This is a genomic window from Micromonospora sp. CPCC 206060 (assembly GCF_036906895.1).
GTDB lineage: Bacteria > Actinomycetota > Actinomycetes > Mycobacteriales > Micromonosporaceae > Micromonospora.
The window spans coordinates 57,672-104,957 of the sequence record NZ_JBAKHU010000019.1 but is presented as its reverse complement, the minus strand read 5'-3'; the positions used below and the strand labels follow the sequence as shown (position 1 = coordinate 104,957).

36 protein-coding genes (1 of these 36 cut by a window edge) are annotated in these 47,286 nt (G+C 71.9%); 18 read left to right on the top strand and 18 right to left on the bottom strand.

Annotated features, from left to right (window positions below; translation table 11 throughout):
- The 5 genes from V6U90_RS15015 to V6U90_RS14995 all read left to right on the top strand — a co-directional run.
- Positions 1–907 (top strand): hypothetical protein (locus tag V6U90_RS15015; RefSeq protein WP_334435984.1); only part of this gene is annotated, 907 nt, incomplete at its 5' end.
- Between the two features lie 31 nt (positions 908–938).
- The gene (locus V6U90_RS15010; RefSeq protein ID WP_334435982.1) at positions 939–4,676 is read left to right on the top strand and encodes a CHAT domain-containing protein; all 3,738 of its coding nucleotides are present in this window, start codon (positions 939–941) and stop codon (positions 4,674–4,676) included.
- Between the two features lie 157 nt (positions 4,677–4,833).
- Positions 4,834–5,616, top strand: a complete 783-nt coding sequence (locus V6U90_RS15005) for a hypothetical protein (protein ID WP_334435980.1) — start codon at positions 4,834–4,836, stop codon at positions 5,614–5,616.
- Positions 5,613–6,311, top strand: a complete 699-nt coding sequence (locus V6U90_RS15000; RefSeq protein WP_334435977.1) for a J domain-containing protein — start codon at positions 5,613–5,615, stop codon at positions 6,309–6,311. Before V6U90_RS15005 ends, V6U90_RS15000 begins: the two co-directional genes overlap by 4 nt.
- Positions 6,312–6,491: 180 nt before the next feature.
- Positions 6,492–7,799, top strand: a complete 1,308-nt coding sequence (locus V6U90_RS14995) for an extracellular catalytic domain type 1 short-chain-length polyhydroxyalkanoate depolymerase (protein ID WP_334435975.1) — start codon at positions 6,492–6,494, stop codon at positions 7,797–7,799.
- Positions 7,800–7,978: 179 nt separating this feature from the next.
- On the opposite strand, the gene V6U90_RS14990 is transcribed toward V6U90_RS14995, so the two are convergent.
- On the bottom strand, positions 7,979–9,145 hold the full coding sequence (locus V6U90_RS14990; protein WP_334435973.1) for a helix-turn-helix domain-containing protein: 1,167 nt from the start codon (positions 9,143–9,145) through the stop codon (positions 7,979–7,981).
- Positions 9,146–9,316: 171 nt separating this feature from the next.
- Here V6U90_RS14990 and V6U90_RS14985 point away from each other — a divergent pair, with 171 nt between their 5' ends.
- Positions 9,317–10,624, top strand: coding sequence for a YncE family protein (locus V6U90_RS14985; protein ID WP_334435971.1), 1,308 nt, complete (start codon positions 9,317–9,319; stop codon positions 10,622–10,624).
- Positions 10,625–10,687: 63 nt separating this feature from the next.
- Here V6U90_RS14985 and V6U90_RS14980 read toward each other — a convergent pair whose 3' ends face one another.
- The 5 genes from V6U90_RS14980 to V6U90_RS14960 all read right to left on the bottom strand — a co-directional run bounded on the left by V6U90_RS14980 (position 10,688) and on the right by V6U90_RS14960 (position 15,303).
- On the bottom strand, positions 10,688–11,371 hold the full coding sequence (locus V6U90_RS14980; protein WP_334435969.1) for a TcmI family type II polyketide cyclase: 684 nt from the start codon (positions 11,369–11,371) through the stop codon (positions 10,688–10,690).
- Positions 11,372–11,444: 73 nt separating this feature from the next.
- Positions 11,445–12,779, bottom strand: a complete 1,335-nt coding sequence (locus V6U90_RS14975; protein ID WP_334435966.1) for a cytochrome P450 family protein — start codon at positions 12,777–12,779, stop codon at positions 11,445–11,447.
- Positions 12,776–13,096, bottom strand: a complete 321-nt coding sequence (locus V6U90_RS14970) for a putative quinol monooxygenase (protein WP_334435963.1) — start codon at positions 13,094–13,096, stop codon at positions 12,776–12,778. Before V6U90_RS14970 ends, V6U90_RS14975 begins: the two co-directional genes overlap by 4 nt.
- Positions 13,093–13,722, bottom strand: coding sequence for an antibiotic biosynthesis monooxygenase family protein (locus V6U90_RS14965; protein WP_334435960.1), 630 nt, complete (start codon positions 13,720–13,722; stop codon positions 13,093–13,095). The genes V6U90_RS14970 and V6U90_RS14965 overlap by 4 nt, the downstream gene beginning before the upstream one ends.
- A 216-nt stretch (positions 13,723–13,938) precedes the next feature.
- The gene (locus V6U90_RS14960) at positions 13,939–15,303 is read right to left on the bottom strand and encodes a hypothetical protein (RefSeq protein ID WP_334435957.1); all 1,365 of its coding nucleotides are present in this window, start codon (positions 15,301–15,303) and stop codon (positions 13,939–13,941) included.
- 155 nt (positions 15,304–15,458) lie between these two features.
- On the opposite strand from V6U90_RS14960, the gene V6U90_RS14955 reads away from it, so the two are divergent.
- The gene (locus tag V6U90_RS14955) at positions 15,459–15,950 is read left to right on the top strand and encodes a MaoC family dehydratase (protein WP_334435953.1); all 492 of its coding nucleotides are present in this window, start codon (positions 15,459–15,461) and stop codon (positions 15,948–15,950) included.
- Between the two features lie 31 nt (positions 15,951–15,981).
- Here V6U90_RS14955 and V6U90_RS14950 read toward each other — a convergent pair whose 3' ends face one another.
- The 4 genes from V6U90_RS14950 to V6U90_RS14935 are packed head-to-tail and all read right to left on the bottom strand — an operon-like array spanning position 15,982 to position 19,866.
- Positions 15,982–16,911 (bottom strand): ornithine cyclodeaminase family protein, encoded by a 930-nt coding sequence (locus tag V6U90_RS14950; RefSeq protein WP_442933587.1) that lies wholly within the window; start codon positions 16,909–16,911, stop codon positions 15,982–15,984.
- A gap of 29 nt (positions 16,912–16,940) precedes the next feature.
- Positions 16,941–17,810 (bottom strand): HpcH/HpaI aldolase/citrate lyase family protein, encoded by an 870-nt coding sequence (locus tag V6U90_RS14945; RefSeq protein ID WP_334435947.1) that lies wholly within the window; start codon positions 17,808–17,810, stop codon positions 16,941–16,943.
- A complete protein-coding gene (locus tag V6U90_RS14940) occupies positions 17,807–19,063 on the bottom strand; it encodes an 8-amino-7-oxononanoate synthase family protein (RefSeq protein WP_334435944.1) in 1,257 nt (418 codons plus the stop codon). The genes V6U90_RS14945 and V6U90_RS14940 overlap by 4 nt, the downstream gene beginning before the upstream one ends.
- On the bottom strand, positions 19,060–19,866 hold the full coding sequence (locus tag V6U90_RS14935; RefSeq protein WP_334435942.1) for a cupin-like domain-containing protein: 807 nt from the start codon (positions 19,864–19,866) through the stop codon (positions 19,060–19,062). Before V6U90_RS14935 ends, V6U90_RS14940 begins: the two co-directional genes overlap by 4 nt.
- A 754-nt stretch (positions 19,867–20,620) precedes the next feature.
- On the opposite strand from V6U90_RS14935, the gene V6U90_RS14930 reads away from it, so the two are divergent.
- A complete protein-coding gene (locus V6U90_RS14930; RefSeq protein WP_334435940.1) occupies positions 20,621–21,895 on the top strand; it encodes an MFS transporter in 1,275 nt (424 codons plus the stop codon).
- Positions 21,892–23,277 (top strand): hypothetical protein, encoded by a 1,386-nt coding sequence (locus V6U90_RS14925; protein WP_334435938.1) that lies wholly within the window; start codon positions 21,892–21,894, stop codon positions 23,275–23,277. The genes V6U90_RS14930 and V6U90_RS14925 overlap by 4 nt, the downstream gene beginning before the upstream one ends.
- A gap of 70 nt (positions 23,278–23,347) precedes the next feature.
- Here V6U90_RS14925 and V6U90_RS14920 read toward each other — a convergent pair whose 3' ends face one another.
- From V6U90_RS14920 to V6U90_RS14890, 7 genes are all read right to left on the bottom strand, one after another.
- Positions 23,348–24,856: an aminopeptidase P family protein gene (locus tag V6U90_RS14920; RefSeq protein ID WP_334435936.1), complete on the bottom strand. Its 1,509-nt coding sequence runs from the start codon at positions 24,854–24,856 to the stop codon at positions 23,348–23,350.
- A 102-nt stretch (positions 24,857–24,958) separates the two neighbouring features.
- A complete protein-coding gene (locus tag V6U90_RS14915; protein WP_334435934.1) occupies positions 24,959–25,702 on the bottom strand; it encodes a YqjF family protein in 744 nt (247 codons plus the stop codon).
- Between the two features lie 130 nt (positions 25,703–25,832).
- On the bottom strand, positions 25,833–26,819 hold the full coding sequence (locus V6U90_RS14910) for a LacI family DNA-binding transcriptional regulator (RefSeq protein ID WP_334435932.1): 987 nt from the start codon (positions 26,817–26,819) through the stop codon (positions 25,833–25,835).
- 97 nt (positions 26,820–26,916) lie between these two features.
- Complete coding sequence (locus tag V6U90_RS14905; RefSeq protein WP_334435989.1) at positions 26,917–27,291, bottom strand: carbohydrate ABC transporter permease; 375 nt, start codon at positions 27,289–27,291, stop codon at positions 26,917–26,919.
- An 18-nt stretch (positions 27,292–27,309) separates the two neighbouring features.
- Entirely contained in the window at positions 27,310–27,756 is a 447-nt protein-coding gene (locus V6U90_RS14900; protein ID WP_334435930.1) for a carbohydrate ABC transporter permease, read from the bottom strand.
- Positions 27,753–28,751: a carbohydrate ABC transporter permease gene (locus V6U90_RS14895; RefSeq protein WP_334435928.1), complete on the bottom strand. Its 999-nt coding sequence runs from the start codon at positions 28,749–28,751 to the stop codon at positions 27,753–27,755. The genes V6U90_RS14900 and V6U90_RS14895 overlap by 4 nt, the downstream gene beginning before the upstream one ends.
- Before the next feature lie 53 nt (positions 28,752–28,804).
- The gene (locus V6U90_RS14890) at positions 28,805–30,097 is read right to left on the bottom strand and encodes an ABC transporter substrate-binding protein (protein WP_334435926.1); all 1,293 of its coding nucleotides are present in this window, start codon (positions 30,095–30,097) and stop codon (positions 28,805–28,807) included.
- Between the two features lie 251 nt (positions 30,098–30,348).
- Between V6U90_RS14890 and V6U90_RS14885 the strand changes: the two genes are divergently transcribed.
- The 3 genes from V6U90_RS14885 to V6U90_RS14875 all read left to right on the top strand — a co-directional run bounded on the left by V6U90_RS14885 (position 30,349) and on the right by V6U90_RS14875 (position 32,438).
- Positions 30,349–31,290 carry a family 43 glycosylhydrolase gene (locus tag V6U90_RS14885; protein ID WP_334435924.1) on the top strand — a complete coding sequence of 314 codons (942 nt, stop codon included), beginning with the start codon at positions 30,349–30,351 and terminating at the stop codon, positions 31,288–31,290.
- The gene (locus V6U90_RS14880; RefSeq protein WP_334435922.1) at positions 31,272–31,964 is read left to right on the top strand and encodes a hypothetical protein; all 693 of its coding nucleotides are present in this window, start codon (positions 31,272–31,274) and stop codon (positions 31,962–31,964) included. Before V6U90_RS14885 ends, V6U90_RS14880 begins: the two co-directional genes overlap by 19 nt.
- 126 nt (positions 31,965–32,090) lie before the next feature.
- Positions 32,091–32,438 carry a hypothetical protein gene (locus tag V6U90_RS14875; protein ID WP_334435920.1) on the top strand — a complete coding sequence of 116 codons (348 nt, stop codon included), beginning with the start codon at positions 32,091–32,093 and terminating at the stop codon, positions 32,436–32,438.
- Positions 32,439–32,466: 28 nt separating this feature from the next.
- On the opposite strand, the gene V6U90_RS14870 is transcribed toward V6U90_RS14875, so the two are convergent.
- Positions 32,467–33,582, bottom strand: coding sequence for a flavin-containing monooxygenase (locus tag V6U90_RS14870; RefSeq protein WP_334435917.1), 1,116 nt, complete (start codon positions 33,580–33,582; stop codon positions 32,467–32,469).
- Between the two features lie 62 nt (positions 33,583–33,644).
- Here V6U90_RS14870 and V6U90_RS14865 point away from each other — a divergent pair, with 62 nt between their 5' ends.
- From V6U90_RS14865 to V6U90_RS14840, 6 genes are all read left to right on the top strand, one after another.
- On the top strand, positions 33,645–33,986 hold the full coding sequence (locus V6U90_RS14865; RefSeq protein ID WP_334435915.1) for an ArsR/SmtB family transcription factor: 342 nt from the start codon (positions 33,645–33,647) through the stop codon (positions 33,984–33,986).
- A gap of 103 nt (positions 33,987–34,089) precedes the next feature.
- Positions 34,090–34,776 (top strand): arsenate reductase/protein-tyrosine-phosphatase family protein, encoded by a 687-nt coding sequence (locus tag V6U90_RS14860; RefSeq protein WP_334435913.1) that lies wholly within the window; start codon positions 34,090–34,092, stop codon positions 34,774–34,776.
- On the top strand, positions 34,773–35,321 hold the full coding sequence (locus V6U90_RS14855) for a hypothetical protein (protein ID WP_334435910.1): 549 nt from the start codon (positions 34,773–34,775) through the stop codon (positions 35,319–35,321). Before V6U90_RS14860 ends, V6U90_RS14855 begins: the two co-directional genes overlap by 4 nt.
- Positions 35,318–35,725 carry an arsenate reductase ArsC gene (locus V6U90_RS14850; RefSeq protein WP_334435907.1) on the top strand — a complete coding sequence of 136 codons (408 nt, stop codon included), beginning with the start codon at positions 35,318–35,320 and terminating at the stop codon, positions 35,723–35,725. Before V6U90_RS14855 ends, V6U90_RS14850 begins: the two co-directional genes overlap by 4 nt.
- A gap of 849 nt (positions 35,726–36,574) precedes the next feature.
- Positions 36,575–42,040, top strand: coding sequence for an ATP-binding protein (locus V6U90_RS14845; RefSeq protein ID WP_334435904.1), 5,466 nt, complete (start codon positions 36,575–36,577; stop codon positions 42,038–42,040).
- Positions 42,041–42,186: 146 nt separating this feature from the next.
- On the top strand, positions 42,187–47,286 hold the 5' end (the start) of the coding sequence (locus V6U90_RS14840; protein ID WP_334435901.1) for an amino acid adenylation domain-containing protein. 6,822 nt of this gene lie beyond the right edge of the window; only the first 5,100 of its 11,922 coding nucleotides appear in the window; the start codon lies at positions 42,187–42,189; its stop codon lies beyond the right edge, outside the window.

Below are 47,286 nucleotides of genomic sequence, written 5' to 3'. Positions count from 1 at the left end.
TCAACTTTTACCGATCACCACCACGCCGGACATCCATCACAACCGGGCACCTTCAGCCCATACGAAACACGGCCTAACCCGCCCCGAGGCAGCCACCTGTCGGACCCCGTCGCCCGGCGACGGCGCAGTCTGGTGCCGGCTGGTCGCCCTCGGGCCGGCCGGTACGGTCCTGACCGCCGTGGTGGGCCTGGCCGTGCTGCTCGGCTCGGCCCAGTTCGTCGCCGCCCTGGCGCCCACGCTGACCCGCCTGCTGGCCGGTGCGAACTGGCCGGCCAGCGGCGGGTGGGCCGGGCTCACCCGGGTGCGGGTCCGCCGGCAGACCCGAATCCGGCAACGGCTCGCCACCGTCGCACCGGGATCCACCGCAGCGGCACCGTGGGCCGAGGCCCGGATCCGGACCCGTCTGCGCCGCTACCCGGGCGGTACGCCGCCCGCCCCGACCCGGCTCGGCAACGTCTTCGCCGCGATGGGACAACGCGTCGCCGACCGGCACGGTCTGCGGGTCACCGCCTGTTGGGCATCGTTCGTCACCGTGCTGCCGGAACCGGACCGGTTGCGGCTCACCGAGCAGTCGACCGCCGTACTCGGCCGGGCGCAGGGGTGCTGCTGGGCGCTGCTGGCCACCGGCTGGGCGGCGCTGCTGCCCGGCCGGATCCCGATGGCACTCTGGCTGGTCGCGGTACTGGTCGTGGTGGCCCTGAGCTACCTCGCGCTCTGCCACTCCGCCGAGGCGTACGCCGACCTGATCGAAGGACTCCTGGCGGTACACCGGCTGGCGCTGTACCAGGCGGTGGGGCTGCCCGCGCCCACGTCAACCGGGGACGAGCCGGCATGTGGCGCGCTGCTGTCGGACTACCTCGCCGACGGGGGTACGGCCACCGTGGGCCTGACCTGGCCGCAGAGTTGACCGGGAGCAGAAGTTTGACCGGGAGCGGGAGTTGACCGGGCCGGACGGGCCGCCGGAGGAGCGGGCCTGGCTGCTGATCGAACGGTACGAGTCCGGGGAGGGGCAGCTCGCCGACCTCGACGAAGCGGTGGAGATTCTGACCGGACTGTGCCGCGACCTCGCCGACGACGTCCCGCCCCTGCTGCACCTCCTGCTCGGGATAGTGGAGCTGTACCGGTTCGACGAGACCGGCGCGTCGGTACACCTGCTCCCGGCTGCCGCCCACCTGGACCGGGCGGTGGCCACCGGTACCGGCGAGGAGTGGCACGCCGACGCGCAGGGCTGGCTGGGTCTGGCGTACGCGCGGCGGTGGGCGGCCGACGACGACCGGACCGCCCTGGACCGCGCGGTGGACCTGTTGGCCGGACAGCCCGCGGTCGTCCCGGACGCGATGCTGGGGCTGCTGCTCTTCGACCGGTACGAGGCGGGCCACGACCCGGCGGACCTGGACCGGTCGATCGGGGAACTCCAGCGGGTCCAGGCCGGTGGACCGGAGGCGGACGCCCGCTACGTCCGGCAGGCGCTCGGCATGGCCCGGGCCTACCGGTGGGAATCGCAGCGGCAGCGCGACGATCTGGACGCGGCGGCGGAACTGCTGGTCGACGCCGAGGAGGGCCGCCCCGAACTGGCGCTGCTGCACGGCCGGATCCTGCACGAGCGGGCGGTACTGGACCGGGACGTGGCAGCCCTGGAGGTCGCCGTACGCCGGCTCGGCGGGGCGGCGGACCTGCTGCCCGAGGCGGACCGACCGGTGGCGGTGCTGGAGGCGGCCGTCGCCCGGTGGAACGGGTTCCGGCTCACCGGCGACACCGGGTACCTGTCAACGCTGACCGACGACCTCGATGTGGTACTCGCCCGGCCCGGCCTGGACCCGGAGGTCGCCCAGATGCTGCGACTGCTCCAGGGACTGGCCTGGAGTCTCTCCGGCGCCCCGGAACGGGGCGCCCGCACGGAGCGGGAGGGCACCCGGCACCGCGAGATGTGGCAGACCGCGATGGAGGTAATGCGCAGTATGCAGGACGGGACCGCGTTCGCCGACGGCCCGTCCCTGCCCGACCCGCCGGCTCGGTACCGGTCGCTGTGGGATCCGGAACTGATGGCCGAGCAACGCCGGTCGGCCGGGGAACGCCTACAGGAGATGGCCCCGGACGACCAGAACCGACCGAGGGCGGTCACCATCACCGCCCTGCTCGACATCCTGCAGCGGATGCTTCGCACGGGGGTACCCACCGACTCGACCGGCACGGCCATCGACGCGCTCCGGGAGGCCCAGGCGTCGACCGCCGACCCGGAGACCGCCCGGCTCATCGGGGCGGTACTCGCGGCGGTCTCCCTCGAACGCGGGGCCCGCGAGGGTGACGTGACCGCCACCGAGCAGGCGACCGAGGGTCTCACCGCGCTGCTCGACACGCTGGCCCCGACCGATCCGATGTACCGGGCGGTCCGCAAGAGCCTCTCCGGGGCCCTGTTCAACCGGTTCAAGACCCGGGGCGACCTGCACGACCTGGCCCGGGCCCGGGATCTGCTCCGGGAGATGGTGGCCGACCCCGGGGACGATCCCGAGATCGAGGCCCTGCTGATGCGGGCGAGCCTGATCGAGGTGGAGGAGGCCTGGGGCGTACGCACCGGCGACCCGGAGGCGACCCGGACCGCCGTCCGGGAGCTGGAGCGGCTGCTGCCCCTGGTACCGGCCGAGCATCCGGGCCGGCTGGAGAGCGAGGCCAACCTGGCGCTGTTCCGGTCGAAGCTGGAGATGACCGGGCAGCCCGTCCGGACCGGTCCGCCGACTCCCCCGACCGGCCCGTCCGATCCGCCGGCTCCCCCGCCCGGCGGGCCGGCTACGCCGGCCGGTGCGGGGGTGGAGCGGCTGCTCGCCGAAGCGGCGCTGCCCGGACTGACCGACGACGAGCGGGCCCAGCGGCTCGCCAACGCGGCGCTGGCGCTCGCGGTCGGGCCGTCCGACGATCCGGGCGTGCTGCGGGCCGCCGCCGCGATCGCCCGGCAGGCGGTACAGCTCGGCGACGAGCGCAGTCTGACCTTCCCGCGCCTCGCCGTCGCGCTCGGCACCGCCCTGCACGGGCTGTACGAGGTCGACCCCGATCCGGCCCACCTCGTCGAGGCGACCAGCGCCCTGGACCGGGGCCGGCGGGCGGCGCGGGACGTCAGCCACCCGGACTGGAGTGTCGTGCACCTCACCCGGGGGTTGGTGGCACGGCTCGGCCGCAGCCCCGCCCAGCGGGGTGCGGCCCGGGAGATGGGCCTGCTGGCCCTGCGCGGCAACCGGTGGCGGGTCCTGCTCCAGTCCGGTACGGAGTACGCGACCCTGGTGGCGAACGAGGCCGTCGAGGAGGCGGTCACGGTGGCCGGCTGGTGCCTCAACGACGGTGATCCGGTCGGGGCGGTCGCCGCGCTCGACTCGGCGCGCGGTGCCGTCCTGCATTCCGCGACGGTGACCGCCGACATCCCGGCCCAGCTCACCGCCGAGGGCGCGGACGAACTGGCGGCCCGGTGGCGCAGGGCCGACACCGCGTCACCGGAGCTGCGGCACGAGGTGATGAAGGCGCTGACCGGTGCGGACCGGATGCTCGACCCGCCCGGCGTCGGCGAGATCCAGGCCGCCCTGCGGACGGTGGGTGCGGACGCGCTGGTCTACCTGACCGCGAGCCGGGCGACCCGGGCCGGTGGCGCGGCGGTGGTCGTACCGGCCCAGGGCACGCCGGACATCATCCGGCTGCACCGGTTGGGTGACCCGTCGGGTGGGGTGCTGGACCGGTACGTCACCGCCCACGACAGCCTTCGGACCGGGCCCGGTACGGCCGGGTACGACCGGTGGCGGCAGGCGTTGGATGACCTGTTGGACTGGGCCGGGGAGGCGGTGCTCCGGCCGCTGCTCGACCGGGGCCGCTTCGGCTCGGACCCGTGGCTGATGCTGGTGCCGATGGGACGGCTCGGACTGGTCCCGTGGCACGCCGCCCGGATCGCCGGGCAGGCGGCGGTGACCCGGGCGACCTGGTCGTACGCCGTCTCGGCGCGGCTGCTGGTGGAGTTGGCCGGCCGACCGCCGGTACCCGCCGACGCGGGGGCCCTCATCGTCGGTGATCCCGAAGGGGTGCTGCCGTTCGCCGGCCGGGAGGCGTGTGCGATTCGGGAGGTCTGCTACCCGCAGGCCCGGTACCTGGGCCAGCCGGCGAGTCGGGCGGACGGCCCGGGCGTACCGGCCGAGGTGCTGGACTGGCTGGTCGGCGGGGAGCGGGGCACCCTGCACCTGGCCTGTCACGGGGTGGCCCGGGAGGGCGGCTCGGACACGTCGTACCTGGTACTGGCCGGTGGGCAGCGACTGACCGCCGAGGAGCTGATCGAGCAGACCGGTCGGGGTGCCCGCCTGGGGTTGGTCTCGCTCGCCGCGTGTACGACGCAGTCCTCCACCCGGGGCTACGATGAGGCGTTCTCGCTGGCCACCGCGTTCCTGGTGGCCGGGGCACGGAGCGCGTTCGGGTCGCTGTGGCGGGTACCCGACCAGGCCACCTCGCTGCTGATGTTCATGACCCACCGGTACCTGCGCCGGTACGGTCTCCGGCCGGTGGAGGCGCTGCGCCGGGCCCAGTTGTGGATGCTCGACCCGGCCCGACGGGCGGTGGCGGAGATGCCACCGGACCTCGTCGGTCTGGCCGACCAGCCGGAGCTGGCGGACCCGGTGGCCTGGTCGGGATTCACGCATGTCGGTGTCTGAGTACGGACGAATCCGGTACCGGATCGTGCGGCACGGCGGGAACGGGTACGGTGATGCACCGACCCGGCATGCCGGTGGGTCCACCGTCCACCGTGGACACGCCCCGGGTACCCCGACCCGACCAGCCGATCCGCATCCCGAACCACCCAGAGGACTGATGAGCGACAATCGTTCGTTGCAGCCCTTGCCCTCCGGCGACCCGGTACAGAGGTCAGCCCGGCTGCCCGCCCGCCCCGGGTCGGACGCACCCGTGCACCAGCCCGGCAACGTGCACTGGTCCGGCTCCGGCACCACCCGGGAGGAGTGCTGGCAGCAGCTCAGCCCAGGCCTACAGGACCGGGTCAACCAGCGCATCGGGCGGATGCTCGACTGGTGGGCCACCGACATCGACGGCCGGGTCAGCGCCGTGGTGCTCGGCACCCAGGCCCTGGTCGCGGTCAACCCGACCGTCAACGGCGCCGGCGAGCCGGCGTACGAGCTGGTCACCGTGCATCTGGACGAGGCATCGTTCCGCTCGGCACCGGTGCGCGGGCCCAGCCCCGCACCGGCGGGGCGGGAGCCCGCCGGCAGCACGAGGCCCGGTGCCCGTCCCGGTTCCGCCCCAGGTTCCCCGGCCGGGCCGGGCGGGCCCCTCCGCCTCGACGAGGGGTTCACCGACGTCCTGGGGATGCTGCCGGCCCGGGCACAGCAGCTCATGCAGGATCCGTTCCTCGCTGCGGCACACCCGCTGCGCAGTGACTTCTTCGCCTACCGGACCGGTAGTGCCAGCAGCCTCAACGGCGCCACCATCCGGCTCTGGTGCTACCTGACCGACACCCGCTCCCTCACCTTCTGCGCCGCCGTGGGGCACGGCTACCGGGAGGGGACCGGAGCGCGGGCGTGGGAGGCGACCTGCTGGCGGGCGACCACCCGTCCGGGTACGAAGGCGACCGGCCGGTGAGCCCGTCCCTGCGGGACCTGGGTGGCCGGGACCCGTACGAGATCCTCGGCATCGGCCCGGAGGCGACGACGGAGGAGATCGTCGCCGCCTACCGGCGCAAGGTGCGCCTGCTGCACCCGGACACGGCCACCGGGGACGCCCGCGCCGCCACCCTGCTGAACCTGGCCCGGGACGTGCTCTGCGACCCGGACACCCGGCGCGCGTACGACCGGCAGGTCGCCGACGGGGTCGACCCGGTCGATGTCGAGCCGCCGACCACGTCGCTCTGGGACGACGACGAGGTCGTGCCGGGCGCCGCCGACTCGCCGCACAGTGACTGGCGGGCCCAGGATCCGCCGGACCCCGAGCCGGTGGTGACCGAGGTCTACCCGGACAGCCCGCCGTATCCGCCGCCGCCCTACCCGCCGTCCCCCTACCCGCCACCACCCTCTCCGCCGCCGCACTGGCCGCCGCCGCTGGCCTCGCGCCCGCAGTCCTCCGGGATGCCGCTCGGGGTACTCGCGTTGATCCTCAGCTTCGTCTGTGGACCGGTCGGGCTGATCATGGGGATCATCGCGTTGACCCGGAACCCTCCTCCGGGCAGCGCCGACCGGATCTGCGCGTTCATCGCGGTCGGCGTGACCGGGCTGCTGCTCTGCTGTTCGATGTCGGCCTACGGCTCCGCGCTGCTGAGCAGCATCGGCAGCCAGGCATGACCGCGAACCGGGGTGACCGCGACCGGCGGCACGGGCCGCCACGGACCGCTGCCGCCGCTTGCCAGCCGACCGACGCGTATCCATACTGACCAATGTTCCTGAGCCGGACATGATCGGGTAGCCGGGCAGCCCCCGATCGGAACCTCCGCCCTGCTTGCCATCTTCCGGAGGAACTGTCCCATGAGAACGAGAATCAGCCTGCTCGGTGCTGCCCTGGCAACCGCCGTGGTGACGGCACTGGCGGGGGTCACGCTCACCGCGCCGGCGTCCGCGGCAACCCTGACCGAGGTGACGAACTTCGGTACCAACCCGAGCAACCTGCGGATGTACCTGTACGTGCCGGACAACGTCGCGCCCCGGCCGGCACTGCTGGTCGCGGTGCACTACTGCACCGGCACCGGCCCGGCCATGTACTCCGGCACCCAGTACGCCGCCCTGGCCGACCGGTACGGCTACATCGTGATCTACCCGTCGGTGACCCGCAGCAGCCAGTGCTTCGACGTCTCCTCCCCGCAGGCGCTGCGCCGCGACGGCGGCAGCGATCCGGTGGGCATCAAGTCGATGGTCGATCACGTCCGGGCGCGGTACGCCGTCGACCCGGCCCGTATCTTCGCCACCGGTATCTCGTCCGGGGCGATGATGACCAACGTGCTGCTCGGCCTCTATCCCGACGTGTTCGCCGCCGGGGCCGCCTTCTCCGGTGTCCCGTTCGGCTGCTTCGCCACCACGAACGGCTCGGAGTGGAACAGCGAGTGCGCCAACGGGCAGGTCATCAGGACCGACCAGCAGTGGGGTGACCTGGTGCGCAACGCCTACCCCGGGTACACCGGCCCTCGACCCCGGATGCAGCTCTGGCACGGTACGAACGACGAGGTGCTGCGCTACCCGAACTTCGGGGAGGAGGTGAAGCAGTGGACCAACCTGCACGGGTTGGGCCAGACCCCGACGTTCACCGACACCCCGCAGTCCGGCTACACCCGCACCCGGTACGGCGGCAGCGGCGGCACCGCGCCGGTCGAGGCGATCAGCATGCAGGGCGTGTCGCACAACCTGCCGGTGGACGCCGCCCAGGCGATCCGCTTCTTCGGCCTGGACACCACCACCCCGCCGACCACCCCGCCGCCGACCAGCACCCCACCGCCGACCAGCCCGCCGCCCACCACGCCGGCCGGCGGCTGCCGGGTCGGGTACGCGGTCAACGCCTGGAACACCAGCCTGACCACCGCCATCACCATCACCAACACCGGCAGCACGGCGATCAATGGCTGGAGCCTGGCGTTCACCCTGCCCGCCGGACAGACCATCACCAGCGGCTGGAACGCGACGTACACCCCGTCCAGCGGCGCGGTGACCGCCCGGAACGTGTCCTACAACGCGGCCATCGCACCGGGCACGTCGGTCGACATCGGTTTCCAGGCCAATCACACCGGCAACACCGGCAAGCCGACCGCGTTCGCCCTCAACGGCGCGGCCTGCTCCGTCTCCTGATCCGGTGACGGGCTGCCGGCCCGGTGACAGGCTGCTGGCCCGGTGACAGGCTGCTGGCCCGGTGACAGGCTGCTGGCCGGGTGACAGGCAGCGGTGGGCGGCGCTCCCAGGCCCACCGCTGCCCCACCATTGGAGTCGGTTGCGGTGGTCGGGCCGGACCCGCCCACCGCAGCCGGCTGTCACCGCCGGTCCAGCCAGGTCCGCAGCGCCCACCGCCAGCGCACGGTCTGCAACACCGTCCACCGGTCGCCGGTCTCGGCCGGTCCCGGCGGCATCCCGGTCAGCTCGTGGAACCGGCGCAGCCGGTACCGCACCGTGTTCGGGTGCACGTGCAGGACCAGGGCGGTCTGGTCCAGGCGCTGCCCGTGGTCGAGCCAGGTCAGGGCGGTCGAGGCCAACTCCCGGTGGAACTCCTCGGCCGGGTCCAGGGCGGCGAGCATGGTGCTGCTGAGCAGGTCCGCCAGTACCGGCTGGGCGGCCAGCACGGTCTCCCCGGCCAGGTCGGTGACCTGGTGCAACCCCCGCAGACGCTGGCCGGCCGCCGCCCGCAGGGCCGCCACACAGAGCCCGTGCATGACCCGCGCCTCGGCCAGCGGCCGGGCCGGGGCGGCCACCACCAGGACCTCCACGTCGAGCAGACCGGCCGGCGGCAGGCAGGGGATGAGCCCGGCCAGCCGGTCCTGCACCATCCCGAAGACACCCCCGTACCCGGAGAGCCGCCGCGCCAGGGCGCGGACCCGCAGCGGGTCACCGGTGTCACAGACCAGGCAGTGGTACCGGCCGTCGGCACGCAACCCGAACCGGACCAGGGGATCCGGTTCCTCACCGGTCGGTTCGCCGAGCAGCAGCCGGCGGAGCAGCCGGGTACCGGCGTCCCGGTGGCTGCGTTCGCCGTCCAGTTCCCGCTCGGCGGCGCGGTACCCGTCGACCACCGCCCGCTCCAGGGCACTGGCGTACCCGTCAATGGTCAGCAGCGCCTCCAGCAGGACGGCGTCCGGGATACCGGCCGCCCGGCCGTGCTGGACGACCAGTTCCACGGCCCGGGCCCGGCCGGCCTGTACGCCGCGCAGCAACCCGGCGACCGAGACGCCCTGCACGGCCCGGTCGGCACCGAGCCGCCGTGCCTCGGTGTGGTCGCGTGCGCCGGGGTCCTCGCGCCGCTCGTAGGCGGCGAAACCAGCGGCGAGCAGGGCCTCGACGTAGCGCCGGGTCTCCGCCGCCGGTAGCCGGGCCACCTCCGGCGAGTGGGTACGGGCGGCGCGGACCAGTTCGTCGACCGCCCCCCGGTCGGCGGCCAGGACGCGCAACAGGGCGGCCAGGGCGGCGGCGCTTCCGGTGACGGCCATCGGTCCTGCTGCCCTTCGTTGTGGGTACGGCACAACGGATCGCCCGGGTTTTGGCGCTCGGCCTCTACCGGGCGGGCGCGGCGGATTGGTCTGCTGTTGGTTACCGAAAGGTAACACCGACCCACGTGAAGAGAAATGTCGATGTGGCATCCGGTCCGTCAGGAGGAGTCCATGGCAGACGCACCGCCCACCAGCCCCGTCCGTCGTCCCCTGTCCCGTCGCCGTGGTCGCCGCGCCGCCCTGGCCGCCCTCACCGCGCTGGCTGTCGGCGCCACCGCTGCTCCGGCCGGGGCGGCGGCCCCGACGGGTACGGAGCAGACCCGCGCCGCCGCCCTCCAGGAGGTGTTGTTCGTCGGCAACAACTGGGCGGGTACGGCGGACATCATCCGCTCCCGGGGCGACTACGCCCGGCTGGGCCGGATCAACGTGGTCCCCGACAAGGAGCAGCGGCTCTGGGAGATCTACCTCAACCCGATCCGGCTGGCGTTCTACCTCGGTATCCAGCAGGGGCCCGGCGAGGGGCACGACCAACTGGTCGACGACATGTACAGCACCCCCGACGGGACCGCCCTGGTGGTGTCCCGGCCCAGCTTCGCCGACGTGGTCTCCATCGACCTGGCCACCGGCGGAATCCGCTGGCGCTTCCCGGTGTCCGGGTTCCGCTCCGACCACATGGCGGTCTCCCCGGACGGTACCCGGGTCGCGGTCTCCGCCTCGACGTCCAACACGGTGCACGTCCTGGACATCAACACCGGCGCGCAGGTCGGCTCGTTCCGGACCGGAGACACCCCGCACGAGAACGTCTTCACCAACGGTGGCCGGTACATCTGGAACATGTCCATCGGGGATGTCGAAACCTCACTCGACGAACCGTGGCTCGACTGGACCAAGGGCGACCGGAAGATCACCATCGCCGACGCGCAGACCTTCCAGCAGGTCCGGGTCGTCGACATGCGGTCCCGGCTGGACAATGCCGGCCGCAGCGACCTCTCCGACGCGGTACGGCCCGCGGTCTTCACCCCCGACGAGTCGAAACTCTACTTCCAGGTCTCGTTCTTCAACGGCTTCGTCGAGTACGACGTCGCCACCGACCGGGTCACCCGGGTCGCCATCCTGCCGAAGGACCCGGACACCAACGAGGACCGCACCACCTGGGTCAACGACTCCCGGCACCACGGCATGTCGATCAGTCCCGACGGCTCGCGGCTCTGCGTGGCCGGCACCATGGACGACTACGCCACCATCGTCGACCGGTCCACCCTGCGCCAGGGTCCGCTCGTCCCGGCGGACAAGCCCTACTGGGCGACGGTCAGTGGCGACGGCCAGGACTGCGTGATCTCCGAGTCCGGCTCGGACCGGGTCACCGCGATCAACTTCGCCACCGGGCAGAAGGTGGCCAGCGTGCCGGTCGGCGACCATCCGCAGCGGGTCCGGATCGGGCACCTGCCCGCCGACTGGGTGCCCCCGACGGCCCGCTGACCACCCGGCAGCCGGCATCGCGTTTCGCAGCGAGCCGGCTGCCCTTTTCCCGTACGGTGGTCGTCAGTCCTCGGCCCGCCAGCGGTAGAACTCCTTGGCCACCGCGTCCTCCGGGCCACGCCAGGTCTCCGGGTTGTACGGGGTGACGAACGGGCGCAGATCCTCCATGATCTTGGCAAAGGCCGGCTTGGCGTGGCTCTCCCGCATGGCGGCGGCGAACGCCTCGTCGGTGCGCTCCAGCAGGTGCAGGTAGACGTCGTCGTTCGAGTACAGCCAGCGCCCGGTGACGCCCAGTTCGCCCGGCAGCGGTCCGGCGTCGGACTCGGCGAACACGCGCGCGACGTCGGGTTCGGCGCCGGGCTTGATACGGGCGACGATGACGGTCAGGTTCTCGCTCGGTGTGTCCGGATCCGGTGCCGGGCTCCCCGGCGGGGTCCAGCGGTAGAACTCGTGGGCGACCGAGTCGGACGGGTTCTTCCAGTTCCTCGGGTACGGCGTCACGTACGGGGCGATGGCCTCGGCGATCTGCTGGAACGCGGGCAGGCCACGGGCCTTGCCCAGGGACACCTTCGGGTCCACGTTGCGCTCGATCACGTGGATGTACAGGTCGTCCAGCGACAGCAGACGCCGCGCGATGACGCCCAGATCCTGCGGGCGGGTCGTCCTGTCGTAGTAACCGAAGACCTCGCCGACCCTCTCCTCGCTACCCGGGACGATGCGGGCGATGATCACGGACCGGTACGTCATGACTGCTCCTTGGGTGACTCTGGTTCCTTGGTGGAATGTCCGTCGGATGAGAACGACGGCCGGAGGCCGACCATCAGGCGTTGCCGCCGGCGGCGTCACCGACGCCGACCACGGCGGGGTCACCGGCAGCCGCGGGGACAGGATCACCGACCGCCCCTGCCGTGGGGTCACCGGCCGCACCTGAGGCGGTGAACTGGACCGGGAGCTCCAGCAGGCCACGGAACGGCGACGCGGCCGGCAGCCGGCGCAGTTCGTCGACCGGTACCCCGAGTCGCAGCTCCGGCAGCCGGCGCAGCAGTGCCCCGAGGCCGATCCGGGCCTCCATCCTGGCCAGCGAGACCCCCAGGCAGTAGTGGACGCCGTACCCGAACCCGAGGTGCGGGCCGCGTTCGCGGCAGAGGTCCAGCCGGTCCGGGTCGGCGAAGTGGGCCGGGTCGTGGTTCGCCGCGTTGATCACCACGCCGACGATCGCGCCACGCGGGATGCGTACCCCCCGGTATTCGACGTCCTCGGTGGCGATCCTCGGGCTGGCCACCGGCAACGGGCCGTCGAACCGGAGGAGTTCCTCGATCGCCGACGGCAGCAGCTCCGGCCTGGCGCGCAGCAGGTCGAGCTGGTCGGGGTGGGTCAGCAGCGCCACCGTCGCGTTGCCGAGGAAGTCCGCAGTGGTCTGATGCCCGGCGAACAGCAGCAGGAACGTGGTGGTGACGAGTTCCCGTTCGGACAGCTTCCCGTCCTGGTCGCAGTCCTCGATCAGCGCACTGACCATGTCGTCGGCCGGGTGTGCGCGCTTGGCCTGCACCAGGTCGGCGAGATAGTGGTGCAGCCGTAGCTGGGCCTCCTGCACGGCCGCCCGGTCCTCCTCGGGACGGCGGTTGGCCGACCCGGATGTTCTGATCACCTGGGTCCAGTCCAGGACCCGCTCGTGGTCGGCCTCCGGTATCCCGAGCAGTTCGGAGATCACCATCATCGGTAGCGGGATCGCGAAGTCGTGCATCAGCTCGGCCCGGCCGTGCGGCGTGATCCGGTCGAGCAGGTCGTCGACGATCTGCGCCACCCGGGGCCGTAGCGCCTCGATCCGGCGTGGCGAGAACGCCTGCGACACGATCCGGCGCAGCCTGGTGTGCTCCGGCGGGTCCGCGTTGAGCATGTTCCGGTTCAACGCCTCGGAGTTGGGTCCGAAGATCCGCAGGTAGTGCTGGCCGGGGCCGTAGAGATCCTTGGACAGCCTCGGGTCGGTCAGCGCCGCCCTGGCGTCGTCGAACCCGGTGATCAGGTAGGAGTCGAACCGTGGCGAGCTGACCGGGCACACCGGTGTCTCCGCCCGCAGTCGGGCGAAGGTGGGATAGGGGTCGGCGGCGAACTCGTCGGTGTAGACCTCCGACGCGCGTACGGCGTGCTCGGTCACTTCGGCCCCCCGGACTCGCTGCGTACGCTGTGCAGTACGTGGTAGGTGTGCCGTTGCGCGGATTCGCGGAGTTCGCGGACCATGCGCAGCAACCGGTCACGGTGTTCGCTGCGCCCGAAGGCGTCCAGCCGTTCACGGTCCGCCCAGTCGCTGATGATCAGATAGCTGTGCGGGTCGTCGGCGTCGCGGACCAGGTCCTGGTGCAGGCATCCGTCCAGCGCGCGGATCTCCTCCGCCACCGAGAGCCACTCCGCTTCGAACTGCTCCGCGCAGCCCTCCCTGGTCCGCATCGCGAGCACGGTGCGTACCCTCGTCATCGCACACCTCCGAACACCAGATGCATGGACATTTCCTGGTCAGCCACCGCGTGGAAGAGACGGCGCCGGATGTCGAGCAGGAACGGCGCGATCGGGCCGGCCTCCTGCCGCGCGTGTGCGGGATCGCCGATCCAGCGGTGGAACTCCGCCTCGCCGCGCCATTCGGCGAAGATGTGGTAGATGTCCGACCCAGGCTCCCGCAGCAGGTCCTCACGCAGGTACCCGGGCACCCTGGCCATCCGCGCCTTGACCTCGGGGTACCCGCGTTCGAACTCGGCCAGCCGGGCGGCCGGCACGGTGAGTTCGACATCCACGAAGACCGTCGCCCCCTCGCCCCCGGGGTCGCGCATCACCCGGTAGCTCCCGGCCCCGGCCGGCTCACACAGTGGGCGGACGGTCTCGGCGAAGCGGGCGGCGAGCGGTCCGTTCTGGTAGTCGCGCAGTGCGGCCCTGTCGGCCCACTCGGTGACGACGATGCGCGAGCGCGGATCGTCGACGTCGAGCAGCAGGTCCTGCCCGAGGCTGCCGGACAGGGCGCTGATCCGCCCGGCGACCGTCCGCCACGCGGATTCCACGGCATCCTCGCATCCCGGGCGCGCGCGGACACGGAGCATCGTCCTGATCATGGGGTCTCCTTCGACGGCCTGCGCGGGACGTGGGAGCTGGTGAGCCGTCGTGGACGACCGTGCCGGACGCGACGTCAGCGCGCCGTCACCGACGTCCGCTGCCGGGTCCGCGACCGGTGACGCCCGGGCGACGGCTCCCGGTCCTGATCCGCGCCGGGCCGGGGCGCGCGACGTCTCCTACACCGGCCACCTGGCGGCCGGGGCGGCGCCCTCCGGTCAGACCGCCACCATGACGTTGTCGGAGCTGCTGCTGCCCGCCCTGACGCTGACGATCCCGGCCGACCCGTCACCGTAGAAGCGACAGAACAGGCCCGCCGGGCGACCGCCGAAGAGCAGCGGTCCCAGTACCGGGGCGACCTCGGCCTCATGGGCCTCGTCAGCACCGTCGACGATCAGCGCGACCCGGCACGTCTGCGGTGCCACGAAGTCCTGCACCACGCTGGTGCCGTCGGCGACGGCTGCGGCGACGGCCGCCTCCCACGCCGACTGGTCGACCTCCCGGCCGATGACCACCTGCCTGCCGCTCTCCCCCAGGCCCGCCTTGAGCACCAGCAGGTCCCGGTTCGCCACGACGAACGGGAGCAGCTCGACCTGACGGCCCTCGCGATCGGTCCTCCGGTCCGAGAGGACCCGCGTCCACGGCAGGTACCTGTCGACCAGCCCCCGGTCGGCCGCGGTCATCCACGGCCGCCCCTCCGACAGCAGACCCAGGGTCAGCTTGCTGTGCAGGAAGGTCGAGGTCTGGGTGCCCACGAGCAGGCAGCCGTTGTCCAGCGCGTGCTGCACCGGTGTGGTGTCCAGGCCGGCGTCGAGCCAGTCCGGGATGGTGAAGTTCCGCAGCCCGACCGGATAGCGCAGGTGCGGGGCACAGTCCCAGGCTCCGGGCAGTTCCTCCGGTTCGAAGAACCGCGCGGTCAGCCCGTGACTGTTGTGGTAGTCGGCCTCGATCTCGAAGTACCGGCTGGTCACGCCGTCGACCCGGGCGCTGCCGACGATGGCCACCCGGGGTGCGGTCGCCAGCTCGGCACAGAGTGACCGGAACATCTCGGCGCGTACGGCGAACGGATCCGGGGAGCTGAACGGGGTCCGGCCCGCCCCGTCGGCGTGGAGCCTGCGCCACACCTCGAGGCGGCTGCGGGTCTCCAGCACGCCGCCGAGCGCACCGCTGACGTTGAACTCCAGGAACCGGGGCCCGTCCGGCCCGATGACGAGATCCGGCCGGACGACACAGTCCGCGTACCGTTCCTCGATGAACGGGTCGCGGACGAACAACTGGTCCTCGCTGGCCGGCAGGCGGTACGCCGCGAGCCTGCCCTCGGTGGTGGGCGCGGTTTCCAGGGCGGTGCGGCGCAGCAGGTCGAGCAGCGCGGCGGACGCCCGGAAGACCTCGGCGTAGGACGCGCGCGGAATCGCCATCGGTGCGGCGGGAAGGACCCGCTGGTACGGCCAGCCGGTGTCGCGCAACTCGTGGCGGAGTAGCTGACGGATCGTCTCCACCGGTGCGGCCGGGGCCAGGCGGTGACCGCCGAACCACGGGTGCCCGGCCCGTCCTGTGCTGCCGGCACCCTCAACCGTGGCCATCTGACGCACTCCCCCGGAACGTTGCAGGTCGGGCCGACCATCCGGGCTCGTTGCCCCGGGTCGGTGCACTCAGGACACTGAGATCCATAGACTAACATCCACATCTCCGGGTACCGTGCCGGCGGGTCCACGCGCGAGCACGGGAGCATCGGTCGATGACACTGCGGCACATCCAGGGCAACGAGTACCAGGAGGAGCACGGCGGGGACTACGAGGACTTCGAGCCCGGCATGGTGATCCGGCACTGGCCGGGCCGCACCATCTCCGAGACCGACAACACCTGGCTGACCCTGCTCACCATGAACCAGAACCCGCTGCACTTCGACGAGCACTACGGCCGGGGCAGCGAGTACGGACGGATGCTGGTCAACAGCGGGATCACCCTCTGCCTGGTCGGCGGCATGACGGTGCAGGCGTTGTCGGCGCGGGCGGTGGCCAACCTCGGCTGGGACCGGGTCCGCCTGCGCGAGCCGGTGTTCGTCGGGGACACGCTGTACGCGACCAGCCGGATCCTGGGCAAGCGGCTGAGCCGGTCGCGGCCCGGGCAGGGGATCATCACGGTGGAGACGACGGGTACGAAGTCCACCGGTGAGACCGTCATCGTCTTCGAGCGCTCCTTCATGGTCCGCTGTCGCGAGCAGGGCTGAGCACCGGGCCGCTGCCGCGAGCAGTCCCGAGCTACGCCGTGGCGCTGGCCTCCGCATGGAGCGCCACGGCGGCGGCGGTGTCCTCGATGGCCATCCCGACGGTCCGCAGGACCGTGGTCCGGCCTTCGGCGCGGACCCCACCGGTCACCAGCGTGCCCAGCTCGTGGAGGTCGTCCACGCCGATCAGGTCGGCGGCCAGGGCGGCCCGCACCTCACCCGCGCCGTCCCGCGCCGCCGTCCGGTCCTCGACGAGGACCATGGCGCCGGCCAGGAGGGCCGGATCGAGCTCGATGGCGTCCGGGTGGGTACCGCCGATGACGTTGACGTGCGCCCCGGGCGCCACCCATCCCGCCTCCACCACGGGCGTGTCGTCGCTGGTCGAGGTCGACGTGCAGATGATCGCCGCGTCGGTGACGGCGGCCTTCGCGGTGTCGCAGACGATCGCGTGAACCGGGTGGGGCGCGGTGTCCCGGACCCAGTCGGCGAGCTTCTCGGCGCTGGTCCGGGTACGCGAGTACACCCGGACGGTGCGGATCGGCCGCACCGCCGCGATCGCCCGGACCAGGGACCGTGCCTGCACCCCGGCACCGATGACGGCCAGGTCGTCGGCGTCGTCGGCGGTACACCACCGGGTCGCCAGGGCGGCGACCGCGCCGGTACGGACGGCGGTCAGTTCGGCGCCGTCCAGCAGGGCGGTGATCTGCCCGGTGGCCAGGTCGGTCAGCGCGACGATCCCGTGGATCAGCGGCAGGCCGCGCCCCGGGTTGTCCGGGGTGAGCGTGGTGATCTTGACGCTGCCCACCCCGCGCTGTTCCCAGACCGCCGGGCTGACCAGCAGGACCCGCTGGTCACCGTGCTCGATGACGGTACGCGCCGGGGACCGGGTGCGGCCGGCGGCCAGGTCCGCGAACATCTCGCCCAGCACGTCGATCACCCGCACCATCCGCCGGGTACCGGCCATGTCCGCAGCGCCGACCAGCACCGGTCCGGTCACCGGTCACCCCCGTCGGTGCCGAACCGGGCGGCCCAGGCATCCTCGCGGGCCACCGTGTCCCGGGCCATCCGGGCGAACGGCGGGCCGACCATGTTCCCGTCCAGCACGGCGATCCCGCCGTTGGCCGCGCGTACGGTCTCCGCCACCCGGCGCGCCAGCCGCAGCTCGTCCGGGTGGGGTCGCAGGGCCCGGTTGATCACGTCGAGTTCGCCCGGGTGCACCGTCGCCTTGCCGTGGAAACCGAGTGCCCGCACCCGGGCGGTCTCCTCGGCCAGCACGGTCGGCTCGGCGAGCCGGAAGTTGGCGGTGTCGATGCAGGCGGTGCCGTACCGCGCGCAGGCCAACGCCATCGCCTGCCGGGCGGCGAGCATGGCCTCCCAGGTGATCTCCACCCCGAGCGTGGCGGCGAGGTCGGCCGAGCCGAGGACCAGCCCGTCCGCCGACCGCGCGATCGCGTCGATGTCGGTGACCGCCTCCACGGTCTCCACCGTCACGTAGATCTCCGGATGCGCGCCCGCCGAGGCCAGGATCCGGCGCAGCAGGGCCACCTCGTCCGCCGAGGTCACCATCGTCATCATGACGATCCCGGGCCGCACCGGACACTCGGTGAGCATCACCAGGTCGTGCACCGCCGCGACGCTGCCCAGCTCGTTCATCCGGACGGCGACGTTCGCCGGCCGTGGCGCCTTCTCCAGCGCGGCCCGGCACACGGTGCGTGCGGCCGCTTTCTCGGCCGGCGGTACGGAGTCCTCCAGGTCGATCAGGTGGACGTCCGCGTCGTAGGACCACGCCTTGACGACCCGGTCCAGCGACAGCGCCGGGGTGTACAGGATGCTGCGCGGAATCGCCCGGGCGGCGCCGGTCATCGGGGCACCGGCGCGGACGCGTACCCGGCCGGCTGCGCCCCCGCCTCGATGAGCACCGAGGACAGCCGGCGGATCTGCTCCTCGGTCTGGCCCGCGCGCAGCATCACGCGCAGACCTGCGGTGCCACGGGCGACGATCGGGAAGAACACCGGCGAGACGTAGAACCCGGCCCCGAACACCCGTTGGGCCGCTTCGACAACCGTCTCGTCGGTCATCGGCACCACCCGGATGGGGTACGTGCTGCCCGACTGCCCGGTCGCGAGCAGCGAGTCGAAGAGCGCGATGTTGGACCACAGCCGCCCCTGCAACTCGGTGAGTTCCTCGGTGCGGTGGATCTCGGCCGAGGCCATCGCGGCACCCACCGCGGCGGCGTTCATCTTCTGCGAGTAGCCGAGCGGGCCCGCGAAGCGTTCGATGATCCGGCGGGTTTCCTGCGGGTAGCCGTCGAGCAGGATCGCCGTGCCGCCGGCCCCGAAACCCTTGCTGAGGGTCGCGACGGTGATGGTCCGCTCGTCCAGCACCGGGGAGTGCGAGCGGACGTAGCCGATGCCCCGCTCGCCGTACGCGGACAGCGAGTGCGAGTCGTCGTAGAAGACGAGGAGGTTGTACCTGTCCTGCAACTCGGCGAGTTCCTGGACGGGCGCGTAGCCGCCCAGGCTGTCCGAGCCGTCCACCACGTAGCAGACCCGTTCGTAGCTGCGGCACATGTCCGCGAGGAAGTCGAGGTCGTGGTGGCGGCAGGTGACGACCTCGGTCTCGTCGGCGCAGTTCGGCTTGGCGTTGGCCATCGACACGTGGGCGTTCTTGTCGAAGACCATCAGCGGCCGGGTGCCGTTGCCGAGGTGTCCCGACGCGATCAGCGGCAGCAGGCCCGTGCTGGCCGCCGCCGTGGAGATCGCGCTGACCACCATCGCACCGAACAGCTCACCCAGCGACTCCTCCAGTTCCAGCAGCACCGTCGTCTGGACGCGGGTACGCGGGATGCAGTGGTCCAGCACGCCGAAGCGGCGCAGCGCGGCGACCGCGCCGTCGATGACCCTGGGGTGGGTGTCCAGATCCAGGTAGGAGCAGACGGTGAAGTTGACGAACTCGTGCCCGTCGGCCATGCGGAACACGCCGTCGGTGAGATCGCCGACGATGCCGGCGACCCCGTGCTCCTCGGACATGTTCCAGAAGGCGTTCCCGATGCCGATGAGCTTGTCGTTGTTGCGGTACCGGTGGGTGGGCGTGATGGTCTTGCGCTCGCTCGTCATCGGTTCACCTCGGTGGGCTGGTAGCTGTAGACACGGGTGAGCTTGCGGTGCGCGTAGGTGTACAGCGCCACGCCGAGTACGTGCGGCCTGCGGAGGATCTTCTTCGACTTCAGCCAGAAGTTGACGTTGATGTTCATCTCGTCCAGCGACTCGGCCTGGTGCCACCAGCCGAGTGGCAGGTAGAGCATCTGGCCCGGTTCGAGGATCAGGTCGCGTCGCTGCGCGAGCTTGGGCATCAGCCGTGGGTAACGCTGCCGGTCGACGTTGTCGAGGTCGAACACCTGGGACTTGTCGCCGAACCCACGCAGCACCGACCTCGGGTAGTACTCCCCGAACCCCGGCGGGGCGATGATGAACCGCTTACGGCCCTCAAGGGCGATGTTGAAGTTCTCGAACTCGTCGAAGTGGTTCTTCGTGAACACGCCCCGGTGGCTGATCCACAGGTTGGCCGCATACAGGGTGCGGCCGTATCCGAAGAACTTCTCCGCGTCGAATCCGACGACGGCGTTCACATCCGCCGGACTGTTGCGGATGTTCGACACGATGCGATGCCAGGTGTCCGGGTTGGTCAGGTACTGGTCGTCATCGAGAAACTCGTGGAGCCGGATGTCACGGGTATGCCAGCGCCCGGGATGGTTCTTGTCGCCCGGCTCGGTGAACAGGGTCACCGTCATGTTTCGCAGCCGGGCCGCTATGCCCTCCCGGCCGAGACCCTGAACGCTGTCCGGAAGGGTAATCACCACGGGGACGTCGGCCCGGAAGAGTCCGCCGGGCCCAACGGCCATGAATTCGTCGAACGACATGCGGGAAACCGGCACACCCGCAGCACCGTCTACCTCGGTTATCTGGTCCGAAATTCCCATATCGCCTTTCCTCACTATTGAAGGCCACGCCTCGCGCCCGGTTACCTGGTCGCCGGCTGCGGTGGCGGGACGCCCGGAGCGTTACCGCCAGGACCGCCCGGCTGTCCATGCCGGACCCGTGGCACCGGTCCGGTCGGCGCGTACGGGGCCCGCCCGGGGTGCAGACGCGGTGCTCCACCCGCGGTCGTCGCGGACCGGGGGCCTGCCGCTGTCGGGTGGGTCGTCGAGGGAGACGGAACGCGTGGCAGCCGACGGGTCGCATCGCGACCGGGGCCCACTCGGAGGTTCCGTTCCGTTGCATACCGCGCACCGTCGAGCAACATTCGGACATACAGCTTGAAGTCAGAAGTCTCGCACGGTAATCGAAAGCGCCCCCGTCGACAAGATGTCCGCCAATGCGATGTTGCCACTCCGACCAACCCCCGGCGGCCACGCTTCATTGAAGGTACCAGATCTCTGGGGTGTCCGGGCCAGCGTGTTACGTCACTCTCACGACAGTCCCGCCCGCCGCACAGGCGACACTCCAGCGGGTACGCCGTGGTGACTATTTCGACTATCCTCAGCACTCTCGTGCGCGGCCGTGCGGGCCTTTCCAGGCGACGGCGGACCGGTCGACCGTCGGCGGTTACCCGGGGCAGTACTCGAAAGGGGACGCAATGGATCGTCGACTGTGCCGCCAACACCGCATCCTGCCATGAGTACGCTGGCGACGCCCGCCACGGCGGGCGGACGACACCGCATGCTGAGCCGCGACTTCTCCCGGCTGTGGTCGGCCGCCGCGGTGTCCTCGATCGGCGACGGTGTCACGATCGCCGCCGCGCCGCTGCTGGCCGCACAACTGACCGACGACCCCCGCCTGATCGGCGGGGTCTCGGTCGCCTTCACCGCACCGTTCGTGTTGTTCGGCATCCCGGCCGGCCTGCTGGTCGACCGCCTCGACATCCGGACGGCGATGGTGCGGGTGGACATCGCCCGGGCCGTCCTGCTCGCGGTGCTGGCCCTCGGGATCCTCGGCGGTTGGGGCGGACTGCCCCTGCTCTACGTGTGCATGTTCCTGCTCGGCGTCGGCGAGGTCTTCTGCCGCAACGCCGCGCAGGTGCTCGTCCCGTTCATCACCCCGGAGTCCGGGCTCGCCACCGCCAACGCCCGCGTCATGGCCGCGCAGGAGGCGGGCAGCGGCTTCCTCGGCCCGCTCATCGGCGCGCTGCTGTTCAGCGTGGCGATCGCGCTGCCGTTCGGCGTGGACGCGGCCACCTTCCTGTGCTCCGCCCTGCTCGTCAGCCGGATCCGGCGCAGCCGGCCGCCCGCCGCGCGACCGGACACCGCCGGCGGCGTACTGCCGGAGATGCTGGCCGGTGCACGGTGGCTGTGGCGGCACCACCTGCTACGCAGCCTCGCCCTGCTGTCCTGCATGATCAACATCGCCGGGAGCGCGATGCTCGCCGTGCTGGTGGTACACAGCGAGCAGGTGCTCCGCCTGAGTGCGTTCGGGTACGGCGTCATGCTCTCCTGCCAGGCCGTGGGAGCCGTCCTCGCGTCCCGGTTCGCCCCGGTCCTGACGGCCCGACTCGGCCGGGAGGGGGCCCTGGTCGCCACCGCTGCCCTGATCGCCACCAGCGAGGCCGTGCTGGCGACACTGCCATCGGCGTACGCCGCCGGCAGCGCCCTCGCGATCTTCGCCTGCGGGACGGTGACCTGGAACGTCGTGGTGGTGGTGCTCCGGCAGACCCTGGTGCCCCGGCACCTGCTCGGTCGGGCCAACAGCGTCTACCGGCTCATCGCCTGGGGCGGGCTACCCGTCGGGGCGGCGGCCGGCGGCATCGTCGCCGCCGAGGCGGGCACGCCCGCCGTGTTCGGCATCGGCGCAGCCGTCATGGCGGTCATGGCGGTGGGGCTCCTTTACGGCGCCCGCCGGCAGTGGATCACCCGGGCAGCACCGGAGCAGCGCGACGGGGAGGACATCCGTTGACCACCAGCCACCCGCTCCAGCCACCCCGGTCACCGTTGGGGCACGCCTACGCCGGGCAGTTGGCCCGGCAGGCGCCCACGGACCATCCGGCGGCTGCCGCCCTGGACTCCGCGACGCTCGCGCTGGCGTACCGGGGTCGGTTCCTGAACGGCCCCGCCTTTCTGAGCGGTACCGAGCGCCGGACCGTCGCGCGGGACCTCCGCACGATCTACGACCTGCTGCGTTCGCTGCCGGAGCGGGTGTTCGACGGCAGCCTCACCGCGCTCGCCGGGGCCGTCGGCATGAGTCCCCTACAGACCGCGCTGATCACGCGCAGCGCCCGCGCCGGATCGCTCGTCCCGCTGGGCCGGGCCGACCTCTACCACGACGGTACCGGGTTCAGACTGCTCGAATTCAACGTCACGAGCGCGCTCGGCGGCTTCGAGAACGCCGACCTCAACCGGGCGATGCTGGCGTACCCGCCGCTGCGGGAGTTCGTGGACCGGCACCGGCTCCGGTACCGGGACACGCTGGAGTGCATGGTGCGGACGATGTACGCCGAATGCGCCGCAGCGATCCCCACCGACCGGCCGCCGGTCGTCGCCGTCCTGGACACCGTGGAGAACTTCGCGATCGTGGGGCCCCGGCTGGGGGTGCTCGCCGCGAAGCTGGCCGATTACGGGGTCGACGGGATCGCCTGCCACCCCGGCCAGTTCACGTACCCGAACGGTCGGCCGACCGTCGCGGGTCGGGCCGTCGACGTCATCTTCCGGTACTTCCTGGCCGAGGACCTGGCCGACCCGGCATCGGCGGCCGAGTTGGAGCCGCTACTGGTCGCGGTGGAGCAGGAGCAGGTCGGCATGTTCAGCCGGCTGGACGCCGAACTGTACGGCAACAAGGGTGCCCTGGCCATGGTCTCCGACGACCGGCTCCGTGACCTGTTCGACGCCGACGAACGCGCCTGCATCGACCGGCTCCTGCCGTGGACGCGGTACGTGCGCCCCCGGGTCACCGATCCCGCCGGCACCCGGGTCGATGTGCTCCGTTACGCCCTGGCCCGGCAGGACGAGCTGGTCCTCAAACCGACGCTGCTGCACGGGGGTAGTGGAATCGTCGTCGGGTGGCAGGTGGGTACGGCCGAATGGGAGGCCCGGGTCAGCTCTGCGGTGGACGGCCCGTTCGTGCTGCAGCACCGCATCCGCCCGGCCGCGGAACCCTTTCCGGACGGCACCGGCGGTATCCGGGACCACTACCTCAACTGGGGGATCTACCTGGGCGACCACGCCGTGGTCGACGAGGACGGCTATGCCGGCTGCTTCGTACGCGGCAGCACCGAGCCGACGGTCGGGGTGGTCAGCCTGGGCGACGGCGCGCTGGTCGGTTGCGCCTTCCACGACGGCTGACGCCGGGCACGGCGGGCAGTTGCCGGCGCCGCGCGCCGGCAACTGCCCGCAGGTCGGTGGCCGGTACGCCTCAGGCAGCCGGGCCGGACTGCACCCGGGCGATCCACGCCTCGACATCGTCGGGGGTACGCGGCATCGCCGACGACAGGTTCTCGTAACCGTCCTCGGTGACCAGCACATTGTCCTCGATACGGACACCGATGCCGCGGAACTCCTCCGGCGCCAGCAGGTCGTCCGCCTTGAAGTACAGCGCGGGCTCGACGGTGAGGATCATGCCGGGCTTCAACTCGCCGTCCATGTAGTCCTGGCGCAGCAGCATCTGGCAGTCGTGCACGTCCATGCCCAGGTGGTGGGACGTGCCGTGGACCATCCACCGCCGGTGCCAGCCACCATTCTCGCGGTCCAGGGTCTGTTCGAGGGTCACCCCGTCCGGCAGCAGCCCCCATTCGTGCAGTCGGGTGGCGATGACCTGGTTGGCGGCGGCGTGGATGTCGCTGAACTTGTTGCCCGGCTTCACCGCGGCCATGCCGGCCTGCTGCGCCTCCAGCACCGCTTCGTAGATCTTCCGTTGCGGCTCGGTGAAGCGGCCGGTCACCGGAAGGGTGCGGGTGATGTCCGCGGTGTACAGGGAGTCCACCTCGACACCGGCGTCGACCAGGATGAGGTCGCCCTCGCGGACCGGCCCGGTGTTCTTCGTCCAGTGGATGGTGTTGGCGTGGTCCCCGGACGCGCAGATGGACTCGTACCCGACCCCGTTGCCCTCGTGCCGGGCGTACAGGCCGAAAAGACCCTCGACCCACCGCTCCCCACGCCCCTTACGGACCGCCTCGGGCAGCCCGGCGATGATCGCCTCGAAGCCCTGGTGGGTGGCGGCGATCGCGCGGCGCATCTCGCCGACCTCCCACTCGTCCTTGACGATGCGCATCCCCGACAGGTGGCGGGCCAGTTCCTCGTCCGCCTCGTGCTGGTCGGGCACCGACGCGGACGGTTCCGCCTGGGACCGGATCCGGTCGACGAGATCGGCGAGCAGGCCGTCCGCCGCGCGCACGACGCGCACCGGGGTCGGGCCGGCGTTCTTGGCCAGCACGTCCGGCAGCGAGTCGATGTGGCGGGCGCTGATGCCCAGCCGAGACTCAAGATCATCGATCGTGGGGCGGGGCCCGACCCAGAACTCGCCGAACCGGGAGTCGGCGAAGAACTCCTCACTGTCGCGGGGTGCCAGCGGCCGGAAGAACAGCACCGCCTCGTGGCCGCCGTCGGACTTCGGGTCCAGCACCAGGACGCTGTCGGGCTCGCTGTCGGCGCCGAGACCGGTCAGGTACGCGAAGGCCGTGTGCGGCCGGAAGGGGTAGTCCGTGTCGTTGCTGCGTACCTTCAGGCCGCCGGCGGGGATGATGATGCGCTCGCCCGGGTACTGCCGTGACAAGGCCGCCCGGCGCCGCGCCGCGTAGTCCGCGACCTCGGCACGCGGCACAGGCGTCGTACCCCGGTCAGCCCAGCCGGAGGCGATGAAGGCGCGAAATTCTTCGCTCGTCGGGGTGTTACGGTGGCTGGCTTTCACCTGCTCGTCGCTTGTCATGGCGGATATCCTGCCACGCAGTCCAAAGCGTGAGAATCCTCGACCGGTCGGGAGGCCCCTGGCCTGCCCTGTGCCGGGGACGGCAGGGGCGGGTGGGCGCCGTCAGCCGGCTCTGCGCACGCCCACCGGTGGGCCGAACCGGACCGGGACACCGGGCGAGTACAGCACGCTCACCGGCGGTCCGGTCACCGCCGGCAGCCCGGCGGCGGTGACCAGTTCGTCGTCCAGGTGCCGCAGTTCCGCCCGGTGCAGTGGCCAGCGGGGATGCCAGTTCGGCAGGTGCAGCGTGCGCCCGTACGCCCGGGTGTGCAGCCCCCAGCGGGCGGTGACGAAGTGCTCCAGCGGGGTCGGCTCGGCGATCGGCGCACCGACCCGGACCACCAGCCGGCTCGTCGTACCGATCGGGCCGGGCCAGCGCCGTCGGCAGCGGTAGGTGAGGCAGTCCCCGTCGCGGTCCAGCCGCATCGCCGACCACATGTACGGCAGCCCGAGGCTCAGCCGGGCGACCAGCACCGGGACCAGCCGCGACGCATCGAGCGAGCGGAACACCACGGCCCGGCGGCCGGTGTCGTCGACCGAGTAGAGCCGGACGTTGGTCTCCCAGAAGGTGCCGAGGTACGGCACTCCCGGTCCCCAGCCGAGGCCCAGCCCGACCATCCGGAAGCCGATCAGGCCGACGTAGGTGATCCCGTCGAGGGTGTCCGGGCGGGTCCCGGCGGGTAGCAGAGGCGCGACGGTCTCCGGCGCGACCGCCCAGTGCAGGAAGGTGAGATCCTGCCAGCGCTGCCGCAGGACCGCCCGGGGGAACGCCTGTCCGGGCGCGGGGTCGACGGGCTCGATGTGCACCTACCCATCGTGCCCCGCCCGGGACACGTTTCCCCCTGGGACCCGGGCTCAGCGGTGCCGCCCAGGCCGTCGCGAAGAGTACCGACGGTCCCGGGACGACGGGGTCGTGCCCTGCTCGGAGGGCGCCCCGTCACCGGTGCCGGGGCGGCGCGGCGCTGTCGCGGATGACGAGTTCGGTGGCGAGCTCGACCCGCGGGCTCTCGATCTTCTCGCCGTGGGCCAGTCGCAGCACGGTACGCGCGGCCAGCATGCCCATCTCGGCCAGGGGTTGACGGACCGTGGTCAGCGGCGGGGAACACCATCTGACCTCGGGCAGGTCGTCGAAGCCGACCACGCTGATCTCGTCGGGTACCCGCAGACCCCGCTTGCGGACCGCCTCGTAGACGCCGAGTGCCATCTGGTCGCTGGAGGCGAAGATGGCGGTGGGCGGGTCGGGCAGGGCCAGCAGTTGGGTACCGGCGACGTAGCCGGACTCGTGGTAGAAGTTGCCGGGGCGGATGAGTGCGTCGTCGACGGCGATACCGGCACCCTCCAGTGCGGCCCGGTAACCGTCCATCCGGGCTCGGCTGCACATCAACTGCGGTGGGCCGGCGATGAAACCGATCCGGCGGTGGCCGAGCCCGATCAGGTACTGGTTGGCTCCCAGGCTGCCCGCCCAGTTGGTGGCACCGATGGTGGGGGCCTGCTGGGGCGCCACCCCGGCGGGGTCGACGATGACCACGGGGAGGTTGAGCCGGCGCAGTTCGGCTTGCAACGGCGGGGCCACCATCGAGGTCACGAAGATGACCCCTTCGGTGGAGCGGGCGCGCATGTTGTCGAGCCACTGCTTGGCCGAGGAGGTGCGCCGGTGGATGGCCGATACGACGGTGCCGACGCCGCTGCCGTGCGCGACGTCCTCCACCCCACGGATGATCTCCACGGCCCAGGGGCTGTCGAGGTCGTTGAAGACCAGGTCGATCAGGGCGGAGTTGGGGTTCCTGCTCGACGGGCGGCGGCGGTAGCCGTGCCGGGTGAGCAGCTCCTCGACGCGCTCCCGGGTCTGCGGGGCGACGTCGGAGCGGCCGTTGATGACCCGGGAGACCGTGGGCACGGAAACGCCGGCCAGGCGCGCGATCATCGCGATGGTGACGTTTCGACTGGTGTCGGAGCCCACGGTCCGCCCTTTCGTCTTCCCTGGACCTACGGTCGCAGAAGGCTACCGCAGCGGGTGTGTGTCACCCCTTGACGCTGCCGGCCAGGCCGCCGACGAGCTGGCGCTCGGCCAGGGCGTAGAAGCCCAGCGCCGGGAGCATGGACAGCACCACGTAGGCGAGTACCCGGGCGGTGTCGTCGGCGTACTGACCCTGGAACGCCTGGACCCCGACGGGGAGGGTCCACCAGCTCTGGTCGGTGAACACGACCAGCGGGAGCATGAAGTTGTTCCAGCTGGTCACGATGGCCAGGACCGAGACGGTGGCCAGGGCGGGGCGGGCCATCGGCAGCAGGACCCGCCAGAAGAACCCGAAGGGGGTACATCCGTCCAGGATGGCGGCCTCCTCGACCTCGCCGGGGATGGTGCGGAAGAACTGGCGCAGGATGATGATGGTGATCGGTAGTCCGAAGGCCGCCTAGGGCAGGATCACCCCGAGCGGGTTGTCCAGCAGGCCCATGCCACGCAGCAGGACGAACAGCGGCAGGATGGCCACCGCGAACGGGAACATCAGCCCGACCGCGAACAGGGTGAACAGCAGTTCCCGGCCCCGGAACGCGAAGCGGGCGAAGACGAACGAGGCCATCGCCGCCGCGCCGACCATGACGAGCGTGCCGGACACGGCGATGAGGACGCTGTTGCCCAGTTGCCGCCAGAACACCCCGGAGGTGAGGATGCCGGTGTAGTTCCCGGTCACCCAGGGGTCGGGCCAGCCGAGCGGGTTGGTGGAGAGCTGCCCGTTGTCCTTGAACCCGCCGAGCACCCCGAACCAGACCGGTACGACGATGAGTGCGCCGACGGCGATGCAGACGAGGTGCAGCACGAGGCGGCGGGCCCGCAGGGCCGGGTTCGGCGTGCTGGTCATCGCTGGACCCCCTGGCTGGTGATCGCGCCCTCGGTGTCGCGGCGCAGGACGACGCGCTGGTAGAACAGGGCGAAGACGAGGCTGAGGATGAACATGACGATGCTGATCGCGCTGGCGTAGCCGACCTCGAAGCGCCGGAAGCCGTACTGGTACATGGTCACGGCCATGGTTTCCGAGGCGTGGATCGGGCCGCCGCCGGTGAGTACCCAGACCATGTCGAACAGTTGGATGGTGCCGATGACCGACAGGAAGACGCTGATCCGGATCGTCGGCCCGAGCAGGGGCAGGGTGACGTACCGGAAGGCCTGCCAGGAACTGGCCCCGTCGGTGGTGGCGGCCTCGGACAGTTCCTTGGGGATGCCCTGTCGGGCGGCCAGGAAGAGGATCATGTAGAGACCGAAGTACTTCCAGGAGACCACCAGGAAGACGGCGAACAGCACGGTGTCCGGGTCGGCGAAGATCGCACCGGCATCGGCACCCAGCCACCGCGACATCGTGCCGCCCAGTCCCCGGTTGGGTGAGAACACCAGGGTGAACAGGACCGCGGTGGTGACCTCGGAGAGCACGTACGGGGCGAAGAAGATCAGCCGGTAGCCGCTACGGCCGGTCAGCGGCTGGTTGAGGAGCATGGCCAGGCCCAGCGCGGCGGGTAGCTGGATCACCAGGGACAGCACGATCAGTACGAGTGCGCGCCACAGGTCACCGCGGAAGGTCGGGTCGGCGAAGGCGCGGGTGTAGTTGTCCAGCCCGACGAAGTTCTCCGGCAGACCGAAGCCGTTCCACTTGTACAGGCTGGCGTAGCTGGCCACCGCGATGGGGGCGATGACCAGCAGCAGGAACAGCGCCAGGGACGGGGTCAGGAAGGCGGCCAGGGTGCCCCGGCGGCTGGGCCGGGGCTGGCGGCCACGGCGTCGCGTGGTGCCCGGCCCCGGTGCCGGTGGGTCGGTCGCCGGGTCACCGCGCCCCACCGTCGACATGGTCGAGGACCTGGTCATGCCTGCTCCACTCGGTTCTCGCCGCCGGCTACGGGTCGGGGGATGGTCATGGCCTACTGGCTCTTCGCCACCGCAGTGATGTCCTTGACGATCTGCGCGGGCGTCCTGGTGCCGGCGATCAGCTCGGCCACGCTGTCGTTGACCTGCTGGCCGACGGCGGGCGGGTACGCCTGGTCGAGGTAGAGCTGGAAGCCGGTGGCGCTGGCCAGGCTCTCCGCGACGATCTTGTTGTTCGGGTCGGAGATGGCCGCTGCGGCGTCCTTGACGGTCGGCAGCACCGCACCGGTCTGGGCGGCCTTGCGCTGGTTGTCGGCGGTGAGCAGGGTCCTGAGGAAGTCGACGGTCGTGGCGGGGGCGTCCTTGCCGACGGCGAAGCCGTTGCCGCCGCCGAACGCCTCCGAGGCGGCGCCCTTGCCGCCGTCGACGGCGGGGAACGGGAAGAAGCCGAGTTTGTCGCCGATCCCCTTCTTGCCGGTGGAGCTCGACGCCTGCACCGACGGCGCCCACTGGCCCATCAGTTCCATGGCCGCGCCGCCGTTGCCCATGGTGGCAGCCTGCCCGTCCGGGGAGCTGTAGTCCGCGCCCAGGAAGCCCTTCTGGAACGGTTGCAGGTCGATCAGTTCCTTGAGCCGTTCACCGGCGGCGATGAAGTCGGGGGTGTCGAAGTTGTTGTCCTTGGCGGCCTGTTGCAGGGCACCGAGCCCGCCGATACGCATCGCCAGGTAGGCCCAGTAGTAGTGGGCCGGCCACTTCTCCTTGCCGGCCAACGCGATCGGTACCGTCCCGGCCGCCTTGAGCTTGCGGACCGCGTCGAGGACGCCGCTCCAACTGGTGGGTGCGGCAGTGATGCCGGCCCGGGCGAAGAGGTCCTTGTTGTACCAGAAGCCGACCATGCCGACGTCGAACGGGACGCCGTAGATCCTGCCGTCGATGGTGAACGGCTGCACGGCGGCGGGCAGCAGACCACCGATCCAGGGCTGCACGTCGTCGGTGAGGTCCTTGACCAGACCTGCGTCCACCTGCTGCCTGAGCACGCCGCCGCCCCATGACTGGAACAGGTCGGGTGGGGATCCGGCCTGGGTGGCGGTGGTCAGCTTGGCCTTGAACGCCTCGTTCTCCAGCGGCTGGATCTCGACGGTGACGTCGGGGTGTGCGCCCTGGTACTCCTGGGCCATCGCCGCCCACACCGGCAGCATCGGCTCGGTGTTCTGGATGTGCCACCAGTTGATGGTCTGCGGGCCGTCCGGTTTGCCGGACTCCCCGTCGCCACAGGCGCTGAGCAGATAGGCGCCAGCACCGGCGCCGACGAGGCCGAGCAGCGTTCTGCGGGAGAGATGCGCTGTCATGATCCATCCCTTCGGGGGACGCACGAGGTGCTCGGATGCCGATCGAGCCGGCAGGACTCACCCGGTAATCTTCGGAACTTCCGGTGGTTCGCCGGTATTACCAATTGATGGTCGGCACGCTACGGCGTGGTTTCCGACCCGGTCAAGGGGCCTGTCCTATCACGACGTGGGCGGCTAACGTGATGGGTACTTCCCGAGCTTCCGGGTCGACCATCCGGAAGTTTCTCGAAAGCCACACCAGAGGAGCCGACGTGTCGACCGAGACCGCTGACGTGGCGACCGCTGCCCGATCGATCCGCAATCCCGTCCTCGCCGGGTTCCACCCGGACCCGTCGATCCTGCGGGTCGGCGACGACTACTACCTGGCCACCTCGACCTTCGAGTGGTACCCGGGGGTCCGCGTGCACCATTCCCGCGACCTCGTGCACTGGCGTGCGCTGGGCGGGATCATCACCGAGCGCCGCCTGCTCGACCTGCGCGGCTGCGGCGACTCCAACGGGGTGTGGGCTCCCGACCTGACCTACGTCGACGGCGAGTTCCTCCTCGTGTACAGCGACGTGGCCAGCTTCGCCAGCGGCTACTGGGACCCGCAGAACTACCTGGTCACCGCGCCCGACATCACCGGTCCCTGGTCGGATCCGGTGAAACTGCACGGGCGCGGTTTCGACGCCTCGCTGTTCCACGACGACGACGGCACCACCTGGATGTTGAGCATGAGCGCGGACTGGCGCCCCGGTCGTGACCGCTTCGCCGGCATCGAGATCCAGCGCTACGACCGCGCCACGCGCCGTCTCGTCGGCCGGCCCCGACTCCTGTTCACCGGCACCCCGGTCGGGCTCACCGAGGGCCCGCACCTGTACCGCCACGACGGCTGGTACTGGCTGATCACCGCCGAGGGGGGTACCAGCTGGGAGCACCAGGTCACCGTGGCGCGCTCACGCGAGCTGTTCGGGCCGTACGAGGTGGACCCGGCCGGGCCGCTACTGACCTCCGTGGGCCGGCCGGACCTGCGGTTGCAGAAGGCCGGCCACGGCAGCATGCGGACGGCGACTGGTACCTCGCCCACCTGGTGGGCCGCCCCTACACGCCGCTGGGCAACTGTGTACTCGGTCGGGAGACCGCGATCCAGCGGGTCGAGTGGCCGCCGGGTGGCTGGCCCCACATTCCCGGGGGCGTGCCGGCGGACGAGGTGACGGTGACCGGGCTGCCCGCGCACCCGTGGCCGGCCGAGCCCGCCACCGACCACTTCGACGCCGCAGAGTTGGGTCCGTGCTGGTCCACGTTGCGCCGGCCGGCCACCCCGGACTGGGTTGACCTGCGGGTCCGCCCGTCGCACCTGAGAATCCACGGCGGACAGTCACCGGTGGGCAGGCAGACGCCCAGCCTGGTCGCGCGGCGCGTCGGCGCGACGCACTGCTCGTTGGAGACCGTGGTCGAGTTCGACCCGGTCGACCACCGCCAACTGGCCGGGATCACCGCCTACTACAACACGCTCAACTGGCACCACCTCTACCTGACCCGCGCCGACGACGGCCGGACCGTACTGGAGCTGCTCAGCTCCGACAGCGGCCGGCGTACCCCGTATCCGGAGCTGACCGTCGACGCCACCGGCGTCGCCCGGGTCGGCCTGCGGGCGGTGTTCGACGGGCCCGCCGTACGCTTCTGCTACGACCTCGGTGACGGGTGGCGGCAGGTTCCGATGGACCTGGACGCGACCATCCTGTCCGACGAGCACGCCGCCCTGATCATCGACGGGGAGCCGGCGGCCTGGGGTTTCACCGGGGCGTTCCTCGGCCTGTGGGTGCAGGATCTCGGTGGCGACGGTGTCTACGCCGACTTCGACCTGGCCACCTACCGGGAACACTGACCGGCACCTCTCGGCCGCGCCCATCGGACCCGGTCCGCCGTCCAGGCGGGCCGGGTTCTGCGTGCTCCTCCCCAGGTTGCCCGGCCGGACAGTGTCCGGGAGTTTTCCGGTCTCCCTGAGCACAGCGTGTACGCCGAAGCCGGTGCGGAACGATGCGCTACCGCCGAACACGCCGTACCGCAGGCCGGGCTCCGGTACTTCCGCGCTCCCTACGGCGCCTGGGGGCAGACCCCCGCCGTGGCCGCCTCCCTGGGCATGCAGCCGCTCGGTTGGCGGCTGGCCGTCGGCGACTGGGAACCCCCGGGCACCGACGAACTCGTCCGCCGCCTGCTCGACGGCGTCACACCCGGCGCCGTGGTACTGATGCACGACGGCGGCGGGGACCGCAGCCAGACCGTCGAGGCGGTCGACCGCGTCGTGCCCATCCTGAGGGCGGAACGCTGGCGGTTCACCCTGCCACGGAAACGTGCCTGACCACGTTCCGACCACCCACCGTACGAGGTCACGCCGCCAGCGCCGGCCGGTGGTGGTCCGCCGTCCTTCTTCCCTGCCGGAGGCGACGGCGTCCGTCCGCGTGCGCCGCGAGGGCAGACATGACATACGCGGCGTCGCGTCCGACGCCACGCAGGGTGTTCGAGGCGAAGGTTCGCTGAAACTCCAGCCCCAGGTAGACCAGGCCGGGGTGGGTGGTGGAGATCCCGCCCGCCTGCCGCGGGACGCCCCGGTCGAGGGCGTCGAGGGGGGTGAGGTAGTCGAGGTCCGGGCGGTAACCGGTGGCGAAGATGACCGCGTCGACCGGTTCGGTGGTGCCGTCGCTCCAGACGACGCCGTCGGGCGTGAAGGCGGTGAACATGTCCCACCGGGGAAGCTCGCCCGAGGTGATGGCATCGCGGTAGCGGCCTGTGTCGAGCACGGTGGCGTGTCGGACGAGACGGGTGATGACCGCGCGCGGCAGGCGGTCGGCACCGGTGACGCGCAGCCAGTGGTGCAGGTCCCGGCCTCGGATGCGTTGGGGGAGGAGCTGGACCGGTTCGCGGGTCGCCAGGGCCACCCGGGCGTGGGAGGCGAGCTCGTAGGCAACCTGGACGGCGGAGTTGCCTGCGCCCACGACGACGACCCGCTTGCCGCCGTACGTTTCGGGGCCGCGGTAGCCGGCGACGTGCCGCAGGTCCCCGGCGTACTCGCCCTGTCCGGGCAGGGTCGGCAGGTGCGGGTTGCCGAAGGACCCCGTGGCGGCGACGATCCCGACAGCGGGCAGGTCGTCGCCGGCATCGGTGCGGACGAGGTATCCCCCGCCCGTGCGGGCGTGCACGGCGACCGCCCGGGTACGGGTACGGATGTCGACGTCGATGGCCTGGGCGTAGCGGCGGAGGTAGGCCGTGACCTCGTCTCGGCGCGGGTAGCGGTCCGGGTCGCCACCGAAGGGCATTCCGGGCAGCGCGCTGTGGCGGGCGGGCGAGAAGAGGGTGAGGCTGTCGTAGTAGTCCGACCAGGAGCCCACCGGCTGGGCACCGGCGTGCAGGACGACGGGTCGCAGACCGACGGTCAGGGCGGCTCGGGCGGCGGCGAGGCCGGACTCGCCGCCGATGATGATCACTGGCTCCATTCGGTCGCTCATACCACGATCATATCGTCGTTTTGTTGAATGACAATATGATGATGACGGGGAAAGGTGGAACCATGAGCCACACCGCGGCCGGACAACCGGCCGGAACGCAGAGTGCCGCCACCACCCCGGCGGGCCTCGCGCCCCGGACGCAGGAGTTCATCAGGGCCCTCGGCAGCCCCACCCGGCAACAGATCATGATGCTGTTCGCCCACGGCGCCGAACTGTCGGTGGGCGAGGTGGCCGAGCGGGTCGGCATCAGCCAGGCCACCGCGTCGCAACAGTTGACCCTGCTACGACGTGGCGGGGCAGCCACCTCGCGACGCGACGGCAAGACAGTGCTCTACCGGGCCGACCGCGACGGCGCCCGGGCAGCCCTGGCCGACCTTCAGTCCTACCTCGCGACCTGCTGCTGATCACGCTTCACACCGAGACCCCACCACCCGATCGACCGACGCCGGAACCCCGACCCCCGGCAACAGCTTGACTCCACATGAACGCTCAGTAATAGTTGAGTCAATGGAAGTTGAGCTTTCTGCCCTCGCGGGGCGCGCCCGGATCCACGCCGCTCTCGGCGACCCGGCGCGCCTGGCGATCGTGGACGCACTCACCCTGGGCGACGCCTCCCCCGGGGAGATCGCCCACACCCTCGACCTGCCGACCAACCTGGTCGCCCACCACGTCAAGGTCCTCACGGACGCGGGCCTCGTGACCAAAGGCCGCTCCGAGGGGGACCGTCGCCGCACCTACCTGCGGCTGCGCCCGGAAACCCTCGCCGCCCTCGCCACCCCACGCCTGACCGGGGTCGAGCGGGTGGTGTTCGTGTGCACCCACAACTCGGCCCGCTCGCAGTTGGCCGCCGCACTGTGGAAGCGCCGCACCAACAGCGCCGCCGCCTCCGCCGGCACGAAGCCAGCGCTCCGCGTCCACCCCCGGGCGATCGCGGTCGCCCACCGCCACCACCTCGACCTCGACCCGACCGGCACCGCCCACGTCAGCGAGGTCGTGCGCGGCAACGACCTGGTCATCGCCGTGTGCGACAACGCCCACGAGGACCTGACCGGGCCCGTGCGCCCCCGCCTGCACTGGTCGGTCCCGGACCCGGTCCGCGTGGACACCGACGAGGCGTTCGAATCCGCCTACGCCGACCTCGCCGACCGGGTCGACCGGCTCGCCCCCGCCGTCATCCCCGGAGATCCCCAATGACCGACACCAGCCCCCACCTGCGCGCCGACATCGTCATCGACCAGCAACTCGCCCTACGCACCGCCACGACCCGCCTCGCTACGGAGTTCGACGGCACCTACGGCGCCGAAACGATCGGCGCGGAGTTCCCCAAGCCGTGGACCGACGAGGTGGTCCGCGCCGCAGAGGTCGTGATCACCATGGGCTGCGGCGACGCCTGCCCCGTCTTCCCCGGCACCCGCTACGAGAACTGGGACCTCAACGACCCCACCGGCCTCGACCTGGCGAACGTGCGGCCGATCCGTGACGAGATCGAACGCCGCGTACGCCGCCTCCTCGACGACCTGACGTCCCCACCACCCGATAACAACCACCACCGTCCCGACCACCTCGGGCGACACCGCCACTCTGCTCCGCCTTCTCATCACCCGGTCAACCGGCGCTACGAGCCCGGCCGCTATGGGCTGCTCGACCGCGACAGCATTCCTGGCCACCAGCCCGACCCACTCGGAACCGAGCCGAGAACCGAGCCCTGCGACCCGCACTGCACGAAAGGCCCGTCATGACCGACAAGCCCAGCGTCCTGTTCGTCTGCGTCCACAACGCCGGCCGTTCCCAGATGGCCGCCGGCTGGCTGCGCCACCTCGCCGGGGACACCGTCGAGGTCCGCTCCGCCGGATCCGCACCCGCCACCACCGTCAACCTGGCCGCCGTCGAGGCCATGGCCGAGGTCGGCATCGACATCACCGACCAAACCCCGAAACTACTGGAGTACACCACCGCCGAATCCTCCGACGTCATCATCACCATGGGCTGCGGCGACGTCTGCCCCGTCTTCCCCGGCAAGCGGTACGAGGACTGGAAACTGGAAGACCCCGCCGGCAAGGACGTCGACGCCGTCCGCCCGATCCGCGACGAGATCCGCACGCGGGTCGAGCAGCTCCTCACCGAGCTGCGCCCCACCGTCTGACCCCGGCCCTCCCGCGTCGCCCGCCATAGGCGGTCAGGTCAGGTCCGCAGGCGTTCGCCGTGGTGCGCCACGCTCCACCGGATCCAGGCCGAGGCGTACGCACGGGAGGGGCGTCGACCGCCGGCCACTGGACCGGTGTGACCGGGGCGCACCGGAGCGAAAACTTGCTCATGATCGCTTGCGCCGCGCAAAGCCCGCGCCGCCCCAACCGACCGCATCCGCGACTTAACGGATATAGCAGCATCAACGCCGTCGCCGAGACCGTGGACACCAGTTACCGATCCCGGATATTCCCATCAGTTTGGCCGATTTTCGCGGAACTCCAGCCCGGCCGGCGGACCCGGCTCACCCAATCGGTGCCAGAACCGCCCTCCGCACTCACTAACAGCAATGAAGCGCTGTTTCCTAGACCCCGCGCGAGATCATGTTACGTCAATGTCTCAACCGGATTTCGGAATCGCGCAGCCTCGCCGACCACCGACCACGCAAGGTGACTCCGGGACTGACGGCGCAGGTGCACCCAAGGGGGTCCGGTCGCAGGAGATCAGCCAACCGAAGCGAAAGATCGCGGCGCCGTACCGAACGAATGGGATCCTGAAAGCGAGACCACGAACGGATGTCCGGAGCTTCGGATATCGCACCCAGCCAAAGCGTGGACACTACACGAACGACATATCAGCCACTCAAATTAGATTCTGCACGGTCAATACCCCCAGACCAGTCACCATCCACTATTCTCAGACCAGCCACCATCCACTACCCTCAGACCGGTCACCATCCGCCGTAAAGAGGAACCGCCCAGCTCGCCGGTCCACCGACTAGCGCCCTGGGCAGGAGGGGCTCGTTCGGGTGTTCAGTCGTATCGCCATCGTCAACCGTGGTGAGGCCGCGATGCGGCTCATCCACGCCGTCCGGGACCTGGCCGCGGAGACCGGGAATCCGATCGAGACCGTCGCGCTGCACACCGACGTCGACCGCACGGCCACCTTCGTGCGGGAGGCCGACATCGCCTACGAGCTCGGTCCCGCATCCGCGCGCCCGTACCTGGACCTGAAGGTGCTGGAGCGGGCGCTGGTGGAGACCGGGGCCGACGCGGCATGGGTCGGCTGGGGCTTCGTCGCCGAGGACCCGGCGTTCGCGGAGCTGTGCGCGCGGATCGGCGTCACCTTCGTCGGACCGAGCCCGGACGCGATGCGCAAGCTCGGCGACAAGATCGGCGCGAAGCTGATCGCCGAGGAGGTCGGCGTGCCGGTCGCGCCGTGGAGCCGCGGCGCGGTGGAGACCCTGGAGGCCGCGGTGGCAGCGGCAGCCGGGATCGGCTACCCGCTGATGCTGAAGGCGACCGCCGGCGGCGGTGGGCGCGGCATCCGGGTGATCACGAACGAGGCCGAGCTGGTGGACGCCTACGAGCGCACCAGCCAGGAGGCCGCGCGGGCGTTCGGCAGCGGCGTCGTGTTCCTGGAGCGTCTGGTCACCGGCGCCCGGCACGTCGAGGTCCAGGTGATCGCCGACGGTCAGGGCACGGCATGGGCGCTCGGTGTCCGTGACTGCTCGGTGCAGCGGCGTAACCAGAAGGTCATCGAGGAGTCGGCCTCGCCGGTGCTCAGCCCCGACCAGGCGGCCGAGCTGAAGGCGTCGGCCGAACGGCTGGCCGTCGCGGTCGGTTACCGGGGCGCGGCGACCGTCGAGTTCCTGTACCACCCCGGTGACCGGCTGTTCGCGTTCCTGGAGGTCAACACCCGCCTCCAGGTCGAGCACCCGATCACCGAGTCCACCACCGGCTTCGACCTGGTCAAGGCGCAGCTGCACGTGGCCTCGGGCGGGCGCCTCGACGGCACCCCGCCGGTGGAGCGCGGCCACGCCATCGAGGCCCGGCTGAACGCCGAGGACCCCGACCGCGACTTCGCGCCGTCCCCGGGCCGCATCACCCGGCTGGACCTGCCCGCCGGACCGGGCATCCGGGTGGACACCGGCGTCAGCCAGGGTGACACGATCCCCGCCAACTTCGACTCGATGATCGCGAAGATCATCGCCTACGGCCGCGACCGCAGCGAGGCGCTCGGCAGGCTGCGCCGGGCGATGGCGCAGACCACGGTGGTCATCGAGGGCGGCGCGACCAACAAGAGCTTCGTGCTCGACCTGCTCGACCAGCCCGAGGTGATCGACGCCAGCGCGGACACCGGCTGGATCGACCGCGTCCGCGGCGAGGGCAGGCTCGTCTCGCACCGGCACTCCGCCGTCGCGCTGGCGGCCGCCGCCATCGAGGCGTACGAGGAGGAGGAACGCGTCGAGCGGCAGCGGCTGCTGTCCACGGCGTTCGGCGGACGCCCGCAGGTGCAGCACGACAGTGGCCGCCCGCTGGACCTCAAGTTGCGGGGCGTCGGCTACCGCGTGCGGGTGGCGCGGGTCGGCGCACACCGGTTCCGCGTCGGCATCGAGGTGGGCGACGACATACGCACCGCCGACGTCGAGCTCGACCGCTTCGACCGGCACACCGGGCAGGTCGTCGTCAACGGCACCCGGTACCGCCTGCTCACCGACACGCACGGGCCGATCCACCTGGTGGAGGTCGACGGTGTGACGCACCGGGTCAGCCGCGACGAGGGTGGCGTCGTCCGCTCGCCCGCGCCCGCGCTGGTCGTCGCCACGCCGCTGAAGGTCGGCGCCGAGGTCGAGGCAGGCGCCCCGGTGCTGGTGCTGGAGAGCATGAAGATGGAGACGGTGCTGCGGGCGCCGTTCCGGGCCCGGCTGAAGGAATGCGCCGTGTCCGTGGGCAGCCAGGTGGAGACCGGTGCACCGCTGCTGCGGCTGGAGCCGCTCGCCGACGACACCGCCGAAGCCGAGGACACCTCGTCCGCCGGGTCCGTCGAGCTGGACCTGCCCGCCGCGCCCGCCACGATCCCGGCCCGGAATCGCGCCACGCGTGGCCAGGAGGACCTGCGCAGCCTGCTGCTGGGCTTCGACGTCGACCCGCACGACGAGCGCCGGGTGCTCGACGACTACCTCGCCGCGCGTCGGGCGGCCACCGAGGACGGCCACCGGCCGCTGGCCGAGGAACTCGCCCTCATCGAGGTCTTCGCCGACCTCGCCGAGCTGAGCCGCAACCGGCCGGCGGGTGAGGACGGCGGCGGTGCCGGGCACGTACCCAGCGCCCGCGAGTACTTCCACACCTACCTGCAGAGCCTCGACGTCGAGCGGGCCGGGCTGCCGGAGGCGTTCCAGGCCAAGCTCGCCAAGGCGCTCGGGCACTACGGTGTCACCGAGCTGGAGCGCTCCCCCGACCTCGAAGCCGCAGTGTTCCGGATCTTCCTCGCCCAGCAGCGTGCCTCCGCCGACGCCCGGGTGATTGCGACGTTGCTGCGCGCGTGGCTGCGGGAGCCGCCGCCGGACGAGACGCTGCGCGAGCCGGCCGGTCTGGCGCTGGAGCGGCTGGTGTCCGCGACGCAGGTCCGCTTCCCGGTGGTCTCCGACCTCGCGCACGGGGTGGTGTTCGCCTGGTTCGCCCAGCCGCTGCTGCGCCGGACCCGCGCCCGCGTCTACGCCGACGTCCGCCGGCACCTGCGCCACCTGGACGCGCACCCGGACGCGTCGGACCGCGCCGAGCGCATCGCCGAGATGGTCCGCAGCACCGAGCCGCTGGTGCGGCTGCTCGGCCAGCGGCTGGTCCGCGACCACCTGGACAACTCGATCATGCTGGAGGTGCTGACCCGGCGGTACTACGGCAACAAGGGACTCACCGGCGTCCGCACCCGCGAGGTCGCGGGCTGCACGTTCGTGGTCGCCGAGCGGGCGGACTCGTGCGTGGTCTCCTCGGCGGTGAGCTTCGACGCGCTGGGCGGCGCGCTGCGCGGCCTCGCCGAGCTGGCGAGCGGCGAGGACGCCATCGACGCCGACATCTACCTCGCCTGGGAGCGGCAGCCGGCGGACTTCGACGCGATGGCCGCCGCGCTGCACGAGGTCATCAGCGCGCACCCGTTGCCGACCCAGGTCCGCCGGCTCACCGCCACCGTCGCGGGCCGCAGCGGTGCGGTGATGCACCACCACTTCACGTTCCGCCCGTCGACCACCGGGATGACCGAGGAGCGGCTGATCCGTGGCCTGCACCCGTACATCGCGCAGCGGATGCAGTTGGAGCGGCTGCGCAAGTTCGACCTCACCCGGCTGCCGTCGTCGGACGAGGAGGTCTACCTCTTCCAGTGCGTGGCGCGGGAGAACCCGTCGGACGACCGCCTCGTGGCGTTCGCGCAGGTACGCGACCTGACCGAGTTGCGCGAGCACGACGGCAGGCTGGTCGCGCTGCCCACGGCCGAGGACACCATCGCCACCTGCCTCGACTCGATCCGCCGGGCGCAGTCGCAGCGGCCGTCGAAGAAGCGCTTCAACACCAACCGGATCGTGATCTACGTCTGGCCGCCGAGCGACATCACCCGCGCGGAGCTGGAGATGATCGCCGGGCGGGTGCTGCCGACGACCGCGGGCGCCGGGCTGGAGGAGATCCTGTTCATCGCGCGGCAGCGCGACCGGAACACCGGCGAACTGACCAAGGTCGCCGTGCGCATCTCCTTCGACGCCACCGGCGGCACCGAGCTGACCGTCGGCGAGCCGTCGGACGAGCCGCTCGAGCCGCTCGACGACTACCGGCAGAAGGTACTGCGCGCGAGCAGCCGCAACACGGTGTACCCGTACGAGCTGACCGGCCTGCTCGGCGACTTCGTGGAGCACGACCTCGACGGCAACCACGCGCTGGTGCCGGTCGACCGACCGAAGGGCCGCAACACCGCGGCGATCGTCGCGGGCGTGGTCACCACGCCGACCCGGCGGCACCCGCAGGGCATCACCAGGGTCGTACTGCTCGGTGACCCGACGAAGTCGCTCGGCGCGCTGTCGGAGCCGGAGTGCCGCCGCGTGATCGCCGCGCTGGACCTGGCCGAGCGGCTGCGGGTGCCGCTGGAGTGGTACGCGCTGTCCTCCGGTGCCCGGATCTCGATGGAGTCGGGCACGGAGAACATGGACTGGGTGGCTGCGGCGCTCAAGCGGATCGTCGAGTTCACCCAGGACGGCGGCGAGATCAACATCGTGGTCGCGGGCATCAACGTCGGTGCGCAGCCGTACTGGAACGCCGAGGCGACGATGCTCATGCACACCAAGGGCATCCTGGTGATGACGCCGGACTCGGCGATGGTGCTCACCGGCAAGCAGTCGCTCGACTTCTCCGGTGGCGTGTCGGCCGAGGACAACTTCGGCATCGGCGGCTACGACCGGGTGATGGGCCCGAACGGGCAGGCGCAGTACTGGGCGCCGAACCTGGGCGCCGCGCGGGACGTGCTGATGTCGTACTACGACCACACGTACGTCGCACCCGGCGAGGACGCCCCACGGCGGGCGACCACGACCGACCCCGTCGACCGCGACGTCTCCGACTTCCCGCACGTCGTGGCGGGCAGCGACTTCACCACCGTCGGCGAGATCTTCTCCGCCGAGGCCAACCCTGACCGCAAGAAGCCGTTCGACATCCGGACGGTGATGCGGGCGCTCTCCGACCAGGACCACCCGGTGCTGGAACGCTGGGCGGGCATGGCCGACGCGGAGACCGCCGTGGTGCAGGACGTACACCTCGGTGGCATGCCGGTGTGCCTGCTCGGCATCGAGTCACGGTCGGTGCCGCGGCGCGGCTTCCCGCCCACCGACGGCCCGGACACCTACACCGCGGGCACGCTGTTCCCACGGTCGTCGAAGAAGGCCGCGCGGGCGATCAACGCGGCCAGCGGCAACCGGCCGCTGGTGGTGCTGGCGAACCTGTCGGGCTTCGACGGCTCGCCGGAGTCGATGCGGAAGCTGCAGCTGGAGTACGGCGCCGAGATCGGCCGCGCGATCGTGAACTTCCGCGGGCCCATCGTGTTCTGCGTGATCTCGCGGTACCACGGCGGCGCGTTCGTGGTGTTCTCGAAGGCGCTGAACCCGAACATGACCGTACTCGCGCTGGAGGGCTCGTTCGCCTCGGTGCTCGGCGGCGCCCCCGCCGCCGCGGTGGTGTTCTCCGGCGACGTCAACGCCCGCACCGCGGCCGATTCGCGCGTACGGGACCTGGAGGCCCGCGTCGCGGCGGCCTCCGGTGCCGACCGCGCCGCGCTGACCGCAGAGCTCGACGAACTCCGTTCGTCGGTCCGCGCGGAGAAGCTCGGCGAGGTGGCCGCAGAGTTCGACCGCGTGCACAACATCCAGCGCGCGGTCAAGGTCGGCTCCGTCGACGCCGTCATCCGCGCCGCCGAACTCCGCCCACGGATCATCGAGGCCATCGAGTCCCACCTGCGTTAGCCCCGAAGCCGGCCCGACGCGATGGTCCGTCGGACAGGGACACACCCTGTCCGACGGACCATCCACCAGGTCGCACACGAACATCCACCCGGTTCGCCCCGCCCGGACGGCTCCGGCGGGCCGCGTTGATCACTAGCATCGTCGGCGTGCGGAACCTGCCCGGCTCCGGCGGCGGCCGGACACTGCTCGACGTCCTCCTCGACGCCGCCGACACCACGCCGGACCAGGTCATCGTGCACGTGCGGGAGGACGGCAGCGAGCACGCGGTCACCCACCGCGAGTTGCGGGACGAGTCGCTGCGGGTGGCCGGCGGGTTCCAGGCCGCCGCAGTGGCTCCCGGTACGCCTGTGCTCCTGCTCGCCGACGCCGGGGACGACTTCCAGCCGATGTTCTGGGGCGCGCTCGCCGCCGGGCTGGTACCGGTCCCGCTGCCGCCCGAGCCGTCCCGGGTACGGGCGGTCCGCGAACTGCTGACCGGGGCGGCGGTGGTGACCGACGACGCCACCGCAGGGGTGGCTGACGGGTTGCCCGGGCCGGTCCTGCGGCTGGCCGGGCTGCGTAGCGGTCGGCCGCCGGCCAGCCTGCCCGCGCCGACGCCGGACGACGTGGCGTTCCTGCAGTTCTCCTCGGGCAGCACCGGGTCGCCCCGGGGCGTGGAGTTGACCCACGCCAACGTTCTGGCCAACCTGGAGCAGGCCCGGGTCGCCACCGGCGCGCATCCGGACGACGTGCTGGTCACCTGGATGCCCTACTTCCACGACATGGGGCTGATCGGTACCCATCTGACGCCCCTCGCGGTGGGCCTCAAGCAGGTACGGATCCCGCCGCTGGCGTTCGCCAAGCGGCCCGCGCTGTGGTTCACCACCGCCCACCGGCACCGGGCGACCCTGCTGTCGGCGGCGAACTTCGCGCTGGCGCTGGCGGTCCGTCGGGTGCCGGCGGACACCCTCGCCGCGTTGGACCTGAGCTGCGTCCGGTTCGTCGCGGTAGGGGCGGAACCGATCTCGGCGGCGGTGTGGCGGGCCTTCCTGGCCCACACCCGCCCGGCCGGTCTCGCTCCGGCCGCACCGCAACCGGTGTACGGCCTGGCGGAGGCGACCCTCGCGGTGACCTTCCCCCCGTCCGGGGAGGTGGCGGCACCGCTGGTGCTGGACCGGGGCGAGCTGAGCCGGGGGCGGGCGGTACCGGCCCGCCCGGGACCGCAGGCGGTGGAGCTGATGGACCTGGGTCACCCGGTGGCCGACTGTGCGCTGCGGATCGTCGACGACCGGGGCCGGCCGGTGGGCGAGGACCGGGTGGGCATGATCGAGGTACGCGGACCGAACGTGGCCCGCCGCTACCACCGGGCACCGCAGGCCAGCCGGGAGACCTTCGTGGACGGCTGGCTGCGTACCGGTGATCTGGGTTTCCTGCGGGGCGGGCGGCTCTGCGTCACGGGCCGGGCCAAGGACGTGGTCTTCGTCAACGGCCGTACCTTCCACGCCCCTGACCTGGAGGAGGTGGCCGCCGCCACCCCTGGCCTCCCGGCGGGCACGGCTGCGGTGGTCGGCTGCACCGATCCGGACGGTGGTGGTGAGCGGATCGTGGTGTTCGTGCCGTGGGCCCGGCCCCCGTCCGCCGCAGCCGGTGTGCTCGACGCGGCCCGGGCCCGGGTGTCGGAGGCGTCGGGGCACGACGAGGTCCGGGTGCTGCCGTTGCCACCTGGCGCGTTCGCCCGCACCACCAGCGGAAAGCTGCGCCGGCGGCGGATGCGGGAACGGTACCTGGCCGGTGACTTCGCCGACCGGGAACGGCGCTGGTACCCGTCGCACACCCCGTCCGACCGGTCCTCGGGTGCGGTGTCGCGGATGCCCCGGCACGAGGTCGAACGGCTGGTCGGTCAGGTGTGGGCCCGGGTGCTGGACCGGCCGGCCACCACCATCGACCCGCACGACCGGTTCCTGGCCATCGGCGGCTCCTCGCTCAAGGCGATGGAGGTGCTCGCCGGGCTGGAGGATGCCTTCGGCACCACGCTCGATCCGGCGGACCTGCGGGACTGTCCGACCGTGGCGGCGTTGACCGACCGGATCGTCGCCCGGGCGGCCGAGCCGCCGGCGGCGACCGGGCCGGTCGTGGTCACCGACCCGGGCCCCGCGACGACGACGGGGACCATGGCGGTGATCGGGATGGCCTGCCGGTTCCCCGGCGCGGACAGTCCGGAGGAGTTCTGGCAGTGGCTGGTCGAGGGCGGGGACGCGGTCCGCCCGGCCCCCGCCCACCGGTGGGTCACGCCGGAGGACATGCCCCGTTGGGGCTCCTTCCTCGACGACCCGATGCTCTTCGACGCCGGGTTCTTCGGGCTCACCGACGAGGAGGCCCGTTACGCGGATCCGCACGCCCGGCTGTTCCTGGAGATCGGGTACGAGGCGCTGGAACGCGCCGGGTACGCCGGCCCGCGCCGGCACGGCCGCCGCATCGGCGTCTTCGCCGCCGTCGGGGAGAGCGGCTATCCGGAGCTGCTGGCCCACCACGGGCCGGTGACGTCGGCGGCAGCGCTGGCCGGGAACCTGCGCAACCTGGTGGCGGCCCGGCTGGCGCAGCTGCTCGACCTGACCGGGCCGGCCGTGGCGGTGGACACCGCCTGCTCCTCGGCGCTCGTCGCGCTGCATCTCGCCGGGCGCAGCCTGGCCAGCGGCGAATGCGACATCGCGGTGGTGGGTGGGGTCAACCTCAACCTCACCCCGACGGGGTACCGGCTGCTCGGCGCCGCCGAGGCACTCTCCCCCACCGGACGGTGCCGCGCCTTCGACGCGGACGCCGACGGCTTCGTCCCCGGCGAGGGCGGCGCCGCGCTCGTGCTGTGCCGGCCCGCCGACGCCGACGCCGCCGGTGACCAGGTACTCGCACTGGTCACCGGAACGGCGGTCGGCAACGACGGCCGGTCGCTGAGCCTGCTCGCGCCGAACCCGCGGCGGCAGCGGAAGGTGATCGAGCGGGCGTACCGGGAGGCGGGGGTCGATCCGGCCCGGGTCAGCTACGTCGAGGCCCACGGTACGGGCACCGCGCTGGGTGACCCGGTGGAGGTACGGTCCCTGGCGCACGCGTTCCCCCCGCAGCCCGACGGGACACCGCGCTGGCTCGGGTCGGTCAAGACCAACCTGGGTCACCTGCTCAACGCCGCCGGAATGCCGTCGCTGGTGAAGGTGGTGCTCGCGCTGCGCCACCGAAGGCTGCCGGCGTCCCTGCACCACGTGCGGCCGTCCACCCGGTTCGATCTCGCCACGGCGGGTTTCGCGGTGGTCACCGGGACACGCGAGTGGACCGCCCCCGCGTCACTGGTGGCCGGGGTGAACGCGTTCGGCTTCGGCGGTACGAACGCCCACGCCATCCTGCAGGAGGCGCCGCCCGCCCCACCCGCACCCACGACAGCCAGCGGGGAACCCGACTGGCACCTGGTGACCCTCTCCGCGCACACGGGTACCGCGCTGCGCCGGGCGGCCCGCGACCTCGCCGGGCACCTGCGCGAACACCCGGAACTCGATCCGGGCGACGTGTGCGCCAGCGCCGGCACGGCCCGCGACGACGGGCCGTACCGGCTGGCGGTGGTCGGCACCGCCGACCTGGCCGACCGGCTGGCCGCTACGGCGACCGCCCCGGCGTACGGGCCGGTCACCCGCCGGCCCCGCACGGTGTTCCTCTTCCCGGGTGTGGACGCGCCGGTGCCGCCCGTGCGTGCCGTGCGGGACCTGCACGACCGGCTGCCGGTGTTCCGGGCGGTCCTCGCCGACGCCTCCGCGGCCGCCGGCCCGGTGGCCGGGCGTCCGTTGCTGTCCTGGTGCCTGGCCGGGACGGTGGACCCGGAACGGACGCGGGACGCCCGGACGGTCGCGGCGGCGGTGAACGTCGCGGTGGGGCTCGCGGTGGCCCGGCAGCTCACCGCGTGGGGAATGCCACCCGACGCGGTACTCGGGGACGGGACGGGGGAACTCGCCGCGTCCGCCGCTTCCGGGGTGCGCGACGTCGCCGAGGCGGTCCGGCTCGCGGTCGCCCTCACCAGCGTCGGGGTCCCGGAGCCGGCCGGTCCAGACGGGTCGACCGGCCCGGCGGACGCACCGGCGCTGCGGGCGGCGCTGCGGCGGTTGCGCGACGACGGGTACGACACCTTCGTCGAACTCGGGCCGGCCGGCCCGCTCGGCGAGACGGCCCGGGCGGAGGCCGGTGAGGGACCGGTCCACGTGCTGGCCGTGCTCGACCCGTCCCCGCACCCGGAGGGGGTGACCGGGGCCGGGTCGCTGCTGGCGGCGGTGGGGCTGCTCTGGGCGCGGGGTGGTCCCCTGGACAGGTCCGCGCTGTATGCCGGCCATCGGCGGGTCGCCGTGCCGACCTACCCGTTCGAGCGGCGGGCGTACCGGCCACCGGGGGCTGCGGACCCGGGCGGGTCCGGTGCCGTTCCGCTGCACCGGGTCGCCTGGCGGGAGACACCCCTGCCGGCCGACCCGTTGCCGGCGAGGGTCTGGCTGTGGGGCCCGGGTGCCGGGGCGGCCGGGAGTCCGCTCGCCGACCGGCTCTCCGCCGCCCTCACCGCGCGGGGCGTCGAGGTACGCCCCACCGGACCGGCCACGGCACCGCAGACCGGGGCGCCCGCACCGGGTCGCCACGACGTGGCCGTGTTCCTCGCCGGTGCCGCAGTCGACCCGCCGGACGTGGGCACACTCGACACCGTCGTGTCGGGCCTGGTGCACGCCTTCCACGCCCTGCTGGGCGGGCTGGACGACGGACCGGGACGGCTGCTGGTGATCACCGAGGACGTCCACGTCACCGGCGCGGCGGTGGAACGGCCCCGCCCGGTGCAGGGGGTGCTGACCGGGCTGGCCGCCGCCCTGGCCGACGAGCGGCCCGACCTGCTGGTCCGGGCGACGGATCTGTCCAGCCTCGACGGTGTGGCGGCGCGGGTGGAATCCGTCTGCCGGGAGCTGTCCGGGCTCACCGGTGTGTCCGGGCCGGTGGGAGCCGAGGGGGTCACCGGTGTGTCCGGGCCGGCGGGAGCTGAGGGGGTCACGGCGACCGGCGTGGCCTGGCGCGGCGGATCCCGCCTCACCCGGTTCCTCACCGAGGTACCGACGCCACCGGACCGGCCGGCACCGGACGCCACCGACCCGGGCGCGGTCCACGTGATCCTCGGCGGGGCCGGCGGGTTCGGTGCCGACCTGGCCCGCGCCCTGGCCCGCCAGGGCCGCCCGACCCTGCTGCTGGCCGGCCGCTCCGCG

Bases quoted from the DNA above. Each gene is read 5' to 3' on its own strand.
- V6U90_RS15005 (WP_334435980.1), top strand. From the start codon at position 4,834: ATGAGCGACAATCGTTCGTTGCAGCCCTTGCCCTCCGGCGACCCGGTA.
- V6U90_RS14995 (WP_334435975.1), top strand. From the start codon at position 6,492: ATGAGAACGAGAATCAGCCTGCTCGGTGCTGCCCTGGCAACCGCCGTG.
- V6U90_RS14990 (WP_334435973.1), bottom strand. From the start codon at position 9,145: ATGGCCGTCACCGGAAGCGCCGCCGCCCTGGCCGCCCTGTTGCGCGTC.
- V6U90_RS14985 (WP_334435971.1), top strand. From the start codon at position 9,317: ATGGCAGACGCACCGCCCACCAGCCCCGTCCGTCGTCCCCTGTCCCGT.
- V6U90_RS14980 (WP_334435969.1), bottom strand. From the start codon at position 11,371: ATGACGTACCGGTCCGTGATCATCGCCCGCATCGTCCCGGGTAGCGAG.
- V6U90_RS14970 (WP_334435963.1), bottom strand. From the start codon at position 13,096: ATGACGAGGGTACGCACCGTGCTCGCGATGCGGACCAGGGAGGGCTGC.
- V6U90_RS14965 (WP_334435960.1), bottom strand. From the start codon at position 13,722: ATGATCAGGACGATGCTCCGTGTCCGCGCGCGCCCGGGATGCGAGGAT.
- V6U90_RS14960 (WP_334435957.1), bottom strand. From the start codon at position 15,303: ATGGCCACGGTTGAGGGTGCCGGCAGCACAGGACGGGCCGGGCACCCG.
- V6U90_RS14955 (WP_334435953.1), top strand. From the start codon at position 15,459: ATGACACTGCGGCACATCCAGGGCAACGAGTACCAGGAGGAGCACGGC.
- V6U90_RS14950 (WP_442933587.1), bottom strand. From the start codon at position 16,911: ATGGCCGGTACCCGGCGGATGGTGCGGGTGATCGACGTGCTGGGCGAG.
- V6U90_RS14945 (WP_334435947.1), bottom strand. From the start codon at position 17,810: ATGACCGGCGCCGCCCGGGCGATTCCGCGCAGCATCCTGTACACCCCG.
- V6U90_RS14940 (WP_334435944.1), bottom strand. From the start codon at position 19,063: ATGACGAGCGAGCGCAAGACCATCACGCCCACCCACCGGTACCGCAAC.
- V6U90_RS14935 (WP_334435942.1), bottom strand. From the start codon at position 19,866: ATGTCGTTCGACGAATTCATGGCCGTTGGGCCCGGCGGACTCTTCCGG.
- V6U90_RS14930 (WP_334435940.1), top strand. From the start codon at position 20,621: ATGAGTACGCTGGCGACGCCCGCCACGGCGGGCGGACGACACCGCATG.
- V6U90_RS14920 (WP_334435936.1), bottom strand. From the start codon at position 24,856: ATGACAAGCGACGAGCAGGTGAAAGCCAGCCACCGTAACACCCCGACG.
- V6U90_RS14910 (WP_334435932.1), bottom strand. From the start codon at position 26,819: ATGATCGCGCGCCTGGCCGGCGTTTCCGTGCCCACGGTCTCCCGGGTC.
- V6U90_RS14900 (WP_334435930.1), bottom strand. From the start codon at position 27,756: ATGACCAGCACGCCGAACCCGGCCCTGCGGGCCCGCCGCCTCGTGCTG.
- V6U90_RS14895 (WP_334435928.1), bottom strand. From the start codon at position 28,751: ATGACCAGGTCCTCGACCATGTCGACGGTGGGGCGCGGTGACCCGGCG.
- V6U90_RS14890 (WP_334435926.1), bottom strand. From the start codon at position 30,097: ATGACAGCGCATCTCTCCCGCAGAACGCTGCTCGGCCTCGTCGGCGCC.
- V6U90_RS14870 (WP_334435917.1), bottom strand. From the start codon at position 33,582: ATGAGCGACCGAATGGAGCCAGTGATCATCATCGGCGGCGAGTCCGGC.
- V6U90_RS14865 (WP_334435915.1), top strand. From the start codon at position 33,645: ATGAGCCACACCGCGGCCGGACAACCGGCCGGAACGCAGAGTGCCGCC.
- V6U90_RS14860 (WP_334435913.1), top strand. From the start codon at position 34,090: ATGGAAGTTGAGCTTTCTGCCCTCGCGGGGCGCGCCCGGATCCACGCC.
- V6U90_RS14855 (WP_334435910.1), top strand. From the start codon at position 34,773: ATGACCGACACCAGCCCCCACCTGCGCGCCGACATCGTCATCGACCAG.
- V6U90_RS14850 (WP_334435907.1), top strand. From the start codon at position 35,318: ATGACCGACAAGCCCAGCGTCCTGTTCGTCTGCGTCCACAACGCCGGC.